Annotated in this window: 56 protein-coding genes (2 of these 56 cut by a window edge); 21 read left to right on the forward strand and 35 right to left on the reverse strand. The window is 35.5% G+C overall.

Going from position 1 to position 57,671, the window contains the following annotated elements; genetic code table 11:
• A protein-coding gene (locus G530_RS0109805) for an aconitate hydratase (protein ID WP_026934368.1) crosses the window boundary here: on the forward strand, nucleotides 1–1,699 show its 3' portion. The gene continues 290 nt to the left of window position 1, outside the view; 1,699 of the gene's 1,989 nt are visible here — the last part of the coding sequence; the start codon falls outside the window, past its left edge; the stop codon is at nucleotides 1,697–1,699.
• 340 nt (nucleotides 1,700–2,039) lie between these two features.
• Here the strand turns inward: G530_RS0109805 and hpf are convergent, their stop codons facing one another.
• The gene (gene hpf, locus G530_RS0109810) at nucleotides 2,040–2,339 is read right to left on the reverse strand and encodes a ribosome hibernation-promoting factor, HPF/YfiA family (RefSeq protein WP_026934369.1); all 300 of its coding nucleotides are present in this window, start codon (nucleotides 2,337–2,339) and stop codon (nucleotides 2,040–2,042) included.
• A 190-nt stretch (nucleotides 2,340–2,529) separates the two neighbouring features.
• Here hpf and G530_RS0109815 point away from each other — a divergent pair, with 190 nt between their 5' ends.
• From G530_RS0109815 to G530_RS17355, 5 genes are all read left to right on the forward strand, one after another.
• On the forward strand, nucleotides 2,530–3,006 hold the full coding sequence (locus G530_RS0109815; RefSeq protein WP_026934370.1) for a nucleoside deaminase: 477 nt from the start codon (nucleotides 2,530–2,532) through the stop codon (nucleotides 3,004–3,006).
• Between the two features lie 88 nt (nucleotides 3,007–3,094).
• Entirely contained in the window at nucleotides 3,095–3,961 is an 867-nt protein-coding gene (locus G530_RS0109820) for a formate/nitrite transporter family protein (protein ID WP_026934371.1), read from the forward strand.
• A 73-nt stretch (nucleotides 3,962–4,034) separates the two neighbouring features.
• Nucleotides 4,035–4,247: a hypothetical protein gene (locus G530_RS0109825; protein ID WP_026934372.1), complete on the forward strand. Its 213-nt coding sequence runs from the start codon at nucleotides 4,035–4,037 to the stop codon at nucleotides 4,245–4,247.
• Between the two features lie 194 nt (nucleotides 4,248–4,441).
• Complete coding sequence (locus tag G530_RS16770) at nucleotides 4,442–6,817, forward strand: outer membrane beta-barrel family protein (RefSeq protein WP_051199755.1); 2,376 nt, start codon at nucleotides 4,442–4,444, stop codon at nucleotides 6,815–6,817.
• Between the two features lie 80 nt (nucleotides 6,818–6,897).
• The gene (locus G530_RS17355; protein WP_051199756.1) at nucleotides 6,898–7,431 is read left to right on the forward strand and encodes a DUF4251 domain-containing protein; all 534 of its coding nucleotides are present in this window, start codon (nucleotides 6,898–6,900) and stop codon (nucleotides 7,429–7,431) included.
• On the opposite strand, the gene G530_RS0109840 is transcribed toward G530_RS17355, so the two are convergent.
• The 5 genes from G530_RS0109840 to G530_RS0109860 all read right to left on the reverse strand — a co-directional run bounded on the left by G530_RS0109840 (nucleotide 7,428) and on the right by G530_RS0109860 (nucleotide 10,961).
• Entirely contained in the window at nucleotides 7,428–7,850 is a 423-nt protein-coding gene (locus G530_RS0109840; protein WP_026934373.1) for a hypothetical protein, read from the reverse strand. The two genes, G530_RS17355 and G530_RS0109840, sit on opposite strands and share 4 nt — an antisense overlap.
• A gap of 211 nt (nucleotides 7,851–8,061) precedes the next feature.
• Nucleotides 8,062–8,274, reverse strand: a complete 213-nt coding sequence (locus G530_RS0109845) for a hypothetical protein (protein ID WP_026934374.1) — start codon at nucleotides 8,272–8,274, stop codon at nucleotides 8,062–8,064.
• A 216-nt stretch (nucleotides 8,275–8,490) separates the two neighbouring features.
• Entirely contained in the window at nucleotides 8,491–9,687 is a 1,197-nt protein-coding gene (locus G530_RS0109850; RefSeq protein WP_026934375.1) for an acyl-CoA dehydrogenase family protein, read from the reverse strand.
• A 257-nt stretch (nucleotides 9,688–9,944) separates the two neighbouring features.
• Nucleotides 9,945–10,430 carry a peptide-methionine (S)-S-oxide reductase gene (locus G530_RS0109855; RefSeq protein WP_026934376.1) on the reverse strand — a complete coding sequence of 162 codons (486 nt, stop codon included), beginning with the start codon at nucleotides 10,428–10,430 and terminating at the stop codon, nucleotides 9,945–9,947.
• A 93-nt stretch (nucleotides 10,431–10,523) separates the two neighbouring features.
• Nucleotides 10,524–10,961 (reverse strand): PepSY-like domain-containing protein, encoded by a 438-nt coding sequence (locus G530_RS0109860; RefSeq protein ID WP_026934377.1) that lies wholly within the window; start codon nucleotides 10,959–10,961, stop codon nucleotides 10,524–10,526.
• A gap of 133 nt (nucleotides 10,962–11,094) precedes the next feature.
• Between G530_RS0109860 and G530_RS0109865 the strand changes: the two genes are divergently transcribed.
• Entirely contained in the window at nucleotides 11,095–11,544 is a 450-nt protein-coding gene (locus G530_RS0109865) for a GNAT family N-acetyltransferase (protein ID WP_026934378.1), read from the forward strand.
• A 49-nt stretch (nucleotides 11,545–11,593) separates the two neighbouring features.
• Here the strand turns inward: G530_RS0109865 and G530_RS0109870 are convergent, their stop codons facing one another.
• The 7 genes from G530_RS0109870 to G530_RS0109905 all read right to left on the reverse strand — a co-directional run bounded on the left by G530_RS0109870 (nucleotide 11,594) and on the right by G530_RS0109905 (nucleotide 18,656).
• Nucleotides 11,594–14,434: a M16 family metallopeptidase gene (locus tag G530_RS0109870; RefSeq protein ID WP_026934379.1), complete on the reverse strand. Its 2,841-nt coding sequence runs from the start codon at nucleotides 14,432–14,434 to the stop codon at nucleotides 11,594–11,596.
• Nucleotides 14,435–14,603: 169 nt separating this feature from the next.
• A complete protein-coding gene (locus tag G530_RS0109875) occupies nucleotides 14,604–15,653 on the reverse strand; it encodes an AI-2E family transporter (RefSeq protein WP_026934380.1) in 1,050 nt (349 codons plus the stop codon).
• A 373-nt stretch (nucleotides 15,654–16,026) separates the two neighbouring features.
• The gene (locus tag G530_RS0109880) at nucleotides 16,027–16,221 is read right to left on the reverse strand and encodes a cold-shock protein (protein WP_026934381.1); all 195 of its coding nucleotides are present in this window, start codon (nucleotides 16,219–16,221) and stop codon (nucleotides 16,027–16,029) included.
• A gap of 99 nt (nucleotides 16,222–16,320) precedes the next feature.
• A complete protein-coding gene (locus G530_RS0109885; protein ID WP_011709462.1) occupies nucleotides 16,321–16,515 on the reverse strand; it encodes a cold-shock protein in 195 nt (64 codons plus the stop codon).
• Between the two features lie 100 nt (nucleotides 16,516–16,615).
• Entirely contained in the window at nucleotides 16,616–16,810 is a 195-nt protein-coding gene (locus tag G530_RS0109890; RefSeq protein WP_011709462.1) for a cold-shock protein, read from the reverse strand.
• 69 nt (nucleotides 16,811–16,879) lie between these two features.
• On the reverse strand, nucleotides 16,880–17,842 hold the full coding sequence (locus tag G530_RS0109895; protein WP_035716269.1) for a fatty acid desaturase family protein: 963 nt from the start codon (nucleotides 17,840–17,842) through the stop codon (nucleotides 16,880–16,882).
• A 355-nt stretch (nucleotides 17,843–18,197) separates the two neighbouring features.
• The gene (locus tag G530_RS0109905; protein WP_026934384.1) at nucleotides 18,198–18,656 is read right to left on the reverse strand and encodes a cold-shock protein; all 459 of its coding nucleotides are present in this window, start codon (nucleotides 18,654–18,656) and stop codon (nucleotides 18,198–18,200) included.
• Between the two features lie 372 nt (nucleotides 18,657–19,028).
• On the opposite strand from G530_RS0109905, the gene G530_RS0109910 reads away from it, so the two are divergent.
• Nucleotides 19,029–20,036 (forward strand): zinc-binding alcohol dehydrogenase family protein, encoded by a 1,008-nt coding sequence (locus G530_RS0109910; protein WP_026934385.1) that lies wholly within the window; start codon nucleotides 19,029–19,031, stop codon nucleotides 20,034–20,036.
• A gap of 189 nt (nucleotides 20,037–20,225) precedes the next feature.
• Nucleotides 20,226–21,380, forward strand: a complete 1,155-nt coding sequence (locus G530_RS0109915; RefSeq protein ID WP_026934386.1) for a porin — start codon at nucleotides 20,226–20,228, stop codon at nucleotides 21,378–21,380.
• Nucleotides 21,381–21,417: 37 nt separating this feature from the next.
• Here G530_RS0109915 and G530_RS0109920 read toward each other — a convergent pair whose 3' ends face one another.
• From G530_RS0109920 to G530_RS0109935, 4 genes are all read right to left on the reverse strand, one after another.
• Nucleotides 21,418–22,398 carry a chemotaxis protein CheB gene (locus G530_RS0109920; protein ID WP_051199757.1) on the reverse strand — a complete coding sequence of 327 codons (981 nt, stop codon included), beginning with the start codon at nucleotides 22,396–22,398 and terminating at the stop codon, nucleotides 21,418–21,420.
• Between the two features lie 134 nt (nucleotides 22,399–22,532).
• A complete protein-coding gene (locus tag G530_RS0109925; RefSeq protein WP_026934388.1) occupies nucleotides 22,533–22,736 on the reverse strand; it encodes a dodecin family protein in 204 nt (67 codons plus the stop codon).
• A gap of 120 nt (nucleotides 22,737–22,856) precedes the next feature.
• A complete protein-coding gene (locus tag G530_RS0109930) occupies nucleotides 22,857–23,315 on the reverse strand; it encodes a universal stress protein (protein WP_026934389.1) in 459 nt (152 codons plus the stop codon).
• A 53-nt stretch (nucleotides 23,316–23,368) separates the two neighbouring features.
• On the reverse strand, nucleotides 23,369–23,827 hold the full coding sequence (locus G530_RS0109935) for a cupin domain-containing protein (protein WP_026934390.1): 459 nt from the start codon (nucleotides 23,825–23,827) through the stop codon (nucleotides 23,369–23,371).
• A gap of 235 nt (nucleotides 23,828–24,062) precedes the next feature.
• On the opposite strand from G530_RS0109935, the gene G530_RS0109940 reads away from it, so the two are divergent.
• Nucleotides 24,063–24,554 (forward strand): ferritin-like domain-containing protein, encoded by a 492-nt coding sequence (locus G530_RS0109940; RefSeq protein WP_026934391.1) that lies wholly within the window; start codon nucleotides 24,063–24,065, stop codon nucleotides 24,552–24,554.
• Nucleotides 24,555–24,611: 57 nt separating this feature from the next.
• Here the strand turns inward: G530_RS0109940 and G530_RS0109945 are convergent, their stop codons facing one another.
• From G530_RS0109945 to G530_RS0109965, 5 genes are all read right to left on the reverse strand, one after another.
• Complete coding sequence (locus tag G530_RS0109945; RefSeq protein WP_026934392.1) at nucleotides 24,612–25,232, reverse strand: hypothetical protein; 621 nt, start codon at nucleotides 25,230–25,232, stop codon at nucleotides 24,612–24,614.
• A gap of 75 nt (nucleotides 25,233–25,307) precedes the next feature.
• Nucleotides 25,308–26,711 carry an MATE family efflux transporter gene (locus tag G530_RS0109950; RefSeq protein WP_205619197.1) on the reverse strand — a complete coding sequence of 468 codons (1,404 nt, stop codon included), beginning with the start codon at nucleotides 26,709–26,711 and terminating at the stop codon, nucleotides 25,308–25,310.
• Nucleotides 26,712–26,837: 126 nt separating this feature from the next.
• The gene (locus G530_RS16780) at nucleotides 26,838–27,476 is read right to left on the reverse strand and encodes a DinB family protein (protein WP_051199758.1); all 639 of its coding nucleotides are present in this window, start codon (nucleotides 27,474–27,476) and stop codon (nucleotides 26,838–26,840) included.
• A 66-nt stretch (nucleotides 27,477–27,542) separates the two neighbouring features.
• On the reverse strand, nucleotides 27,543–27,914 hold the full coding sequence (locus G530_RS0109960; RefSeq protein ID WP_026934394.1) for a nuclear transport factor 2 family protein: 372 nt from the start codon (nucleotides 27,912–27,914) through the stop codon (nucleotides 27,543–27,545).
• A gap of 4 nt (nucleotides 27,915–27,918) precedes the next feature.
• The gene (locus G530_RS0109965) at nucleotides 27,919–28,299 is read right to left on the reverse strand and encodes a VOC family protein (RefSeq protein ID WP_026934395.1); all 381 of its coding nucleotides are present in this window, start codon (nucleotides 28,297–28,299) and stop codon (nucleotides 27,919–27,921) included.
• 196 nt (nucleotides 28,300–28,495) lie between these two features.
• Here G530_RS0109965 and upp point away from each other — a divergent pair, with 196 nt between their 5' ends.
• Nucleotides 28,496–29,155 carry a uracil phosphoribosyltransferase gene (upp, locus tag G530_RS0109970; RefSeq protein ID WP_026934396.1) on the forward strand — a complete coding sequence of 220 codons (660 nt, stop codon included), beginning with the start codon at nucleotides 28,496–28,498 and terminating at the stop codon, nucleotides 29,153–29,155.
• Here upp and tamL read toward each other — a convergent pair.
• Both tamL and G530_RS0109980 read right to left on the reverse strand, forming a co-directional pair.
• Nucleotides 29,152–31,494 carry a translocation and assembly module lipoprotein TamL gene (tamL, locus tag G530_RS0109975; RefSeq protein WP_240472146.1) on the reverse strand — a complete coding sequence of 781 codons (2,343 nt, stop codon included), beginning with the start codon at nucleotides 31,492–31,494 and terminating at the stop codon, nucleotides 29,152–29,154. The genes upp and tamL overlap by 4 nt on opposite strands.
• Nucleotides 31,466–36,469, reverse strand: coding sequence for a translocation/assembly module TamB domain-containing protein (locus G530_RS0109980; RefSeq protein ID WP_035716210.1), 5,004 nt, complete (start codon nucleotides 36,467–36,469; stop codon nucleotides 31,466–31,468). Before G530_RS0109980 ends, tamL begins: the two co-directional genes overlap by 29 nt.
• A 427-nt stretch (nucleotides 36,470–36,896) precedes the next feature.
• Between G530_RS0109980 and G530_RS0109985 the strand changes: the two genes are divergently transcribed.
• A complete protein-coding gene (locus G530_RS0109985; protein WP_026934399.1) occupies nucleotides 36,897–37,742 on the forward strand; it encodes an OmpA/MotB family protein in 846 nt (281 codons plus the stop codon).
• 50 nt (nucleotides 37,743–37,792) lie between these two features.
• Here the strand turns inward: G530_RS0109985 and G530_RS0109990 are convergent, their stop codons facing one another.
• Entirely contained in the window at nucleotides 37,793–38,218 is a 426-nt protein-coding gene (locus G530_RS0109990) for a DoxX family protein (protein ID WP_035716212.1), read from the reverse strand.
• Between the two features lie 121 nt (nucleotides 38,219–38,339).
• Nucleotides 38,340–38,840 (reverse strand): GreA/GreB family elongation factor, encoded by a 501-nt coding sequence (locus tag G530_RS0109995; RefSeq protein ID WP_026934401.1) that lies wholly within the window; start codon nucleotides 38,838–38,840, stop codon nucleotides 38,340–38,342.
• Nucleotides 38,841–38,977: 137 nt separating this feature from the next.
• Here G530_RS0109995 and G530_RS0110000 point away from each other — a divergent pair, with 137 nt between their 5' ends.
• Nucleotides 38,978–40,789 carry an SLC13 family permease gene (locus G530_RS0110000; protein ID WP_026934402.1) on the forward strand — a complete coding sequence of 604 codons (1,812 nt, stop codon included), beginning with the start codon at nucleotides 38,978–38,980 and terminating at the stop codon, nucleotides 40,787–40,789.
• Nucleotides 40,790–40,813: 24 nt separating this feature from the next.
• On the forward strand, nucleotides 40,814–42,052 hold the full coding sequence (locus tag G530_RS0110005) for a glycosyltransferase (protein ID WP_026934403.1): 1,239 nt from the start codon (nucleotides 40,814–40,816) through the stop codon (nucleotides 42,050–42,052).
• A 74-nt stretch (nucleotides 42,053–42,126) separates the two neighbouring features.
• Here the strand turns inward: G530_RS0110005 and G530_RS0110010 are convergent, their stop codons facing one another.
• Nucleotides 42,127–43,461 carry an aspartate kinase gene (locus G530_RS0110010; RefSeq protein WP_026934404.1) on the reverse strand — a complete coding sequence of 445 codons (1,335 nt, stop codon included), beginning with the start codon at nucleotides 43,459–43,461 and terminating at the stop codon, nucleotides 42,127–42,129.
• Nucleotides 43,462–43,561: 100 nt separating this feature from the next.
• Between G530_RS0110010 and G530_RS0110015 the strand changes: the two genes are divergently transcribed.
• Nucleotides 43,562–44,206 (forward strand): hypothetical protein, encoded by a 645-nt coding sequence (locus G530_RS0110015; RefSeq protein ID WP_026934405.1) that lies wholly within the window; start codon nucleotides 43,562–43,564, stop codon nucleotides 44,204–44,206.
• 1 nt (nucleotide 44,207) lies between these two features.
• Here G530_RS0110015 and G530_RS17750 read toward each other — a convergent pair whose 3' ends face one another.
• The gene (locus G530_RS17750) at nucleotides 44,208–44,363 is read right to left on the reverse strand and encodes a hypothetical protein (RefSeq protein WP_156888621.1); all 156 of its coding nucleotides are present in this window, start codon (nucleotides 44,361–44,363) and stop codon (nucleotides 44,208–44,210) included.
• A gap of 134 nt (nucleotides 44,364–44,497) precedes the next feature.
• On the opposite strand from G530_RS17750, the gene G530_RS17885 reads away from it, so the two are divergent.
• Entirely contained in the window at nucleotides 44,498–44,629 is a 132-nt protein-coding gene (locus G530_RS17885) for a hypothetical protein (protein WP_026934406.1), read from the forward strand.
• Here G530_RS17885 and G530_RS0110025 read toward each other — a convergent pair.
• The 3 genes from G530_RS0110025 to G530_RS0110035 are packed head-to-tail and all read right to left on the reverse strand — an operon-like array spanning nucleotide 44,626 to nucleotide 47,667.
• Nucleotides 44,626–45,699 (reverse strand): transporter substrate-binding domain-containing protein, encoded by a 1,074-nt coding sequence (locus G530_RS0110025; RefSeq protein WP_026934407.1) that lies wholly within the window; start codon nucleotides 45,697–45,699, stop codon nucleotides 44,626–44,628. The genes G530_RS17885 and G530_RS0110025 overlap by 4 nt on opposite strands.
• 46 nt (nucleotides 45,700–45,745) lie before the next feature.
• Entirely contained in the window at nucleotides 45,746–46,204 is a 459-nt protein-coding gene (locus G530_RS0110030; RefSeq protein WP_051199759.1) for a 3D domain-containing protein, read from the reverse strand.
• 5 nt (nucleotides 46,205–46,209) lie between these two features.
• Nucleotides 46,210–47,667, reverse strand: a complete 1,458-nt coding sequence (locus G530_RS0110035) for a Gfo/Idh/MocA family protein (RefSeq protein WP_026934409.1) — start codon at nucleotides 47,665–47,667, stop codon at nucleotides 46,210–46,212.
• Nucleotides 47,668–47,864: 197 nt separating this feature from the next.
• Here G530_RS0110035 and G530_RS0110040 point away from each other — a divergent pair, with 197 nt between their 5' ends.
• Nucleotides 47,865–48,296, forward strand: coding sequence for an FKBP-type peptidyl-prolyl cis-trans isomerase (locus G530_RS0110040; protein WP_026934410.1), 432 nt, complete (start codon nucleotides 47,865–47,867; stop codon nucleotides 48,294–48,296).
• A 131-nt stretch (nucleotides 48,297–48,427) separates the two neighbouring features.
• Nucleotides 48,428–48,838, forward strand: a complete 411-nt coding sequence (locus tag G530_RS0110045) for an OsmC family protein (RefSeq protein ID WP_026934411.1) — start codon at nucleotides 48,428–48,430, stop codon at nucleotides 48,836–48,838.
• A 34-nt stretch (nucleotides 48,839–48,872) separates the two neighbouring features.
• Here G530_RS0110045 and G530_RS0110050 read toward each other — a convergent pair whose 3' ends face one another.
• Genes G530_RS0110050 through G530_RS0110060 form a run of 3 tightly spaced genes read right to left on the reverse strand, consistent with a single transcriptional unit; the run spans nucleotide 48,873 to nucleotide 52,233 of the window.
• On the reverse strand, nucleotides 48,873–49,562 hold the full coding sequence (locus G530_RS0110050; RefSeq protein ID WP_026934412.1) for an N-formylglutamate amidohydrolase: 690 nt from the start codon (nucleotides 49,560–49,562) through the stop codon (nucleotides 48,873–48,875).
• Nucleotides 49,559–50,779, reverse strand: coding sequence for a glutamate-cysteine ligase family protein (locus G530_RS0110055; protein ID WP_026934413.1), 1,221 nt, complete (start codon nucleotides 50,777–50,779; stop codon nucleotides 49,559–49,561). The genes G530_RS0110050 and G530_RS0110055 overlap by 4 nt, the downstream gene beginning before the upstream one ends.
• On the reverse strand, nucleotides 50,779–52,233 hold the full coding sequence (locus G530_RS0110060; protein WP_026934414.1) for a RimK family protein: 1,455 nt from the start codon (nucleotides 52,231–52,233) through the stop codon (nucleotides 50,779–50,781). Before G530_RS0110060 ends, G530_RS0110055 begins: the two co-directional genes overlap by 1 nt.
• 114 nt (nucleotides 52,234–52,347) lie before the next feature.
• Between G530_RS0110060 and G530_RS0110065 the strand changes: the two genes are divergently transcribed.
• The gene (locus tag G530_RS0110065) at nucleotides 52,348–53,634 is read left to right on the forward strand and encodes a dipeptidase (protein WP_026934415.1); all 1,287 of its coding nucleotides are present in this window, start codon (nucleotides 52,348–52,350) and stop codon (nucleotides 53,632–53,634) included.
• Here G530_RS0110065 and G530_RS16785 read toward each other — a convergent pair whose 3' ends face one another.
• On the reverse strand, nucleotides 53,635–54,489 hold the full coding sequence (locus G530_RS16785; protein WP_051199760.1) for an SdiA-regulated domain-containing protein: 855 nt from the start codon (nucleotides 54,487–54,489) through the stop codon (nucleotides 53,635–53,637).
• A 638-nt stretch (nucleotides 54,490–55,127) separates the two neighbouring features.
• Between G530_RS16785 and G530_RS17890 the strand changes: the two genes are divergently transcribed.
• Together G530_RS17890 and G530_RS0110080 are read left to right on the forward strand one after the other, a co-directional pair.
• Nucleotides 55,128–55,262, forward strand: coding sequence for a hypothetical protein (locus G530_RS17890; RefSeq protein WP_276202551.1), 135 nt, complete (start codon nucleotides 55,128–55,130; stop codon nucleotides 55,260–55,262).
• Between the two features lie 273 nt (nucleotides 55,263–55,535).
• Nucleotides 55,536–57,671: the 5' portion of a penicillin-binding protein 1A gene (locus G530_RS0110080; protein WP_026934416.1), read on the forward strand. Its footprint extends 162 nt past the window's final position; only the first 2,136 of its 2,298 coding nucleotides appear in the window; its start codon is at nucleotides 55,536–55,538; the stop codon falls past the right edge of the window.

Genomic DNA, 57,671 nt, shown 5'->3' on the forward strand with positions numbered 1-57,671 from the left:
AAACGGTGTAAGTCACCCGGTACATATGCAGCGTTTTGGTAAACCGGGTAAAACCATGGTAGGTTCAGATAGTCACACCCCAGCAGCAGGATCTCTTGGAATGCTTGCAATAGGAACCGGAGGCCTGGATGTCGCTGCCGCAATCGCCGGTCAACCGTATTTTGTAAAAATGCCTGAGGTAATGGGGGTTAAGTTAACCGGGAATTTACCTGACTGGGTAAGTGCAAAAGATGTGATTCTCGAGATGCTAAGAAGGTATGATGTAAAAGGTGGAGTAGGCAAGGTAATAGAATATTATGGTGACGGGCTCAAAAATCTTAGTGCCATGGATCGCCATGTAATTGCAAATATGGGCGCAGAATTAGGAGCTACTACAACTGTTTTTCCAAGTGATGAAGAGACTAAAAGATTTTTAAAATCTCAAAAAAGAGAAGAAGACTGGACAGAATTAAAAGCTGACGAAGGTTGTAAATATGATTATGAAGATGAAATCATTCTTGATGAGCTGGTACCATTAATTGCTTTACCAACAAGTCCCGGAAATGTAGTTCCAGTAAGAGAAGTTGAAGGCAAGGATATTAGCCAGGTAGTAATTGGATCTTCTGCAAATCCCGGATTAAGAGATTTCTGGATTGCAGGTGCCATTGTTGATGGAAAATCTGTGAATAACGATGTCTCCTTTGATATCAATCCCACCTCCAGGCAAATGATCCAGAATATGATCGAAAACAGGGCTTTTGCGAACCTTATTAAAGCGGGAGCAAGATTTCATCAATCAGGATGTATGGGATGTATAGGAATGGGCCAGGCCCCAGCCTCTGGCACTATTAGTTTAAGAACTATGCCAAGGAATTTTCCAGATAGGTCTGGAACAAAGGATGATCAGGTGCATTTATGTAGTCCTGAAACTGCCGCGGCATCAGCATTAACAGGTAAAATCACAGACCCAAGGGACCTGGAGAAACTTTACGATATGAAGTATCCAAAGTTTAAGCATCCGGAGATCGAAATTATAAATACTGAAATGTTGGTAGCACCACCAGAGGATGGAACCAAAATAGAATTAAAGAAAGGACCAAATATTAAGTCCCTACCTTATATAGAGCCTATGCAGGAGAAATATAGCATACCTGTTTTACTAAAAATGGGAGATAATATTTCTACAGATGAGATCCTAAAAGCCGGAGCAGAGGTTTTACCTTTTAGAAGTAACCTACCCGAAATTAGTAAATACTCTTATACTGTAATAGATGAAAGTTTTTATGATAGGGCCATGGATGCTAAAACAACTCACGGGGGACATATTGTGGTAGCTAAGGATAATTATGCCCAGGGATCCAGTAGAGAGCATGCAGCGATCGCTCCCAAGTATTTAGGTCAGGTTGCCGTAATTGCCAATTCTTATGCTCGTATAGCATGGCAGAATCTGGTGAATTTTGGAATTCTACCTTTAGAATTTATCAATATCGAGGATTTTGATAAAATTGAACAGGGAGACATCGTTTACTTCAGAAACCTAAGAGAAGATGTCCAGAACAGAAAAAATATCAAAGTAATAGTAAAGTCTGAAGATGGTAATAAGAAAGAAGAATTTGAAACTAAACATTCAATGAGTGACCGTCAGATAGAGATACTTATGAAAGGCGGTATAATCAATGAATTTAAAGATCGTTTGGAGCAGGAAGATCTACAGGCATAAAATCCTTTAACTGCGAGGAATAATACTAAGAAAAGCCTTTCAAGCCAATGTTTGAAAGGCTTTTTTTTTATCAATTATCATTTAAAAAATTGTCAGCATAAGTCAGACCAAAGCTAAAAAATTCCCAAACGCGGCAAACCTAGAATTAACTTAATGTTTTGATCGTAAGTGTTTTATATAGAGGCCAATTAATATATTCATGAGAAATTTTTATCATTAACCTATTTGAGATTATAACAATCTTTAGTAGTTGTAAACCTTCTTTAAAAGTTAAAATAATTGAACATAAAAAACCCCGTAAAGTTATATTACGGGGTTTTATTATATCAGGATTGATATCCTAATGAGTACTCATCTTCGCTTTGCGTTTACTAAGCTGTCTTTCCAGATCATTCGCTGTCTGCGCAATTGATGCTTCAAATGAATTTTCATTTGATTGAGCAAAAATTTCTGGTCCCGGGGCGCTTAATCTTACTTCAGTAATATAGCCATTCGGCTTTTGATTTTCATCTCGTTTAAAATATACATTTGCTCTTACTACCCAGTCATATTTATTTTCAATCTTGTCTAACTTCTTCTGAGTAAAGGCCTCAAGATTATTACTCTTGTCTATGTTTACGAATTCAAAAATAGCTTCCATATATTCTTCTTTTAATTTATTTAAATAAACTTATTTCTAGTAGGCTGACCAAGCTCCTTAGGCTATAATTGGCAAAGTTTTATCAGTATTTTTAGACTTTAAGTGCTATACCTTAAATTCTGCTTAAACTGGCGGTAAATAGTGTGAAATTAGGGATAAGCCGTATATAAATGCGTAATTTTAATATGTTATGAAAATAAAGGATTTACAAAAGAAGATGATGAGTAGGGCCTTGAATTTGGCTCGCGAAGGAAGGGATATGGATAATGGAGGTCCTTTTGGTGCAGTGATTACCAGAGGTGACGAAATTATTGCAGAATCCCGAAATGAAGTTTTATGTAAAGGAGACTGCACGCAACATGCTGAAATGCGTGTAATTCAAAGAGCGTGTAAGAAACTTAAAACACTTAATTTACAAGGCTGTGTGCTTTTTACAAGCTGTGAACCCTGTATGATGTGTCTGGGAGCGGCGTATTGGGCCGATATAGATTACATTTATTATGGAGCATCTGCACAGGATGCTAAGGAGTATGGATTTAGATACAGTGATATGTATTATAATTCTAATATTGATGATAGGCACAGAGAATTTAAGATGATCCAGTTATGTCGTGATGAAGCGGTGGAAATTTGGGATCAGGTAAGTAAAGATGAGTTACACGTTTAATAATTAAAATTTTAATACTATTACAATCCGGAGAAATATGATTCTCCGGATTCTTTAATTTTATAAAGTTCCAACTAATTAACCGAAAATGGATTCAGAAAACGATCAGAAAAATCAGGAAGAACAGGAGAAAGTTGATAAAGAGCTAGAAAATTCTGAATCTCAGGATAAAACAAAAACCAAAACTCATGGTGAAATCCTAAGGGAACAAATCATTGAAGGGTGCGAGACCTACGATCGTAGTAAATCCAGTATTCTTTTAAGTTCCTTTACAGCAGGACTGGAAATAGGCTTTAGTTTTTTAATGATCTGTTCAGTATTCGGTTTTTTTCAGGGCAAGGTAGCAGAAGAAACAATATTTAAATTGATCGCACTGGTTTATCCTATTGGATTTATTCTGGTTGTACTAGGACAATCTATATTATTTACAGAACAAACCTCCCTTTTAACTTTACCCGTGCTTAGCAATAAGAGGAGCGTGTTTAGTCTATTTAAGATATGGGGTGTAGTGATACTGGGTAATCTTGTTGGAGGTATCTTAATAGCCCTTACCTTATCCTGGATAGGACCCAATTTAGGATTATTTGATGCGCAGGTTATAGCGAAGATAGGAGAGCATTTTGCAGATTATGATTTGCCTACCATTCTCGTTAGTGCCATGCTTGCTGGATGGTTAATGGGATTACTTAGCTGGCTCGTTACGTCATCTAAAGAAACTACTTCTGAAATTCTAATTATATATATAATCACTGCTGTAATGGGCTTTACCGGCCTGCATCATAGTATAATTGGTAATATTGAAATTTTTGCAGGAATGCTCGTATCCCCGCACATAGATTTTCTTGTTTATTTAAAGACACTTATTACTGCCTTGATTGGGAATGCATTAGGAGCTACAATCTTTGTAGCTTTATTAAAATACAGAGCTTTCTTGTTTAATGTAAAAATGCCCTAATTCACTGTTAAATGATCTTTAAATAGTCTGGCATCAGTTTTTTGAATTCTTAACTTAGATAAAAATAGATGTTATGGCAAATGAGAAAAATAATGAGCAAACAGATTGGCAGAAGAATTCAGGAAGACCTTCAAATTTTCATGAGAAAGACGATAAATTGAAGAAGGACGAGGATGGGAATCTGAAAATTAAAAAAGATAAAAATGGAGTTACTAAAGAAGAGGACGAAATGATAAAGGATACTCTGGATTCTTTAAGTAACAAGGATAATGATGATAGAAATTAGTATGTAAATTTTATTTCTAATTTAAACCAGTAACAATTCGTTGCTGGTTTTTTTTTGAGTATAAAACTGTAATATTCTGAAAACTATATTATTCAATTAAAATTGAAGTGTTTACACTAATCAGTATATTTGTTTATAACTAACTGATAATGTGTAGATTAAAATTCGTAATTATTTTATTCATATTTAATTGCATGAACATTTCTGGACAGGAAGGGTATGCCATTTCCGGAGATGTGAAAGTTAGAAATGGGGAACCCTTACCCTTTGCGAATATCCTTATTTTAAAGCCGGCAGATTCCAGTTTGGTAGAAGGCAGTATAGCCGATGATAACGGAGCTTATCAATTTTCAAGCATACCAAAAGGTAATTATCTGATCATGGCTAGCCTGGTTGGTTTTGGATCATCATATTCCCTAGAATTCACCTTAATTGCAGACAGAGTTATTGAGTCTTTGATCTTAATAGAGGGACAATTAGATGAAGTACAGATACAGGGGACTAAACCATTATATCAGCAAAAGATAGATAGAATGGTTATAAATGTGGAAAATAGCATTGTCTCTGCCGGAAGTTCTGCTCTGGAAATACTGGAAAGATCGCCTGGTGTTTTGGTGAACAGACAAAGTAATAGTATTTCCATAGTAGGGAAGGAGGGAGTTGTAGTGATGATTAATGGTAAGAATAGTTATGTTCCCATATCCTCCTTGATCCAAATGCTTGAAGGAATGAGCTCAGATAATATTGTGAGTATAGAATTAATAACCACGCCACCAGCAAACCTGGATGCCGAAGGTAATGCCGGTTACATAAACATAGTTCTTAAAGAAAGGACAGATGTTGGATTAAATGGTTCTATTTCAATTGCAGCTGGTTACAGCAATGCCTTCGTTACCACTAACTCTGCTAATTTCAATTACAGAAGAGGGAAGTTCAATTTATTCGGGAATTATTCATTCTCCCTCAATGAGACAGATCAAATTTTTAAAGTTTCCCGGCAATATACTGAAGATGGTGATATGATAGGCAGTTCCACTTATTCAGACAGGGATGCAAGACAAAGAAACCATAATGTAAGAACAGGTATGGATTACCAGTTTTCAGAAAAGACAATCATGGGAGTTTTACTTACTGGGTATAGCAATCGATGGACTATGAATGCGGAAAATGAAAATATTAATACCAGGAACGGTAACCCGGAATCATATATAAACCTTGAAAATTACGAATTGAATTACTGGAAACATTTTGGGGCCAATTTTAATATTTCTCATGATTTTACCGATGAAAAATCCCTGGATTTTAACCTGGATTATCTATACTATAAAGATGATAATCCCAACGATTATCTAAATTCATACTTCGATGGAAATCAAATTTTTGAATCTGATAGTATTGCCAGAAGTACCAAATTAACTCCAATTAAAACTTTCGTAGGTGCTTTAGATTATAGTACTAAACCAAATGAAAAATTTAAAATAGAAACCGGCTTAAAATTAGCTACTTCCAATTTCGAAAATGATGTAGCTGTGGAAAATCTCATAACGGATAATTGGGTAGAAGACCCTTCACTTACCAATAAAAGTGATCTTGATGAAAATATCTATGCTGGCTATATTAGTACAGAATATTCTATAAATGATAAAACCGGGGCCAAAGTAGGTTTAAGATATGAGTACACTAATTCAAAATTAGATACTGATACGCAGGGCAGAGTAGTAGATAGGCAGTACGGAGAATGGTTTCCAACTATATACTTAAGCCATAGTTTTAATGATACGTTGAGCATGAATTTAAGTTATTCAAGGCGTATTACCAGGCCAACTTTTAATAATCTGGCTCCATTTGTAATCCTTTTTGACCCGAATACATTTATTTCCGGAAATGCTTCTTTGCAACCAGCAATTTCAAACGCTGTGAGATATAGTGTTAATTATAAATCTGCTGTATTTTCATTGGAATACACAAATGAAGATTCCTCTATTGCTAATTTCCAGGAACGCTTAGATGAAGAAACGGGAAGATTGATTTTTGAAGCAAGTAATCTGGATTACACCAGAACATTCGGGGCAAGCCTTAGTTTTCCATGGAAAGTGGCGAGTTGGTGGCGTATACAAAATAATTTTATTTATATACGGCAGAAGGTGAGAGGCTTTTATTATGAAGATCCTATAGAATTGAGTCTGGGAAATTTTTCTTTCAATATCTCTAATTCCTATAATATTTCTGAAAACTGGTCTGCAGAATTAAGCGGATTCTATACTAGCGAAGGATTTTCTGGCACTGCCAAGTATGACGCATTTTACCGGGTGGACTCTGGAGTTTCTAAAAAGTTTGGAGAGAATGGTGGCACTCTTAAATTTTCTGTACGAGATATTTTTGATTCATTTGAATTTTCTGGTGGTACAGATAATCCAGAACAAAACTTACGGACACGAAATTTCTTCGATTTTTCTGCACGCACTTTTCTACTCACTTATACCCGTAATTTTGGTAACAGGAAACTAAAATCTTCGCGAAACAGGGAGACAGGTGCTGAGGAGGAAAGGCGAAGAGTCAGTGAACAATAAAAAATAAGTTGCTATAAATATTTATTATTTTCATTCAAATTGGCTAAATTATTATCTCAATGATTAGAAAATAATAGCATATGAATATTGTTCAATACAACCTCTTAGACTACAAAGTATTAAAATATCTGGCTGCTTTATTTGTTATCATGGTCTTAACTGGATGTGGTGGAGCAAATACACAAGTGAACAGTAAGAACTACAATGAGCTTCAAGAATTGATCTCATCTAAAGAATTTGAAGTTGAGCATCACTGGGCTTTTCCTAATGGTGGTGGTAATATCAATCTTATTGGGAATCCTAATTCTATTAAATTTATGAGTGATAGTATAGATATTTATCTCCCTTATTTTGGAGTTAGGCATACCGGTGGGACCTATGGCGGCACTGATGGAGGTATTAAATATAAAGGCCTCGTAAAAAACCTGGAAATTGAAGAAAACACGAGAAAAGGAAATATAGAGGTCAAGTTCGAGGCAAAGCAAAATAATGAAAACTTAGATTTTAGAATGACCTTCTTTCCTAATAATAAGGTGAGGACAAATGTAATTTCAAGCCAAAGGACAACGATATCTTACGAAGGCAGGATAAATGGTAATGCAGGGGAGGACTAAGAAGGTAAGTTCCCGGTATATTGTAAAGCCAGTTCCAGGTTCGTGAAGTGCATGATCTTACCTTCTTTATAGAAAAGGCGTTCTATTGCGAGGTTAGTTTTCCCAATTTGTCCATAAGTGACAATGCAAAAGCTCCTTAATTTTCTGTTTTGTTCAAAGAATTTTTTCCAGTCCTGCGCGATTATCGAATAGTCATATATACGATTGGCCATATAATTCACGTAAAAATCCTTTCCGAAGCACTTTTCAGCCAATTTGATCACCTCGCTACCTTTTTCCCAGCCGTAGGTAATACCCTCATTTAATTCAGTAACTATCGTTTTATTAAGAAAAATCACGTCGCCAAAATCCAAACGATGTATTTCTTTGATCGTCTCTTCAGGCACACAATTAATTACAGAGTTTGGATGAATATCCATGATGAACAACTTGAAAATAAAAACAAAAATACCACCTAAAACGCTATTAATCAGGTTTTAGTGTCTAATTTTGTGATATATAACAAATGTTCAGGTAATTCTTAAATAGGCTAATCGTAAACTAGTTAATAAGAGATAACGCTTTATGAAATTCTTCTATAAATAAATTCCTAAGGACTAGTTATCCGTAAAAATCATCTATTTACAAATACTATTTCTCAAGATCAGGAATTGGAATTAATTTTCCATTTTTAGCTTCTCCCAGGACTACAACATCTTTGCTTTCCTTATATTCCTCTATAGCAGCCAGAAGTTGTTCTTTAGTGTCGCGTCGAATTTTAACTCCGGTACTTTTATTTTTATTTCGGACTTCTATATAAAATCCATCTCTTAAATCTTTCGGTTTGCTGGCCGGTCGTCCCATAATTGATTTTTTGGGATCAATATAATGAAGATTTTGTTAGTAGAATATATATTTATATAGATATACTACATCTTTGATAAAATTTACTGTAATAAATTTCGATGGAATGCCGGAGCAGGAGAGATCTTTCATTGTATCTAGCTATCTGATGTACTCTTATCTTCTAAATATTCTATTTTACATAATATAAATTATAGTTCAAATATATTGTATTGGTTATTTACTGATTTTTGTTTTCATTTCCTTAAACAGTTCTTTATACAAACCTCGAGCAATTAATATTTTCATGATTTCATTGGTTCCAGCGTAAATTCGGGCGACCCGGTTGTCTGCATACATACGTGCGATTGGATAATCCCACATATAACCATAACCTCCAAATAACTGAAGGCATTCATCAACAACTTTATTATGCATTTCTGTGGCAGAAAACTTTGCCATTGAAGCGCTTTCAGCAGTAAGTTTATGATTTGATAATAATATAGTGCAACGATCTAAAAATGCCTGATGTACTTGTAATTGTGTTGCACACTCCGCTAATTTAAATTGAGTGTTTTGAAATGCACCAATTGGTTGTTTAAAAGCTGTTCTCGTCGAGGTATATTCAATCGTATTTTCTATAGCACCTTCAGCTCCGCCAATAGCATTTAGAGCGACAATTAATCGTTCTCTGGCCAATTCTTTCATCATTATTTTGAAACCTGAACCTTCGACACCTAATAAATTCTCTTTTGGAACTTTTACATTATCAAAAAATAATTCGCAGGTATCCTGTGCTTTCATACCAATTTTCTTGAAAGGAATTCCTTTTTCAAATCCTTCAGAATCACTTTCAATTATCAGTAAGGATATGCCCTCTTTATCTGTACCACTATTGGTCTTAACTGCAACTATAGACATATTACTCATATAACCATTTGTGATAAAAGTTTTCTGTCCATTTACCAGGTAATGGTCACCCTTATCTATTGCCCTGGTTGTAATTGCCTGGAGGTCACTACCACAATCTGGCTCAGTCATTCCCAGAGAAGTAATCATTTTTCCTGAAGCCATTTTAGGAAGATATTTTAGTTTTTGAGCCTCGGTTCCATATTTTAAAAGGTATGGGGCAATAACATCTGAATGAAGAGAAAAACCTGGTCCGGAAACACCTTTTTTTGCCAATTCTTCTATGAACAATGCACTAAAACTGAAATCTAATCCGCCACCACCATACTCTTCAGGTATATCTATACATAACAATCCCAATTCACCCGCACGTTCCCATATTTCACGACTAACCATTCCATTTTTCTCCCATTCTTCTATCTGATCCAACATTTCATTATTGATGAAATCCTGAATCATTTTCTGGGTCATTATATGTTCTTCTGATGAATATATTTCACGCTCTAATAATACATTGTCTAACATAGCTCACCATTATTTAAATTATTATAGAATAAAAATCTTCAAGCTTATTTTACATAATCCTGAATGAGAAAGGGATTTCCTGAACACTTAATAATTTAGATATAAATGGGTTATAAATCAAACTTAATTTTCACCTAATAAAATACAAATATGAATTTTAGGTGGTTGATGAGAGTTACTTAGGGTTTTAGGGATAAAAATAATAACCTTCTGGTGCATTATTTTCTTGGAACCCCAGATTATCCTAAAGGAATTCGTTACAGATAATCAGTAAAATTCTGCCTTAAGGATTGCAATTTCGGTTCAATATATACTTTACAAAAAGGCCTTTCAGGATCTGTTTTATAATAATTGGTTATCTCCTTTCTAGATGCTTTATAAGTACCAAATTCATAAACCTTAGTGATAATTTCGTTTTGCTGAATTTCTTTAAGATCGTTCAGGATAAGATTTGCTTCTAATGATTGAGGTTTTGAAAATGTATAAATTGCTGAAAGGTATTTAAATCTCATGCTGTGATCTGAAGAACTATTATGGGTGTGAAGATGGATTTGAATCAAGTTATGAAGAGAGATCATTTCAGGATTAAAATGAACAATAACACCTTCGTAAAAGTTTTCCGGCTCATTCTTCACAGCAATATATCCTTGCTCCACCTGGTTTACTCCTTTAATCGACTGAAATACAGCCTCGGTACACCAATGGCAACCACCTCCGAATCCTATTTTTTCTAGTTCTTTCAAATTAAATTAAATAAAAAACCGGTATTAAGATAACTAATACCGGTTAATTCAAAGTCCCGGTATAATACTTCGGGATCTCCATATTTGAAATATTTATTCAATTATAGATCCGTCTTCACGAAACATAACATCTTTATTTTTTCCTTTTTGCTTGAATTCCACATCATAAAATTCCCCTTTTTTAGCACTTTGAACATGCTCTACTTCAGTGATCTCATAATCTGAATATTGCTCTTCGATTACTTTTTTTATTGCATCTGGCAGATTCTTCTTTTTTATGTCATTCTCCGTCTCAACCCAGGTTCCATCAGCGTTAAAGTCGGCTCGGTATTTCTCCCCGTCCTGCTTGAAATGCGATTCCCAGTAGCCATGTTCATCCTGTTCACAGTCTGGATCATTTTCTCCGGGATATTTTGTTTGAAAGGCCATTTTAACTGCCTCTGGAGCATCCTCTTTCTTATCATTTTTTTCCTGGCAACTTAGTAGACCTACAGTAAGACATCCTGCTATAAAAATTGAAATTTTTCTCATGATTCTTATTTTTTATAAAACTATAAAGGACTGTAAAATTAGGCGCCTAATGAAATCATAAAGTTTGAACTACTTGTAATAAGGATATTTTCTGAAAATATGATTAACTTAATTATTTCAATGCTAAAGAAAAATGATAAGAATTAATAGAACGAATTCTGACGATCCAGATTTTGTAAAACTGGTTAAGGAACTGGATAAATATCTGGCTATTTGCGATGGAGAGGAGCATGATTTCTACGATCAATTTAATAAACTAGATAAAATTAAACATGTAGTAGTTTTATATGCAGAAGAAGATGCCGTTGCTTGTGGAGCTATAAAGGAGTACGCTCCTGGGGTTGTGGAGATTAAAAGAATGTTCGTTAAACCAAATGCCCGAAATAAAGGTTATGCCAGTAAAATACTCCGAATACTGGAACTCTGGGCTCAGGAATTAGGTTATAGTAAATGTATCCTGGAAACAGGATTACGGCAGATTGAGGCAATAGGATTGTACAATCGGAATAATTATAAGGTAATTAAGAATTATGGACCTTACGAAGGCATGCCGAATAGTAAATGTTATGAGAAAGAATTATAAATAATAAGCGCGACCTAAGCCGCGCTTATTATTTAATATTTTAATCTAATTACTGACCCACTTCAACAGGTTCCGCATTTAGATCTAGCTCAATTACAGGCTTTCCTAGTTTTTTAACCTCCTCTAATTGAGTTGCCTTATCTCCAACAACTACATAGATCATCTCATTTTCATTAAGATATTTCTTAATAACGTCTCTAAAATCGTCAACCTCCATATCCATTAGATCTTCTTGTTGATCTTCGATAAAATCTTCTTGCTTTTTATATTTACTTATCTCCCTAAGAATTCCAAGCTTGGCTCCCAGACTTTCGTAAGATCGAGTATTTTCTTTTAATAACTTATTCTGTGTTAATTTCACTTCTTCTTCCCCAAAATCTGATGCATAATTCTGCACCATCTCCTGAATGATCTCTAAGGATGATAAAGTTGCATTAGCCCTTACGCTGGTTGTAATGTAGAATGGAGAAACTTCAAGGTTTTCAGAAATACCCGAATATGCTCCATAAGTATATCCTTTTTCTATTCTTAATGTTTGAAAAAGCTTACCGCTGGAACCACCTCCAAGTATCTCATTTGCATAATTTAATTCATCTGAATCTTCATTGTTTTCAGATAAAGCTAATTTTCCAATAAGAATCACAGATTGTTTTGCATCTGGAACATCTACAAAATATAGCGTCCCAGCTTTCCCCTGAGGATCTATTTCATCCTTAGTTAATGCAGGAGCCTCAGTATTCCATTTATCTGCCATTTTCTGTAATACCCCTTCTACCCTATCCTTCTCAATTTCTCCGGCTATATGAAAACTGGCATTTTCTGGAGATAGCTTTTTATAATATGCCTTTAGGTCTTCCATAGTAATCGCCTCTGCTGTTTCCAGTGTGCCACTACCCGGGATACCATAACTATTTTCTGGCCCGTATAATAATTCATAAAAAACCATTGATGCTATCGCTCTAGGATTTGCTTCTCTACCTTTAAGACTGGTTTCCAGTGCCTTTTTTAAACGTTCATATTCATTTCTATCCCATCTTGGTTCCAGCAAGATCTCCTGAACCAATTTCATGGTTTCGTCAAAATTCCTGGCAAGGCAGGTACCACCAATATGAAATTCTTCATTAGAACTCGACATGTAAATGTTAGCTCCTAATAATCCTATGGCTTCTTCAAGTTCTGCCGGAGTTCTATTTGCAGTTCCCTGCATCAATAAATCACTAAGCATAGAAGCAACCCCGGTTTTCCCTTTGGGATCTAATAATTGCCCCCCTGGGATCGTAATATCAAATTGAATCAATGGAACTTCATTATTCTCAATCCCGAAAACATTCATACCATTATTTAGCTCTGCAGTCCAGACATCTGGAGCTTTAAACAAAGGAAGCTCTCCAAAACCAGGTTCGCTTCTGTCATATTTTGATGGAGTTTTTTCATATTCTGCTTCTTCACCCTGACTTACCTCTTCGCTAGCCACGTCATTCTTAACCTCTTCTATCCATACTTCTGCTTGCTCAGATCCTTTTACGGCGAGTTCTATATTGTCTTTAGGAACAACGCTTGTCATTACGTAATTCTTCCCTTTAATGTATTGTTTATAGACACGCATTACATCGTCTTGAGTAACGGCATTCGTTAGTTTTGCAGTGGTTCCTAAATATCCAGGATCGCCATTAAATTCGTTATCCCTAACCAATTGAAAAGCTTTATTTAGAACTGTGCTTACTCCCTGGTAAAGTTGAGTTTCAAGTTCAGCTTTTATCCTTTTTAATTCTTCTTTACTAACGCCGTTTTCTTCAAACCTGGATAAACCATTTTCTATGGCGAGTTTTACACTATCAAGGTCTGTATTGGCATTCGCCCTGACTCTGAACACAAATTCGCCCGCCAGCTCACTGCTGCTCTGGTAAGTAGAAATATTCGGAGCCAACTTACCTTCCTCTACTACGGTCTGGTATAAAGGAGACTTCTTGCTTCCACTTAAAATTTGACCTAATATCTGAAGAGCATACATGTCTTTGTTATAATCCTCAACTGTTGGAAATACCATTCTTAATTCTGGTAATCTTGCAAAGTTATCTTCAAAATAAAGAGACTTGGTTTGCTCTAAATCAACAGGCATTGCTGAAAGAGGCTCCACTTCGGGTCCTGAAGGAATCTCACCAAACCATCTTTTAACCAGCTCTTTGGTTTCTTCAATATTAATATCACCTGCTATTACGAGAGAAGCATTAGAAGCGCCGTAATATTGGTTATAAAAGTCCTTAACATCTTCTAAAGTGGCCGACTGAAGATCTGGCAATTGACCTATTACAGTCCAGTTATAAGGATGTTCTTCCGGATACAGATTTTTTCTAATGATTTCGTCTGTATATCCATAAGGTGCATTATCCACACGTTCTCTTTTTTCATTCTTTACTACCTGCTTTTCACGCTCCAGTGCAGATTCTGTAACAGTATTGATCATATACCCGAATCTATCAGAATCTATCCAAAGGATCTTTTCGAAAGCATCTTTAGGTACTACTTCATAATAAACAGTTCCATCGCTCCAGGTTCCACCATTACGGCTTCCACCCCACTCCGGGATCATTTTTCTGTTTGCTCCTACAGGCACATTTTCCGAATCATTAAAACTCATATGCTCAAAGAAATGGGCAAATCCTGTCTTACCTGGTTTTTCTCTATTAGATCCAACGTGCATCATGGTTGCGACAGCTACTATAGGATCACTATGATCTTCGTGAAGAATAACCTCCAGGCCATTTTCTAAAGTGAATTTTTCGTAATCTATTTTAAAATCGATCCCAGATGAAACATCCTTATCGTTCTGTGAGGAAATACTGCCAGATATTATAAATGATAATACCAGCATTAAATAAAGTTTCTGCATTCTTAAGTTTTTAAGGTTATCTCCTTAAAAATAAGAATTTATAATAAATAGTATCTGGTTATCAGAATTACGTTAATCTAAACAACAATTAGATCAGGTAACACCTCCGATCTGGATAGTGAAAACTATTTTTGAATCTATATATTTTAATGAACCAGTAAAAGAATATTTATTCTGAAAACTTTCTTTTGCTTAAGAGGATTCCAAAAGGTTTCAATTCACTGATATTAAGAAGAACTACCGTAATAATACCTATTACTGGAATTGCCAGAATCATCCCAATAATTCCCCAAACCATATTTCCTAAAATAACTGAAATTATAATGAAGAATGGGTGTACATCTACTTTCTCCCCTACTATATAAGGCTGTAGAACATAACTTTCCACAAACTGGGTTATTGTAAAGGTTAGTGCTATGCCAATAAGAACAGTAGTGTCTCCAGAACTTAAAAATCCGAAAGCTACGGCCATGACAAATCCAATGATATTTCCAATGTAAGGGATAAGGGTAAGAACCGAAGCTATTACACTTACCAATATAAAATTATTTACTCCAGATATTCCTAGTCCAATAGAATAAAGAATAGCCAGTAAGCCCATTAATATTAGTTTACCAAGAAGATATTGTGGGGCTACTTTTGCCGATTTATTTATAATGTTTTTTACCGTGTTCCTTTTTTCATCAGGAAAAATTCGGAGTAAAAAATCCTTAAAGACATCCCTGTAGTTAAGCAAAAAGAATACATATACGAACGTGAGCAGATAATTGGCCAGAAAGCTTGATAAACCACTCATAAATGCTTTAATCCTTTCACTAGTACTGGAACTAGTGCCAGATGAATCATTCTTAGCTTCCTTGATGTCTTCCTTATCTAATGGTGAATGCTCTAAAGCAAACTCTTTTGCCTGTTCTATCTTTGGGGTCATTGTTTCCTGAATCGCTGGCCAGTCTTCAGCAAAAGAACGTATCTGGTAAGAAACAAGAGCCAATAGGCCTATTGAAATTAAAAAGAGCAGCAGGCTGTTTAATATCGCAGCTAAAGATCTTTTCATTTTCTTCTCCATTAACTGGGATAAAGGTAAAACTACAAGACTTAAGATTACAGCTGTAAGTAAGGGGGCGAAAAAACCTTTGGCCTTCGTTAATCCAAGGAATAAAAAATAGGTAGCAACTATTAATGCTGTAATATAAAATAACAGCTTTTTTTTAGTGATCATTTGGTTAGTTTTCTGGAATGGTAGTCCCAATATCGGAAATGTTTTATCTACTTTCTATTAAAGAAATCAAAAAGCTCTCTTTACTTCATAGATAATTGAAATTGAAGTAGAAAAAAAATGTAGCAGTTGGATCTAAATTGCAATTTATAGGATAAATGAACTGGTTTTTCTAATTATAGAACTGGACCTTATATAAGAGCTTGTTCTATTAGAAACCGAAAAGGTTATAGAAGATCTTAGTACAGAGGTTAAGCAGATTAGATCCAAGGCATAGGAAGTGTATTACCCAAGTGTGATCTCTAAAACTTACAATCGTATAAATTAAAAAAGCCATCATTTCTGATGGCTTTAAGTTTTCAAAAGGAAAAACTAATTAGTCGATTAGCTCAACATTAATAGCGTTTAATCCTTTTTTACCTTGCTCAGTTTCGAACTGAACTTTATCGTCTTCACGAATATCATCGATAAGTCCACTTGAGTGTACAAAGATATCTTCGTTAGATCCTTCAGCCTGAATAAAACCGAATCCTTTTGTATTATTGAAAAACTTTACTTTACCTTCTTGCATTACTATACTTATTTATTGTTTATAAATGCCGTTTTATATTAAAGATCGTACGGCGAACGATCTGATTTATTTTTCAACTACCCATAGGCAGTTAAAAATTTAGTCGATCACTTCAACGTTTACAGCGTTAAGGCCTTTTTTGCCTTGCTCAACTTCGAACTGTACTCTATCGTCTTCACGAATTTCATCGATAAGACCACTTGAGTGAACGAAGATATCTTCGTTTGAATCATCAGCTTTAATAAAACCAAATCCTTTGGTGTTATTGAAAAACTTTACTTTACCTTCTTGCATTACTATACTATTAATTGTTACAAATTTGCCGTCCCTGTTTTAAGATCGTACGACATCCAATCTACATTACGTTCAGATCTCTAAAGATTTCTGAAAATAATTAGTCAATTACTTCAACGTTAACAGCGTTAAGGCCTTTTTTGCCTTGCTCAACTTCGAACTGTACTCTGTCGTCTTCACGAATTTCGTCAATAAGACCACTTGAGTGTACAAAGATGTCTTCGTTTGAATCGTCAGCTTTAATAAAACCAAATCCTTTGGTGTTATTGAAAAACTTTACTTTACCTTCTTGCATTACTATACTTGTTATTATTTATAAAATTGCCGTCTTTGTTTAAAGATCGTACGACATCCAATCTTTTCCTTATCCTGCTCTAAGATTATCCATCCTTCCTAATTGACGAAGCATTTTAAAATGCTCACCAACTGCCGAGACAAAATTGTGTTTATTATGATATGGTAAACCATATTCTTTCGCAGTTTCTGCTACGATATGCGATATCTTTCTATAATGAACATGACAGATATTTGGTAATAAATGATGTTCTATTTGATAATTTAGTCCACCTATAAACCAGGAAAACAACCTGCTTTTTGGGGAAAAATTACTCGTTGTAAATAATTGATGGCTTGCCCAATCTCCTTCTACGATTCCTTCTTCATTTGGCAATGGATACTCTGTAGTTGGAACTATATGAGCTAACTGAAACACAGTTGTGATCATAAGTCCGGTTACAAAATGCATGCTAATAAAAGCAAGTACTATAATCCACCAGGCAACTGGAGCCATGATAATTGGTAGTACAAGAACAAAGCCAAAAGAAACAATTTTCCAGGCAATAACTTTAGCAAGTTCTTTATTAAAGGCTTTGCCTTCATTAAAGAATCCCATTTTCTTAAATTTTGCCATCCTTACAAAATCCTTGGCAGTAACCCAGGAAACTGTTGATAAACCGTAAAAGAACCAGGAATATATATGCTGAAATTTATGAATGAAATATCGTTTGGTATGCGGTGTGAACCTTAAAAAGAAAGGAGGATTAATATCATCATCTGCTTCCTCTATATTGGTAAAGGTATGATGTAATACATTATGCTGTATTTTCCAGATACTGGCGTTTGCACCTATCAGGTTTAAAGTATAACCTAAAATTCTATTTACCTTTTGATTTTTGGAGTATGAATTATGGATCGCATCATGCATGATCCCCATTCCTATACCAGCCATTCCAAATCCACTAAGAATATAAAGCGCAAAGGTCATCCAAATACTGGAAACTATTCCTGTGTTTATGATAACCAGAGGAGTAATAAATACTAAAAGCATCAAAACCGTTTTTACGATCATGCTACCATTGGCATGCTTACTAATATTATTAGTTTTGAAATATGAATTTACACGACTCCTTAAAGTCTTGGAAAATTCGGAGGCCCGTTTTTGGGCAAATTTTGGATTGTTGATACTGGTACTATTTAATGTTTACTGTCTAAATACTGAAGTGACTAAAACTTGGAATATCCTGAATGGTTTTACTAAAGTGAAGAAAACTAAATTATTTTACATGGCAAATGTACATTTATTTATTCAACGTACATCACAATAATTTATTAATTTTCAAATAATTACAATTCAGGATACTAAAGGTAGTAGTATAAAGCTAATTTTCAGCTTTGAGAAAGCCTTAGATTAATTTCACTCTTACGGCGTTAAGCCCTTTCATTCCTTGCTCTAATTCAAAACTTACTTTGTCATTCTCATCGATCTCATCTATAAGACCACTAACATGTACAAAATATTTTTCTCCGGTAGTTTTACCAATAATGAATCCGAAACCTTTAGAATGATCGAAAAATGAAACTTTTCCTTCCGTATCTGTAACCGGCTCTTCGTAATCCCTGTCTTCTTTCTTTGGGATAGCGATTTCTATATCTTCTGCCTCTACTTCAACTTTTTGTGTTGGATCTGGTGGAGTATCTGTAAGGTTTCCATCTGCATCAACATAAGCGATCATATCTTCAAATGATCCACCTTTGTTAGAATTTTCCTTTCTCTCTAACTTTTTCGCTTCTTTCTCCTTACGCTTCTTAAGCTTCTTTTTTTCTTTTTCTCTTTTGTTTTGGGTTTGTCCGGATCTTGCCATTCACTAAAATTTAATTACTATTCGTTTCCAATTTCAATGCATTGAACCAACTAAACGAATACCAGAAAAATTTAATGTGTAAGATTATCTTTTGAAGGTTTAATTCAGAGAGAGCAATGGTCGATATTCGACCTGCATCAAAATTTTGGTAAAGATAGTCATAGGAATCCGATTATAAAAGATTTAAAGCTGAGACTTGATAAAATTCTTAGATCTCATAGATATATTGAAGTTTAGCCGTAAAGCCAGATCATGCCATATTTTAGTTTTCTACTTACATGCAAACCTGGATGCCACATTGATTTTAGCAAAAGTTTATGAATGCTTACATATCTAAAGTGGATTAGGTCTAGTAATTTGAAAATAAAAATAATGAAGGCAGTTGGTTTTAAAAGATCCTTACCTATTGATGAAGATCAAAGTCTTATCAATTTTGAGTGTGAAACTCCAAAACCGGGAAAAAGAGATATTCTCGTAAAAATCCAGGCAATTTCAGTAAACCCGGTAGATTATAAGGTAAGACAGAATTCAGCTAAGGATAATGAATTGGATGAGCCTAAAATTATTGGCTGGGACGCTTCAGGTGTGGTTGAAGAAATTGGAGAAGATGTTAACCAGTTTAAACCAGGAGATGAAGTATTCTATGCCGGAGATATTACCAGATCCGGATGTTATGCTGAATATCAATTGGTTGATGAAAGGATAGTGGCTAAAAAACCTGATAATTTTAATTGGGAGGAAGCCGCTGCTCTACCCCTCACCTCTCTAACTGCCTGGGAATCTATTTTTGACCGACTAGGAATTAAGGATAATGGCGGCTCTGGCAAATCTATACTTATCATTGGTGGCGCTGGCGGTGTTGGATCTATAGCAATACAATTACTTAAGAAACTTACCAGGTTAAAAGTAATCGCGACGGCTTCTCGTGATGTGACCCGGAACTGGTGCGAAAAAATGGGTGCAGATGAAATTGTAAATCACCATGATCTACTGGATCAAATGCAGAACTATAAAAATCCAGACTATATTATCAATTTCGCAGATACAAGTACACATTGGAATGCTATGGCTGAACTAATTGCACCACAAGGTGGCATATGCTGCGTTGTTAATACTTCTGAAAGTGTTGATCTAAATTTATTAAAAGAGAAGAGTGTAAGTTTTCACTGGGAACTTATGTTTACCAGGAGTATGTTTAAAACTGAAGATATGATAGCGCAACATAAAATACTTAATAGGATTAAAGCCCTGGCCGAAGAAAATAAAATCATCTCTACAATGAACAGGAAATTTGAAGGTTTAAATGCCGAAACATTCAAAAAAGTTCATAAACTTCAGGAATCTGGAAAATCTGTGGGTAAAAATGTGATCTCATTCTAGGGGATTATTGTCTGGAACTAACTAAGGATTCATAACCTTTTAGGCCGCATCCACATATAGTATCAATAAGGTTTCAGTAAATTCATTAATAGGCTTCTGAGATAGTTTTCTGTATTGAAGCAGCTCCTATTAAATAAAGACATTTAACCTAATAACTAACTAAATTCTAAATATAAAATCCCGTACTCTATGAAAAAATCTATTTCTCTCTGTCTGTTTCTAACCTTCTCTTTAATTGGTTTTTCGCAAGAAAATGATAGTCTGAAAAAACCAATTATTCCAGCTGAAAAGGTAGAACTTCTAAAAAATATAAATATAACATTCGATTTGCGAATGGAATTTCAGGCATATACCTTCAGGGGTGGTGATAACTATTATAACGGACTACAGTTTGAAAATGGGTTTACAGCATTAGGGATTTCAGCGAAATTACATGACCGGTTATATTTCAATTTCAGAAATCGTTTTAATAACACCAGTGATGTTCAAAGTCTGGACAGACTTGGTAGCAATATCGAACTTGCTTATGTTGACCTTAAATTAAGTCCTTCTTTTAATCTTCTCCTTGGTAAGATGACCGCTTTTTTCGGAGGTTATGAGTATGAATTCAGTGCTCGGGATGTTCTGGAGTATAATGATATCTACGGAAATGCTCTGGCATTTGTTACCGGTGCGGGGTTAACTTATCAGGCTTTTGATAATCATAAATTTGGATTGCAAATTTTAAATTCCAGGACTATGCATTATGATGACCTCTACGGGGATATCGTTGCAGAGAATATTCAGGAACCAGATTGGCCGGTTGCTTTTGTTGGTAACTGGAGAGGTAGCTTTTTCGACGGGAAACTTGAAACCATATATAGTTTTAGCCATTCTTATGAAGTCAGGGACCGGGGAACTACATTCTTTACGATAGGTAACAAATATGAAAACGATAGATTAAGCCTAATGTATGATTTTCATTATAGTTATGAGGAGGTTGATACAAAAGGGATAATGTCTCGAATTCTAGGTGAGGATCAAATTGCAGAAGATGTGAGATATGTTGAAAACTGGTTAAGAGCAGAGTACCGTATAAGTCCGAAATTCAAAGGCTTATTAACTCTTATGACGAGCAGTACTTATGATAATGTGAAAACAACTACAGAGCATATACGTACTAGCTACGGCATGATCCCAACGATCTATTATAGTCCTTTTAAGGATTTTGATTTTAGGTTTTATCTGGCTTATATAGGTAGGTATTATGATTATTCAGATTATGCCCTGGATAATTTTGATGAATCGAGTTATAATAAAAATGAAGTAAGAATAGGATTTATCGCGCCTTTGTGGTTATTATAACTAGTAGAAACAAATGATATTTCTTTTATATAAAAACTTAGTCTCTGATGTCCATGAGTTCCCTAAGTCTATCTATATGCTCATCAACCTCCTGAATCTTGTCTGAATATGATCTGGATATATGCCCAGATCCTTTATTTTTAAAATTTTCAGCCATTTTAAGCATTAATACTTTTTTCTCCTCTAAGGTTCTCAAGCAAACCCATAGAGTTTCTTCAAGATTTTCATTTTGAGCCATTAATAATGATTCTTGAGAAAAAGAATGACCAACATGACAACGATATCTTTCGATCTCAGTATCCTTAATTTTCCATAACGGCCCGCCACAACTAGCACAACTCATTGGAACTTTTTCTCCCAGAAAGTCTTCAGTCTTTACCTGGCTCCTAATTCTAGTAGCAATTTCGGCCTCCCTCCTAATCGTATAAGGAATTTCAATTTCTTCAGGCAAAGGCTCATCAGTAAGTTTTCGAATTATATCTCCAACCTCCTCAAGCTCGAGGCAATAATCTATATCTACAAATTTTTGTGCGGTTAGTGGCATTCCAGAGAATTCAGCTGTTTCAGGATTCTGAATTATCGTTTCCCCTCCACATCTTTTGATAGCCTCTAACCCAACAGTACCATCATTAAGCCTTCCTGATAACAGGATACCAACACAACGGTTCCCGAAATCAACCGCTACAGATCTGAATAAAACATCTATAGATGGTCTAAACAGATTTTCTCTGGGACCGTTAGAATTCATTATTTTACCTTTAATCACCACCATGTGTTGATTAGGAAGGGCTACATAAACTTTTCCTTTCTTCACCTCCATATTCTCCTGAGCATCGAGAACTTCCATCTGGATCTTTTTATTGAGATAAGATGTGAAACTAGAGATCATATCATAAGAAGAATGCACTACGATTAAAAAAGAAGCATTAACCTCTGGTGATATATCTTTCAAAATAGCCTGTATAGCTGTTCTACCGCCAGCAGAAGCCCCAATTGCAAAAATTCTATTATTACCCAATCTTATAATATTTTAAAGTAGATTTTCATGAGTTAATAGTAAAAGTTGTACAGTCTATAACTAATTCGATATTAATATAAAAGGCCGATATAATATATATGATTATCGACCTGTTTTCTGATAAAGAAAAAATCTTAAGCGTTTTTTTCAAAAGATATTTTAGCATTAACAGCATAAGATGTAATTGAATCACCGGTAACCTGTGCCTTCATTTCTTTTATATATACAGATTTAATATTATTAATTGATTTGGCTGCTTCTTTTACAGCATTTCTTGTTGCTTCATCAAAACTTTTATCTGAAGTTGCAATAACCTCAATAACCTTTACTATTCCCATAATTGTAAAATTTAAATGTTTATTATTTGTTTCACTTCTGAAATTACCGATTAACTGATTCTATTTCAAATGATTAACACAAGATTATAAAATCAACAGCCTACATCATTTCATATATTTCTAATCCTTGACGGGGATCAGGTATACCGGGATTTTAGTTCTCTCCAGGATTCGGCTGGCTGTTGTTCCCATTAGAACCTTTTCCAGAACAGAATGGCTATGAGTTCCAAGAACGATAAGATCTGCATTCCATTCATCTGCATAATCCAGAATCGTAGATGATGTTGGACCATCTGCCAAATGTGTTTCTACTAATGGATCTTCCAGATGCTCTGCAGCTGTATTCAGGAAATTCTTAGCAACTTCCTTAAGTTCTGATATCACATTGATATCTACCTGCATTTCATTATAACCTTCGTAACCCATAAAACTAGGATAATTCACTCCGTAGTAACTTACATCTGCCAGCACATGTATCAGGCAAACTCTCGCACCTAATTTTCTGGCAAGTTCATAACCATCTCTGGTCACTTTCTCTGATCGTGGATTATAATCTACTCCAATAAGAACCTTTTTCATAAAAATAAATTGATGATTGGTCCTTCTAAGTTAATGAAAATATGAATTGTATTTTATTCAGGTTTCCCGGCAAATGCATCCACAGGTTTTATAAATCCTACATATAAAAGGCAAGGTTCTGGTCCATTACATTTAGCAGTGTGAGGCTTTTTTGAAGGTCCATATGCATAATAACCAGCTTTTAAAATTCTTGAATCTTCTCCTTCGTACGTAACCGTCATTTCTCCCTGAATCAGGATCATTCTCTCGGCAGATGTATGCCAGTGCTCAGGAATATCTGTATTTGGCTGAAATTTAAAAACAGCATCGGTATTTGCTTTGGTTGGATCTCCCTGAAGAATGGCCACATTGCAACCATTAGGAATTATGTCTGGACAAGCTCCCCACTCCATGCTACTATCATGAATATTAATTGCAACAGAGTGTTCCTGTGCTACAGAATCATAACTGGTAAAAAGTGAGAACAGTATAATAAAAAATGTAGTCCTGGTGTACTTATAAAAAGTTTCCATAATGTTTGGTTTTGGTTGGTATTTATTAAGTAATACTTCCTATAAGTAGTATTAAATCGAAAATGAAAATTTAACTCTTTAGATCTTAAATATACATAGGGAATACTATGTATATTTACATATCATAAAATACTCAAAAACATGACTTTAGTCAGTTTTTTTTCAAGGCTAAAATTCTAAATTATCTCAGTTATGAATTATCTTTAATTGGTTAATCATTTAAAATTTCAGTCTTATGAAAACGACAAGAGAAGCAGCCCGAGAGGCAAGTCATAAAAACCTGGTAAACCTTCTATCTGAACTTTTGGAAAAGAATTATGATGCAGAAAAAGGCTATAAAAAGGCTTTAGAACACACTCATAATCCAGATCTAAAGAACTTTTTGAAAAGCCAGGCAGTTCAAAGAAATCACTTTGCGACTGAAATCGACAAGCATATCCATATGCTGAACGAGCACCCTAAGGACTCATCAACAGGAAGTACATTAGGCAGCATTCACCGGTTATGGATCGACGTTAAAAGTTCCTGGTCTAAGAAAAATGATGAGTCTATGCTGGAAGAGTGTTTAAGAGGCGAGAAATCCAGCTTGAAAGATTATGAAGAAAAGCTTGAAAAGAATATTCTAAATCCCGATGTAAAGGCAATGCTTGAGGAGCATAGAGATAAGATCAAAAATACCTTGAGGCAGATCAAGATCCTTGAAGATTTAGAAGATCTGGAAGATTAAATAATAGAGCCCGGAAATTACCTCCGGGCTCTATTTAATATTTCTGGAATATAATATTTAATTCTTAACTACAATAAGTTCAGCTTTAGCTCCGGTTAAAAGGTTCCACTCTTTAATGGCTAGTTGTTCCCCTTTTTCACTTAAAACCCTTAATTCTGCAGTGTTAGGTCCAGAACTACCCTGATTTAGAGCTACAAACTCAATACTATTAAATCCATTTTGAAGTGTAACCAGAATTGGTTGAAATCCAGCATGAAGAGTAACACTTGCAGCTACAAGTTCACCGTTTACAAATATCTGAACTTTATCACCATCAATATACTGGTGATCTCTGCAATATACTTCTACAAACCTTCCCTGGGTAACTACATTTCCTAGGCTTTGATCTCTTCTATATTCTTCTTTAATTTCTTTATCCTTTTCCCATTTCTTCTTCATCACATCAGCCTCGGTCATTAATCCATTTGGATTTTCCCTTAGATCTATAGGTTTAGGTTTTTCCTTTAGAAACCTGCTCTCCGTTTCGGTTTCTTCCCTTTTAAGAATTGGAAAACCCGTAGAATTAGACTCTTCAGCTTTAATAATAGGACCAGTATTAGTTGTACGTGGAATTTCTATTTGTGCAGAAGCAGCTATCCAGAAACATAAAAAGCAAATGAATAATAATTTGGTTCTCATAATCTATAAATTCGGATTGTAACTCTTATAACATCAAAAATACAGCCAAATTTTTAAAACATATAGTTTATAATATTAAACTTCAGTTTCTGCCCATTTACCTCTTCTAAAGAACCATAAACTTACCAGGGCATGAAGGGAATGGCAAAAAGCGATAGATATAAAAATACCCAGCATTTCAAGATTGAAATATTCTGCCAGGAAATAGGCCATAGGAATTTCAAGTAACCAGAAAACCCCAATATTTATATAAGAAGGGGTTTTAGTATCACCAGCACCGTTAAATGCCTGTACCATTACCATACCTACTCCAAAAAACACATAGCCAATGGCAATTATTTTTAATCCCAACGCGGCAATTTGCTGAACCTCTTCATTTGGTGTGAACCAGGAGGCAAACACATCCCCCCATAATAAATAGAGCAAGGTTACAATTCCTAGAAACCAGGCATTATATTTTGCGGTTAGCCATACCGATATTTTTGCTCTTTTAATTTTATGAGCACCCATATTCTGACCTACCAGAGTCGCTGCAGCCGCAGATAAACCCCAGGCCGGCATTAAGCTGAACATTAAAATACGAAATGAAATGGTAAACCCGGCCACAGCACTACTCCCGAATTCTGCCACAATTCTGGTAAGAAATATCCATGCAACCGAATCTATAAGAAATTGGCCCATCCCTCCCGCTGATATCGAAACTATCTTTTTAATGGTCTTCCATTGCAGAATCAGGTTTTCCTTTAAGATCACCAGACTATGCTTTCCATTTAAGAGGTGATATACCTGGTAGATAACTCCAATACTTCTGCCTGTTGTTGTAGCGATGGCTGCTCCTTCTAATCCATAACCCTCAAAACTTCCCAATCCAAAAATTAATAATGGATCAAGAATAATATTCAAACCATTAGATAACCACAAGGTACGCATGGCTAAATGTGGTAATCCCGCTCCTCTAAAAGCTCCATTAATTAAAAACAGGAGCATGATAGCTGTATTACCGGCAAAAATAATTCTGGTGTAATTTACTCCTCCTACAATAACATTTTCTGAAGCCCCCATTAACCGCAGAATTTCTTCAGCAAAAAACCAACCTGTAATCCCTAGAATTATAGATATTAGGCCACCAAATATTAGAAGCTGAAATGCAGTACTGCCCGCTCTTTTAAAGTCTTTCTCGCCAAATCTTCTGGAAATCAATGCCGTGGCAGCCATGCTTATTCCAACTCCAATGGAATAAATAATTATTATTACCGCTTCTGTAAGTCCAACTGTTGCCACTGCATCTTCACCGAGTCTACCTACAAAGAATATATCTACAACTGCAAAAAGAGATTCCATGATCATTTCCAGGATCATAGGAACAGAAAGTAATAATATACCTCGGCGAATATTAATTCTTGTATAATCCTGTTCCTTACCAGATATAGCAAGTTTTAAAAGCTTCCAGAATTCAACAAATTTTTTAATTATATTCAAGAGAAGAAGTTATAACTAATGAAATATAAATTTATCTAATTTTAAAACTGACAGGTTTCAAACTGTAAAAAAAACAGGAACCAGTAAGTAACCAGTTCCTGATTTCATTTAAACTTCAAAGTATTTTTAAGATTGTGGAAAATCAGGGTTAGATTTCACATCCTCAATTTGTGCCGTATGCCTGGCAGAATGACCAGCCAGAAAAAGAACTGTCTGGTAGGCATCGATCTTTCCAAAAGGAAATTCATTAACGTAATTCCGCATATCTACATCTGAATCTTTCAGCCAGTCTATTAACGTTTCCCTTTGTTGGTTAAATGCTTCCACAGCTTCATTTGCTTTTGAAAACTTTCCCGAAGGTTGAAATTGATCCTGAGTCTGGATCTTACCACTTCTATCGGTGATCAAGGCAACCACCTGATCATCAGTCATCTTCACTTCTTCTTTTAATTCTGGTGTTTCTCCGTCTTGAAATCTAGCTTCAAGCATAGACTTAAGTGCTCCTTCTACAATAACAACATGCTCAACAACTTCAGCAACAGACCAGCTTTCCGCATCAGGCTTAAAGGTCATTTGTTCTTCAGATAAGCCTTCAACACTTTCTTCTAGACTTTCCTGGGTTTCTTTCAGATATTCAAAAACATCGACCTTGTCAATAATTATTTCTACTCCCATGTCTTTTCGCTGGCTAGTCTGGCAATTTTTATGACTTACATAATCTGAAGAGAAAAATGCAAGACTTAAAAAAGTGATTAAAATTTTCATAATTAATGTATTAAATTAATATTCAGTACTAAAATATACCTCTCAATCAGGTATGATTATCTGGAGTTATAGTCCTTTCTTATTGAGCAGCGCTACATAAGTGCGTAACTCTTTAAATTTTGTGTCATCTATTTCTGAAAATACATAGACATCACAAAAAGCATATTTCTTCTTTTTACCAGGTTCTACATAGAATTCCACGATACCTTCAACAACAGATCTATCGTCTGAAATTATCATTTCGTTTACAAAAATTTCGGTTGGACCACCATGGCGCATCCTGTCTAAAGATTTTTCAAAATCTTTCCTACCTGAAATTAATTTCTCCCCGACGATATTCCATACTATATCGTCTGTCACGCTATTAGCCAGGAATTCAGTATCACAATTTGCGAAGGCCTCATTGAACTTTTTTAAAAGTTTTTCTCTTCCCTTCATGGCCCTAATTGTTTTGTTCTATCAAAGAAAGTATATTTCCAGCGGGATCTCTGAACCATGCAATAGCGGGTGAATCTGGCCCGCGATGAATACCCTTTTCATTAGTTTTAATTTTCCCTTCATAAGTTTCAAACTTCACCCCTTTTTCTATTAGATCATCTACCTGTTTCTCCAAATCTGGCACATAAAAATTTAAAACAGTAAAATCTGCCGGCTGATGATCCTCCTTTGGATAAATTAGGACCGAACAATGTTCCGGATCTAGTTCCAGTAGCCCCATTTTATTTTGTCTCAGGGTAATTCCTAAGACCTGACCGTAAAAATCCCTGGTTTTTTCCATATCATTGGTAGAAAATGTAGAAAAAGCTTCACAATTCTTAAGCATAGATCTGGTTTTTAGGTTTTTAACCTTATAAATTTACATTAATATTTTAAAATATTTAGAATTATGATTCAGACTTCCAGATAATGATGTGAGCCTAACTTTTTGATTATAAGAAAGTAAAACAAGATCAATTCAACATATTTATGTTCTGTTTGGAAAAGCTTAAATTTGAACACAAACTACAGATCATATTACTATGGAAGTTCAGGAAATACTCGGTGAAAATTCTATTGCAAACAGGTTTATTTCTCAATTGAGAGATACCAGCATTCAGAATGACCGGATGCGTTTCAGAAGGAATATTGAAAGGCTTGGTGAAATTATGGCTTATGAACTAAGTAAAGAACTGGAATATGAAACTGCTGAGGTAAATACTCCTCTTGGAAAATCTAAAGTTCCCATGCCTAAAAATGAACTTGTGATCTGTTCCATTCTTAGGGCTGGTCTTCCCTTACACCAGGGAATTTTAAATTACTTTGATGATGCTGAAAATTCATTCATTTCAGCTTATAGACATCATCCCGATAATGATGAGAATTTTGAGATCCTCGTAGAATACCTTGCCTCACCTTCCCTCGAAGGTAAAACTCTTATTCTGGCCGATCCTATGCTCGCTACGGGTAGATCTTTCAGCAATGTCTTAAAAGCTCTTGAGCCTATGGGAAAACCAGCCAGGATACATCTGGTTTCGGTTATTGGATCTTATGAAGGTGTAGAATATTTAAAAACTGAATTTCCTGAAAATTCGAAATTATGGATCACTACCATAGATCATGAATTAGACAAGAACGGCTATATAGTTCCTGGATTAGGAGACGCAGGCGATCTTTGCTACGGAAATAAACTTCAGCATTAGAACGGGTAACCTATTCCGAAATTAAAAACAGGACTACCAAAATCGTTCACCCATCTTCCACCAGCAGGTTTCCTAGGATCATGTAATGGGAAAGCCAGGTCGAATCTTATTACAAAGCTCTGAATATCTATTCTTAATCCTGCTCCTGTTCCAATACCAAGCTCATTAATAAAATCTGATTCAAATTTACCTGAACCGCCTTCGACATTTGTAGTTTCAGGATTGGCATCTGAAGTCCAGACATTTCCGGCATCTACGAAAAAAGCTCCATTTAGATAGGTAATAATAGGAAACCTGTATTCTGCGTTTGCTTCAAAACGAATATTACCAGTTTGATCACGGTAACCTAAATTGTTAATCTCATCGTCATCGACACCATCCATTTCCTGCTGTATACTGACTTTATTCGGATTAAAAGTTCCAGGACCTAAAGTACGAGTATTAAACGCCCTAACACTATAGGGACCACCAGAGAAATACTGCTTGCTAAAAGGCATCACATCAGAATTCCCGTATGGTATCCCATATCCTGCAAATAAACGGGTAGCGATAACATTCCCGCCACCAAGACGTAAATGATATCTTAGATCCATATCGAGTTTAGCATATTGCGCATATTCCAGGCCGAGAATTTCCTTTTTACCATTCTCAGTTTCCTTACCAAACAGGCTGATAGTATTTCCGGCGATGTCAAAATTGGTATTAACAAAAAAGACATTACGTTTTGCAGTGTCTATCATCCCATTATAGATAAAGGAATAAGTAAGTCCCGCAATGAACTCCTGATCAAAACTGCTTTGTAAAAAGGGATTATCATCCAAGACCTCCTGAAATTCTGAACTCACATTATTAAGCCTAACATAATTGAGACTTATTGGATTGATCTCATGAGTGACATACCTGTTGGCATTCCAGAAGTAACCGAAGGAAGAATTAAGAGATGCCAGACTAAACAACTGGCTTCTTCTTAAAATATCCCCTCCCAGACTTATTTTGGTCTTTGGGATATCATATTGAAAAAAGTTATTATTAATCTTTACAGGGAACAGTAATCTTGGAACTATAAGGTCATTGGTTACCCCTAATTGAAGAGAATTTCTTCCAGGTACATTACTGTCTCCTATTTGAACTTCGTACCCAAGGTTGACAGAAATATTCAAAGTTTCTCCACCTTTAAATAAATTCCTGTTCACAAAGGTTAGCGCAAGGTGTGGCCCGGCAAAACTGTTAGATTTAGTTACAGCCTGCAGTTCGGCCCTGATGGCTCTTTTTTTAAGTGGTGAAAGGAAAATATTTGCCTCCAATAAACCCAGGCTGTCTGTAGCTAAAGTATCTACTTCATCATACCTTATATTTACAAACTTATAAACCCCTATAGTTCCTAGCCTCCTACTGGTATTCCTGGACTTTACAGGATCATAATAATCACCTGTTTCAATTAAAATATAGGGATCCAGGTACTCTGGCTTAAAAAATAATTCTTCCTGAAGGTAATTTTTATCCTTATATCTCTTATAGTTTTTGCTCAATGTATCCTGGTCTACATTGTAATTTGGATACACATTTACATTAGATATCTGGTATGGTATTACAGATTTTGGAGGAACATCCTTTTTTAATCGTAAAAACAGGTCAAATTTCTTTTTATCATATTGATTAGTATCTGCTTCGAAAATTAAAAATCCGGGGTTAAAATTATAGTATCCTTCTTTTTTAAGTTGAAGATCTATACGTTCACGTTCTTCCTTTAACTCCGGCAGGTCAAAACGCATCCCCTCCTCGAGTACAGTATCATCAAGATTATTTTTAATGTCTTTATAGACCAATAGAGAATCTGTGTCTAACTGATAGGTCTCCATTGTGTAAGGCGTTGCCACATTTAAAGTAAATGAGGTTGAAGCTGTCTTTGATTCTTCATTAGTTTCTGAATTTGAGTCTACTCTGCTATAGAAAAAACCTCGATTTTCTAATCTGTTCAATAATAGGTCTTCAGTATTTTGTAGGTCAACATCTGAAAGATAAACAGGTTCTTCTCCAATTTTCTTATTCAGGAACTTATTGATGAAACCTGGTTTTTCTCGTTGAGATTTATAATGAAAATATAAACCGGGACGCATACCAAGAATTTTAGAATTTGGCTGGGGTCTAAGAACATTTTCTAATTCTGTTCTTAGCTTCGGTTGATCTGCGATCGTTGAATCCTGCTCAAATTTAACTTCAGCTCCGGTATAAAGAAGTTCATCCTCAGGAATAAATTTCTCCACGCTGCAGGCTTGTATAATAGCCAGGATAATTATTAATGCTGAATATCTAATTTTCATCTTCTGTATTCTCTTCATCTTTAGATTGATTGGCATCCTCATTTTTTACTTTTTCCATCACAGCCTTCTCAAACATATTTTTAAACTTGTTGAACTCTTTGGTGAAAATTAACGCAATTCCGCTTACAACCAGCTGGCCATCAATTACATTTTCATACTGATTCTTGCTGAATCCTTTTATGCGCCAAACTCCAGATGCATCAAGTAAATAGGAAATACTAACATTACCAATTACAGGGCTTGTCTCCTGCCCTTCCATATTCCCTCCCTGGATATCAACTTCACTACCTACTTCTACAATTAATCTATCTTCCAGAAAAGCTTTCTGTGCAGTGATCCCTAATTGAGTTCTATCCTGCGCACTTTCTCCCTGGTAATCTGTAAAACTATCTACATCAAAATTAAGCTGAACGCCACTTTCACCCATGATCTTACTGGAAAGCATGTTCAATTGATCTGATAATGCTGAATTTAAATTATCCCGCGCCACGGCCAATGTTCCACCGGCGCTACCATCACTTCCAGATTCTGGAAAGAACCTGTTTAAGACCAATAATGAAAATACCTGCTTATTTAATTCCTGCTCCTGATTGTTTAATTGTTGTACTCTTCCAAAGATCTCCCCACCGGCAACGCCTTGCTCAGACTCTGGCATATCCAGGCCAAAAGTGATTTTTGGTTCCATTAGGTCTCCGTCGACATTCAGATAGACCAGAAAAGGCAATTTTCGCTGATATCTGTCTAATTCATTGTTATCTGAACTGGAAATGCTTGAAGCCATTAATGAGGAAGCAGAAGTTTCCACTGTATAAATAGCCCTTACATCCAGCTGGGCATCAAACGGATCGCCAGCCCAGGATACTCTACTACCATCGGCTATATCGAACCTTCGTTTCACCAGGTTATATAAGCTCATTTCGTAAAACCCATCATTGATCTCATAGATACCGGTCAAGGCAGTACGCCCGTTAGGATACATGTTAAAGATAAGATCCCCTTCGCCCTGGACCTGGAATTTATCGCCTGTTTCCTGGTTTATAATGACATTAAACTTTGCGCCTTCATTCACAGATATCCTTGTGAAAATATCATATCCAGAAACGACGTAAGATTCCTCTTCGGTTTGGGAAAGAATCGCATCTGGATCTTCCTTATTTACGAAAATCACCACTCCATCTCTTTCCTTGATCTGGAGTTCGGTTTCTGGGACTACATAGGTGAAATTGGTGCTTTCTTTCACATCCAGGTTCATATTCACCTTCGGTAAATTTAGGTCTCCATTTATTTGAGCATCTACATCTACAACAGCCGTTCCGTAGAATAGACTATTATCTTCTTCTGTAGAATTTAAAAGCTTAAAATTAGTAGCCTGGACATCCAGATTAAAATTAGGATTTAGCAATTTTTCAGTAAGTACTTCTCCGTTAACTACAATCGAATTATTATTAGAATCATCAATATTGAAATCACTAAAATAAACCCCCGCATTATCCAGTTTCAAGTGTTCATTTGGAAGTATAAAAACAGCGTTTAAGAATGCAACATTAAATTTAGCTTCATTAAAATCGAGACTTCCATTATATTCAGGTTCTAAAAGTGTACCATCTAAACTGAAGTTTCCAGAAAAACTTCCGCTACCATTTTTAATTTCACCCTGAGAAAATCCTTCCAGCGCAGACATTTGCACTTTATTTAAGTCCAGGGTCATATTGAGTTTTGCAGACGGTTCTGCAGCCGTATATGATCCCGTAAGGTCCAGGTCTACTTCTCCACCCTTTACAGCCAAATCGAAATCATAAGTACTAAAGCCAGAAGAATTACCTTCCAGGCTCAAAGTATTAAGATTGACTCCAAGTATTTTAAATTGATTGATCTCCATATCTGCAAGTAAACCAGTTTCACCAAATGGATCCTCATAAACTATATTTCCATTAAGCTGGCCCTCGGCAAGCACATTTTCAGGATTAAAATAATTTAGTAAAGCTTCCAGTTTAAAGTTTCGAAAATCTAGGCTTAAATGTTCCTTTTCGATACCTGCCTTATCATTACTTAGTTGCATCTCCTGATTATTCCTGGAGATCTTAAAATTCTGAAAGTCCAGATATCCTGTATCAAAACTTACCTGGTTGGATTTATCTATAGTCCATGGATTGGCGTTCAATATTAGATCCTGAGGGTTAATATGATATTTCAAAGTATCACCTTGAAAATTCAATTCAGAATTTACGTGCAATAATTCTTTTTCGTCATATATAGATGAAAAGTCAAGGTTTAGTTTTCTGTTAACAACATCTCCTTTCAAAATTGTCTTTTTAATAGCTAAGGGGCCTGCATCCAGTTCATTAAATGCCAGATCGAAATTAAGATCGTTAGGGTCTGACTTCATGTTGATCTGTAAACTATCAATTTTACTACTATAGTAATCTATATATGGAATTGAAATAGATGCGTCCATGATTCGATCCTGTTCCCTGAAATCTACATTTATATCTACCGTATCAAGTTCTTCAAGATTCACCAGGAATACCTCATTAAGCAATGGAGCCTGACTAATTTTTGCATCAAGTTTCATGTTCACAGGATTAATAATAGAGTCCTCCTGGTAATTTTCTGTGATATATCTTTTAAAATGCCTGTTAATGGCCTGTGAAAAAGCAACAGGACTGGCATTAGACTGAAGGTTTAGATCCAGGATCCTGTTATTGATATTTAAAGAGGTGGTATCTTCTCTTACAAACGCTGAGGCATCAAAGCTTCCTAAAAGATAAGTTTCATTATTATATACCGCCACACCATCGATAATCTCTGCCTCCATTTCATATTGAGAAGAATTTCCCTGGAACCATCCATTAAGAGTAAATCCGGTTTTTATTTCTTTCTGAGTTATTCCAAGCGATTCAAGATTTGCTCCTTCCAGGACCAAATTAATATCGAATCTTGGGGAAACCGAATCTAATTTGATCTGTGTTTCAGACCTAAAATTAAGATTTGGATCTTTGTAATTTAAACTTAACGGGCCTTCTCCGTCTTTAAGTTCAGCTTTAAGATCAATATTTCTGAATTCATAACTATTATAGGTAAAAGAAGATATTTGAGTTTCCAGGTTAGCATCAAGATCATTGACGGAGCTTCCTTTCCCCGAAGCTTTTAAATTTAACTGAATATCACCCAGGGCATCATTTTGCAAGAGGCTGCCGAGAGCAATACTATCACCCTGCACCTCTGCATCAAAAGCAATTTGATCGCCCATTTCTATATCCCCATCCACATCTAGCTGGCCCAGACTGGTTTTAATAATAGAATTGGTCTTTATTTGAGTTGAATTCCCAGAAAAACTACCGTTTACAGTAATATTTTCAGGTAATTTTAAGCCCAGATCTTCTTCCTTTACAAATTTTAGAAGATCACTTCTTTTGGTAGTCATATTTACCTTAGGTAAATTAAAACTCAATCTTTCAGGATCCTGAAGATTTACAAGGCTGCCATTTCCGGAAATACGGGTGTTGTTCCAGTTTAAATTTAAGGCTTGTAGATCTAAATTATCCAGCTTTCCGGAAGCTGCAAGGTTTCCTCGAATAGGAGAAATAGACAATGAATCTAAATAATCGTTATTCCTCAGGCCGGGCTGAAATCTATATAGGTCTTTAATATTTAAATAGATATTTCTAAGATCTAAACTCAAACGTGCACTACCTGGATTTTCTATAAAATCATTTAGACTTTCATAATTGATATTCAGACTACCCGAAAGTGAATTGTTATTCGCAGCCATTTCAATTTCTGAGAATTCCATTTTCCTATTATTTACTATAGCCTCGATATTGATCTTTTTCACATTGATTCCAGATCCTTCCTTAAATTCCAATTTTTCCACATTAACCATCGCCTCCTCCCTTTCATATTTAATATCTTCTGCTAGAAAGTTTAAACTATCCAACCTGATTGCGTTTGGATCAAAGACACCCTTCTTTACTTCTGCTCCATTTACAGAATAATCTAATGCGTTATTCGCCAGATCTACCCTGGCAATATCAAGTTTATAGTCGGGCCATTGAAAAGCAGATTCAGAAGTACCTGTGTTTTTAGAATTAGAACTCGCCTGGGTCATTTCTAGCGTTACGGTAGAATTTGCCAAGGCAATTTCATCACTTCCAATGATCAGGTCTTTAATATTGAACGATGTATTCTTTAAATTGAAACTGGCTATATCGAAATTTGTGAATAGGGAATCCGGTTCAGAATTATATCTACCCTGAACATTATTAAATTTCAGGTCTTTAATTCTGATAATGGGCATTGGAGGTGGCTCACTGTCACTTTCGGGAAAAGGTTTGGTTTGATCGTATTTCACCACTGCATTCTGAAGAACAGCATTATTAGCCTTAAAGATCATATTCTGAAGATCGGTTTCAGTCAAACCCAACTCCAGCAAATCAAATTTAATATTCGAATTGATCCCCGAAACACCATCAATATATACAATATCAAAATCCTGAAGATGTAAATCTCCAATATTAATATTCATAGGTGCCGAGGTAGTATCTTTATTTGTACTTACTTGCGTAGTGTCTGTAGCATAGGCATTGGTCAAAAACTCGTAGTTGAATCCGGTTAAAGAATCCTTCCGAATTATTTTGGCCTTCATTTGTTTAGCATTCAGCCCTTCCAGACTAAAATTATTCCCTTTAATAAGAGGCATAATAGGAATATTGGCAGAAATACTACCTGCATATATTATGGTATCCCCTTTTGGATCTTCAACAAGAAGCTTCTCTATTTTTATATCTCCATTGAATTCAATAAATAGTTTTTCCAGGTCAATATTAGCCCCTGTTTTCTTTTCTATGGAACTAATCACTTTATCCTTAATAATATTCTGTCCCCATGGACTTCTAACGAATAATATCACCAATAACAGGAAAAACAGGATACCCAGGAGGGTTTTTCCCAGTATGCGAAGTATCTTATAAACCTTTTTCTTATTATTGGACAATCAGTAGAATTTAGGATTTCTCAAAGTTATCGTTTAGAGACTATTTCACGAAGTTTAAATCTATTGTATTCTAATAAACTTGTGTTAAAAAACCTTTGATAAAGGCTGCTTAGATAGTCTACACTGAAATTCTCATGATTAGAACTGTGGAGAAAATTTACACAGTTTAGTCCTTTTTCTACAGTTTTTAATCGATTTGATCACTTCAGCTTCATGTAAGGCTAAGGCTCGCTACTAATTTATCTATTTTGCAATACAGGCACCTTAATGTGCTTATTTTAAAGCTTTAAGCCGGAATTTCAGTTTTCCTTTTTCACTGCTTTATTAACCGTAAAAGCGAATGTGAATTAGGAGTGGCACTATTATAGCCTTTAATAAAACGATTAGTCAAACTAAATAATCAATATAAAAATTAAAAATCCGATTTATGAAAAGAGTAATAACTGTAACTGTTTTGGCAGCCACCATGCTAACTTCATGTGTTTCTAAAAAGAAGTATGTTGCCCTGGAAGATGAATTAAATGACACCAGAAGTACTTTACAAAAGACCAGAGTAGAAAAAGAAGAAATTGAAGATAAGTATGCTGCTATTGAGCAAAGAGTTGCTGAATATAATGCGAAAATAAATTCCCTGAGAACAGAAAATGAGGGGATGATGGAAATGAATGACCTAACGGTGATGTCTAAGAACACCAAGGAAAAGATGAGAAATACCATCGCTAAAATGGATCCTGAGAAGGTGAAAGGCGCAGAATCGCTGGAAGATTCGATAAACCTGGTAGTCTCTTATAACCTTAAGCAAAATATTTCTGAAGGTGCAGATGAGGATGATATAGACATTAGTGTAGATGAAACAGTAGTAATGATTAATGTTTCTGATAAACTTTTATTTGGAAGCGGTAGTTATAGAGTAACTAATGAAGCTCAGCCTTTACTAAAGAAACTTGCTGAAGTAATTAATAGTGAACCAGCGATGGAGGTTATGATCGAAGGTCATACAGATGATCGTACCATGGTAAAAGATTCTTATTTGAAGGATAACTGGGATCTTAGTGTTAGAAGAGCTACGTCTATAGTTAGACTTCTACAGGAAAAGTATAATGTAGAGCCTTCTAAATTAATTGCTGCCGGTAGAAGTAGTTACCAGCCACTTGTTGAAAATACCAACAAAGACAATATGGCTAAAAACCGTAGAACAAGAATTGTAATTATTCCAAATCTTGATAAATTCTTTGCAATGCTAGAGGGAGAAGCTTCAGTAGCTAAGAATTAAAAGAGTAAGATTTATAAAATTTTAAGGGGAAGCATTTGCTTCCCCTTTTTTTATGCTCTGGACTTTTTCTTCTTATTCATCCAGAAATCTATAGAATATTTACCGGGTCCAGTAAAAGCAAGAAGTATAAACCCAGACATAAAAAGAAGTGGCAATTCCTGATCTGCAAATCCATCTGCCTTATGTACTATAAAAGCAGCAACAAACGTTGAAGTTATTAGTGGCAATGCCGCAAACCTGGTTATAAAACCAAATAAAATAAATGCCGCACAGAAAAATTCTGAGAATACGGCCAAAGTAAAGGTAATTGTTTCCCCTAGCCCAATAGGGTCTGCAAAACCCAATTCTTCAGGCCCAAAAAACTTTAGAAGTTTGGGTAATCCGTGTGTAAGCATCAAGAGTGCGATTGAAACACGAAAAATTAGTAGTCCCACATCTGCATTTAATAAATTAATATTTGTTCTGTACGAATCCATGACAACTTGTTTGAAGTTGAATTAAATATATAAAAAAGTTAAATCATTGAAATTCAATATTCAAATCGGAAGGTAAATTTGGATATTTAGTGGAGGATACTGAATTCATTCAAGAGGAAATTCAATAAAATATTTTAATTATTTTTAATTTCCTTAATTCATCTCCCAATCTGAAATCAGCCGTTTCCCCCACTTTTTTACCAGTTATAGCTCTGGCAATTGGTGCAACAAATGCGATCTTCTTATTTTTGATATTAGCCTCATCTACGCCTACAATCTGAAATTTCTGAATTTGACCATTACTGATATTTTCGATTTCTACATGCGCTCCAAATCTTACTTCGTCTTTAGGTAATTCTTGAGGTGTAAGCAACCTGGCCGTATTAAGTCTCTCCATTAAAAGATTGATCTTACCATCAATTAAACTCTGTTCTCTTCTCTTTTCAGTATCATTTTCTGCAGTTACATTAGCTCTGGCGTTTTCCAGATCTTTTAGTTCCTTTTTCAATTCTTCCATACCATTCATAGTGACATAATTAGTGACACCCTCAGGAATAGCTGCTCTCGGCGGTATAATTACCGGTTCCTCCTGATCTTCCTCCTTTACAAATCCTCTGCTCATAATTAAATTTCAATCCTAATTCCCTGAATAATATCTAAATGGGCTCATCCTGCCAAATATGGAATCATAAATATTTCAGAAAGAAAATGAGCGAATAGAAGTTAGTTCTACTTTTATATAAGGATTAACCGTGAAATATGAGCCTGGAAATAATCATCCTTTTTGTCTTGATCATCATTGTGATATTTCTTTTTGCCCTGGAAATTTTCCCGGTAGATAAGATTGCTTTTTTCATAATGGTTAGTCTTCTCCTTTTTAATTTAGTTAGTCCTGAGGAAGCTATATCAGGCTTTTCCAGTCCCGCCACTATAACTGTTCTTGCCCTTATGATCATTGCAATAGGTCTGGAAGATAATGGAGTCATAGACTGGCTGGCAAACGGACTAAAAAAACTTCGAGGTTTACCTTTATTCTTTATGGTGCCAGTATTTATGTTCATAGCTGGAGGTATTTCAGCTTTTATAAATACTACCGCCGTTGTACTGGTCTTTGTCAAGATCATCAATGAACTTACCGAGAAATATGATATTCCCAATTCTAAGCTATTACTTCCTATTTCCTTCGCAGGTATCATTGGAGGTAGTTGCACTTTAATGGGTACATCTACGAACCTTATTGTTAATGCTGTGGCAGTTAAACGTGGAGTGGAAAGATTTCAATTTTTTGAATTCAGCTGGTACGGCGTCATCTTTCTTTTAATCACCATCGTGACTATTAGTATTCTTATGCGATTCTTACCAGGCAAATCGAAGAACAATATTTCCAGCGATTATGATTTAGATGAATTCATAACCCGTGGAATAATTTCAAATGAATCTAAACTTATTGGTAAGAATATTCAGGAAATATTTGGTACAGAGGCTGAAGATATAGACGTAATAAGACTTAAAAGAAAAGGTGCTATCAATGAGCATCCTGGAAAATACACCACCCTTAAAGAGGGAGATCAATTATTGCTTAGGTGTAGTATTAAGCAATTACTGAAATTAAAAGATTCCGGAGATATCATTATCATTAAGAATAATGAAAAAGCTAAAACAGAAGAAAACTCTGAATCTCTCGCAAACAACGAGGATAACTTTCAGTTATTAGAAATCCTGATGCTTCCAAATTCACCATTGATTGGTAAAAGTATAAAGACCGTTGGATGGTATGATCTTCATGGAGCTTCTCCTCTGGCGATCAGAAAAAGAAGAAGTCTTAGAAATCCAGGAAGAAGGATCTTTAATAAGGAATCTGATGATATAGAATTAAGGGTTGGCGACCGGCTGCTGGTAGAGGTTTCGCCAAATGATCTGCATGAGCTTCGTAAGATGGACGATATAGCAATTTTAGAGAAACATGAGGATATTAAGATCACTACAAAATCTAAACGTAATATATCTTTAGGAATCCTATTATTAGTGATCGCTTTATCAGCATTTTCGATATTTCCAATTTTAAAAAGCGCTCTAATAGGATGCTTTCTAATGATTTTTCTTAAATGCATAGATCTGGGAAAAATATATTCACAGGTTAACTGGCAGATCATTTTTCTTCTTGCAGGAATGATCCCTCTTGGTGTAGCAATGACTAATACGGGAGCAGATCAATGGATCTCCGGGAATCTATTAAAATTGTTCGCTGATAAAAGCCATTTTGTTGTTATAGGCCTGTTATTCCTGGTAACCATGTTTTTGAGTGGATTTATTTCTAACAATGCCACCGCAATTATCATTGCTCCTATAGCCATAACCATAGCAGCTAATCTAAATCTTGATCCAAAACCATTTATTCTGGCCGTTCTTTTCGCGTCTAATTTTAGCTTTTTTACTCCTGTTGGTTATCAAACCAATACTATTATTTACGGAATGGGAATTTATAAATTCAAACATTTCTTATTAATAGGTGGAGTTCTATCTATTGTCCTTTGGATTACCGCAACGATACTTCTATCAGGACAACTTTAAAATGTTATTTTTGAAAAAAAGTTAATGTCAAACCTTCTTATTATTGGCTACATCTGGCCCGAGCCGTCTTCTTCAGCGGCAGGAGCCAGAATGATGCAATTAATAGAATTCTTTCAGAATGAAAATTATAGAATAACCTTTGCGACCACCGCTCGAGATACAGATAATAAGGTGGATCTTGATTCATTGGGAATTCATACGGAAAGGATCAAATTGAACGATCCTGAGTTTGATATTTTACTTAAAGAATTGAATCCTGAGATTGTTCTTTTTGACCGTTTCATGATAGAGGAACAATTTGGCTGGAGAGTAGATAATGTTTGTCCTGCAGCCATTAAAATTTTAGATACAGAAGATCTTCATTTTCTTCGGAATGCCCGTGAGGAAGCTTATAAAAAGAATATTTCTGAAAAAGATATTTACCTGACTTCAGATCTTGCCAAAAGGGAGATCGCTGCGATATACCGATGTGACATAAGTTTAATAATTTCTGAACCTGAATTAGAATTACTTCGTACCGAATTCAGAATACCGGAAGAGATCTTGCTCTATTTACCATTTATGCTTTCAGCAATATCAAAAAATGAGCAATTGGAATTACCAGGTTTTAACGATCGAAAGGATTTTATAAGCATTGGGAACTTTCTGCATGAACCAAACTGGAATGCCGTATTATTCCTTAAGGAAAAAGTATGGCCAGAAATTCATAAAAAACTACCTGAAGCCAGGATGAACATTTATGGTGCATACCCTTCAGAAAAAGTTCTAAATCTTCATAATACAAACGAAAAATTTCTCATTCATGGTTGGGTAGAGAATGCGAACGAGGTAATGAAGAACTCCAAAATTTGCCTTGCTCCTATACAATTTGGTGCCGGGTTAAAAGGCAAACTGGTAGAAGCCATGAAAAACGGAACACCTTCAGTTACTACAGGAATCGGCGCTGAAGGAATAAGTAATTGGAATAAATGGAATGGATTTGTTACTAATGAAGTTGAGAAATTTGTTCAGCATGCAATAGAACTATATTCGAATGAAAATCTTTGGAAGGAGAAGCAACAAACAGGTTTTGAGATATTTAACAACAAATTTAATAAGAAGTATCATCAGGATAATTTTCGTAAAACATTAAATTCGATAATAAAGAATTTATCCATGCATCGTGATCTTAATTTTACAGGAAAGATGTTAAAACATCATTTACATCGAAGCACTTATTTCATGTCCAGATTTATAGAGGAAAAGAATCGAAATAAAAATTAGAAAACCGCCGGAAGACATGCTTACCGACAGTTTTCACTACACAAAAAACAGTTTAATCAAAAATTCTAAACAAACTAGACCGAACTAACCAATCTATCATCAAAAAGCTTTTTATTCAATTTTTGCAAAACCTCTATTTTATTACGGGTATCTACAAGCAAAGAAATGTTATTATTACTTCCACCGTAAGAGATCATCCTTACCGGAACATCCTTTAGTATTTCAAATAATCTTGAGGTTCCTCGATCCTCCATAACCCCTTCTCCAACTATACAAATAATGCTATGATTGGAATCAACACTTATTTCCCCATAGCTTTCTAATTCTTTAAGTATTAGTTCAAGGTTAGAACAGTCATCTATGGTAAGTGAAATAGCGATCTCTGAAGTGGTGATCATGTCTATGGCCGTCTCATATTTATCAAATATTTCGAAGATCTTTCTAAGGAAACCGTGTGCCATTAGCATTCTATTAGACTTGATTTTGATAGCAGTAATTTCGTCTTTCGCTGAAATGGCTTTTAAACCTTTTCTTTCAGCAATAGCGCTTATGCATGTCCCGGTGGCATCAGGCGTAAATGTATTCTTCAAATAAACCGGAATATTCTTACCAATTACCGGAGATATAGTTTGTGGATGCAAGATTTTAGCTCCAAAGTATGCCAGCTCTGCAGCCTCTTCGAAACTTAATTGAGATACAGGATGGGTATTTTCTACAAAACGAGGATCATTATTGTGTAAACCACTAATGTCTGTCCATATCTGGATTTCAGAGGCCCTTATTGCAGCTCCAAGGATAGTTGCCGTATAATCGCTCCCTCCTCTTTTTAAAGTGTTTACTGCGCCTTTAGCATCTATTCTTACAAATCCCTGAGTGATAAGAATATCATTTTCTTCAGATGATTTCAAATAATCATTCAGGAGTTCTCCAATATGCAAGGTATCTGGATTTTCAAGATTATTTACCTGCATGAATTTTTTAGCATCTAACAAGCTATTTCCAATACCTTCAAATTTCAGGTATTCACTAAAAATAAGAGTTAATAAGCTTTCACCAGTGGTAAGAATTTTAGCTTCTATCTGGTTATTCCAATTAGATCGGCAAATTTGTTCCAATTCATCAAACTGAAAATTTAATCTTGATTTAACCGTATTGTTCACCGAATCCTCTGCAATTAATTCATCTACCAGGTCAAAGTGTTTTGTCTTCAAATCCAGAATTATCTTCGAACAAGTAGCAAGATCGCCGATTCTAAGCTTTTCTGAGATTTCTACCAGTTTATTGGTAACTCCAGACATGGCCGAAAGAACTAATAATTTAGTGCCTTCCTGTCCTGAAACAATATTTCTCACATTCCTGATACTAGCAGCAGAACCTACAGACGTACCCCCAAATTTTAATACTTTCATATCCAGTAATTTCAGGCTGCATAGATATTTATTAAATAAAGTGAGACAAAAATTATATTTCATTTTATATACATTTGTACAAAATGTTTAATAATTAACAATGAAGACGATCACTACCTGTGTGCATGACATTATTCGCCATCAACCTTTTCTGGATGACGCGATAGCAAGGGATATTGTGAATTTTAGTGGTCTTGCAGCAGATATTCAGCCGCAGGTTGAAAAGGAAATGAGAAAGCCGGTTAAACAGGGAAGTATCATCATGGCACTCAGGCGGTATGCTCCTACCCGCACAAAAGTAAATATGCAGAGCCTTCGCGAACTTGGAGATATTATCGTAAGGTCTGGCATTACCGAATACACTTTTCTAAATTCAAAAACGATTATTTCCAATAAGATCAAATTAATGGAAGCGGTTAAGGACGAAACCGGAGTTTATCTAAATTATTCAAGCAATTATCAGGAAAGTAATATTCTGGTCTCTTCTTCTCTAACGGACCTGGTGGAAAAATGTTTCAGAAATGAAGTGAGAGTCTCGGTGAAGGAAGAACTTTCATCTATTACCATTGCCTTACCTAAAAACAGTTCTCAAACCGTAGGATTATATTTCTACATATTCAAATTACTGGCCTATGAAGGGATTCCGGTATTCGAAATGATCTCCACCTCTAACTATTTTGCGTTGTTTTTAGAAAAGGAATATATAAATAAGGCCTTTCTCTTAATGAATGAGATAAAGCAATAATCTACCAGTATTCGTAATAAACACCAGTCATCGCAAAGACTGCCAGTATTATGATAATACTAATTGCGATATAAATTATCTTATTATTAACCCTTCTGGCCGTTCTAAGGAATTCTATATCTGATCTGCCGTCAGATTTATTTCGGGATTGTATCATATAAACCGTTAAATTCAATAGGGTTGGCTAATATACTAAAAATCAATAATTTAATTAAATTTCATTATAAATTTTTCCTAATTCAGAAAAATTGAAGTTAATCTGGAGCTATTTTTATTAAAAATTTATTCAAAATGAAAAATATTCTTAGAGCTATATTAGCCGGTTGGGGAGCCAAAAAATTTGGCGGTGGTTGCGGTTGTATAGGTATGGTAGTTGTCTTTGTTATTCTTTGGATTCTATTGGGCTATTTAGGCCTTAATTAGTTATAATCCTTAACGAGGTTTGCCCATTCCATAGTTTTTAAAGTCCTTACTAAAATAGGATCAATTTCTTTTTTAAGTTTTGAATCTTTTGGGAAAGCATAGCTATAATAATCTTTCTTTAAGCTTTGTCCCAGTATCTCCAATTCATCTGATAAGCCTAATCTTTCAATTTCAAATTTTAGAATTGGCTCATCATAGACAAATAGCTTAGTTTTCTTGTTCATTACAGCATTCAATCCTTCTACACCATTAGTCACAAGCGTATTTCGAACATTATATAGATCTAACAATTCCTGAGAGCTCGAACTTTTAACGGTAGTCACCTCAAATCGCTCCAAATCCTGGATATTGGTAATTTCTTCATTGATGCTTTTAACGGTTAGAGACGACGCAATTCCTGCCGTGAAACTTGATATTATGATCACCGCAATAAACATCCAAATGAGTCCTATCACTCTACCTCCGGTAGTCTTAGGAGCTTTATCCCCATAACCTACTGTGGTCATGGTAACTGCACTCCACCAGAAGCCCTGCATAATCCCTCTAATGCTCCCGCCAAATTCTTCGGGATTCCTCCTTCTTTCAAAAGCCCAAACAAGAATTCCAAAAATAAGTATGACAAAAAGTAATAATCCAATCAAAGAGAAAAAGTCCCAGCTAAAAAAATTCTTGACATGGTTAAGTACATTCGACTCTTTTCTTTTTACCACGCTTGTATGTGAGATAAAATAAGGCTGGGAAAACTCCATCCGTTTCATCCTGTTATCGGTAACAGTAATGGGATTCACACTTAGATCTACTTCTCCATTTTCAATTCCAGTTAATAGACTCTCAAGGCTTTCGTATTCCTTAAATTCATAGGAAGCCTGTAGTTGCTCATTCACCATTTTCCACGATGCTATACTTAAGCCCGCATATCCTTGTGGGCGCTTTTCAACAAATGGAGGAGTTTCAGTCACTCCGATAATTAATTTTTTATTTCTCTGAAGTGAATCTGATTCCTGAGAAAAGCTATGGAGAGAGCAAATAAGAAAAAATAAGAAAGTAGAAATCTGTCGAATAATTGGCATCAATAAATTTTTAAACGTCGAAGATAATAAAGATGAGATAATGTACTTACTTTGCTACGGTGTCTTTATGGAAGATATAAGCGATATTTAATTTCTTTCTACCAAACTTCTTCGCCTTATCTACATTTTCGCCCATATAGATATCTATTTTATTACGCCATCGATAATGCATTTTATCCTTAACAAGATAAATACTGTCAAAACCTTCGATCTTAATTTTAGAGTTATGATCAAGTCCTAATTTTAATAGATCGCGCGAAATAGCAATGGCATTCATACCTGGTTTTAAGGTGTCTCCCCATGCCGTAATTCTTGGATTATCCTGAGTTTGATATCCTACAGAATTATAGGCAGTAGCAGTCACGCAAATAGTATCCCAATCTAATTCTTCGTTTGTGAGATTACGCCTCTTACATGAGCAAAGTATAATTAGAAAAAATATAACGGTGCAATTCCTCAGGCATAATTCTCTATTTCGAGAAAGAGCAAGTTTCCATATTCTCATAAATTTTATAAAGTAAACCCTTCAGGGTAATTTCGTTTAACGAACTGGTTAGCCTCATCAAAGTTCGTTACTTTCATATTTTCTGCGTCCCATATCATTTTGATATCTCTTCCAGGATAATAAATTTGTTCTTCACCATTCTCCTTTTTCCTTGTTTTCTGAATATCATATCCCCTGATGGCCAGGTTAGCAACTAAAAGGGATTCGGTAAGCGGACCGGCTATATCGAATGGAGAACTGACTTCTTTTTTACCGTATCCTGCAATTGCGGCCTCAACCCATTGGGCGTAATGACCATCCATTCCACCTTCTACCCGGGCATATTTCTGAGGAACACTCACTTCATCAGTTTTAGAAGTTGGCAGTAAACGTGGGTTTAATCCGTAAGTTCCGCACATCATTTTACCTTTACTCCCAATGAGAAGAGCTCCATTCCCTCCATCACCAAAGGTTTCTTCAGGACCAAGTTCTTCAGGTCGCATTGGCTTAATTCCGCCATCCATCCAATGCAAGGTAATATCCTTATTATTATCTTTCCCTTCAAAACTCATTATTACATGACTTGAAGGTGGACAACTTTCAGGGAAATAACCTCGTTGAAACTCATCTACATACACACTTCCTACGCTACATTCTACTTCTTTCGGGTACTTGAGATCCAGAACGCTAAAAGGAGGTTCAATTAAATGGCAACCCATATCCCCCAATGCCCCGGTACCATAATCCCACCAACCACGCCAGTTGAAAGGAACAAGACCATCTATATATTCTTTATATGGTGCTGTGCCCAGCCATAATTTCCAGTCCAGCTCAGATGGAACCGGTGAAGATCTTTCTGGCCAGGGAATACCTTGTGGCCATACAGGTCGGTTAGTCCATACATAAACTTCATTTACTTCCCCAATAATACCCGCATCATACCATTCTTTCATTTTACGTACCCCATCTCCAGAAGCGCCCTGGTTTCCCATTTGGGTTACTACCTTGTATTTCTTTGCTGCTTCAGTTAAAGCTCTAGCCTCATATATATCATGAGTTAAGGGTTTCTGAACATACACATGCTTACCGCGTTGCATGGCGGCCATTGTTTGTACAGCATGATTATGATCTGGTGTTGAAATGGATACAGCGTCGAAATTTTTCGATTCTTTATCAAACAGTTCCCTATAATCCTTATAATATTTTGCTTTCGGAAACCTTTGCCTGGAAGTGGCTGCTCTACGATCGTCTACATCGCATAAAAAGGCAATTTCAGCCTTGCCACTTTTATAAAAACTTTGAATATCAGATTCTCCTTTCCCACCTACTCCAATTCCAGCGATCAATAGTTTATCACTTGGAGGTATAAAACCAGGCCCACCAAGTACATGTCGAGGAACAATAAAAAAACCGGTGGCAGCGATAGCAGATTTTTTGACAAAATCTCTTCGTGAATCCTTTGCTAAATTTTTATTTGGTTTCATAGAAAATTAAGTTAGTTTGACAGAGTTGAAGTAATATCTATTAGAAACTTCAAACAATTTAATGAAAATATGACAAAATGTATCACCATCGGTTATTCTGTCGGGTTATTTGGCCTTCGGCAGGGTACTTGCACCATTTGGCATAAATGGCTGAAAATTAGTTTATAGCCAAAACAAAAATTGAAAAAATACTTTTTATGAGTCAAGTAAAGCAAAATGACGCCGTTAAGGTACATTACACAGGGAAGTTAGAAGACGGTCAGGTTTTCGATAGTTCAGTAGAACGCGGAGAGCCAATAGAGTTCACTCTAGGTCAAGGTCAACTTATCCCAGGTTTTGAAGAAGGTCTTATCGGTATGGAAGTAAACGAGAAGAAGACTATCAATATACCTAAAGAAGAGGCTTACGGTGAGCCAAAAGCTGAGCTTATTCAGGAAGTTGAAAAAAATCAACTACCAGAAGAGCTTAAACCAGAAGTTGGAATGCCACTTGTATCTAAAGGACCTGATGGTCGTGAGATCAATCTTGTAGTAACTGAAGTTAAAGATGAGAGTATCGTTGTAGATGCCAATCATCCATTAGCTGGAAAAGATCTTGTATTTGATCTTGAAGTTGTTGAGATCAAGTAATTCTCAGAAATCATATATGAAAAAGCCTGGAAGTTATCTTTCAGGCTTTTTTATTGGTTAAGGTTTTTATAATTCTTTTCCGGTTCAGCTTATGCTTCTTAATTTAGAGAGAAATCACAAATAACCAAGTTATGAAAAGAAAAGGATCAGCCGTTTGGAAAGGCTCATTAAAAGAAGGAAATGGAACCGTAAGTCTTGAAAGCGGAGTTTTAAAAGATGAACAGTATTCTTTCAAAACTCGTTTTGAAGATGGTAAGGGAACCAATCCTGAAGAATTAGTTGGAGCCGCTCATGCAGGTTGTTTTAGTATGCAGTTATCTGCATTTTTAACTGAAGATGGATTTGAACCAGATAAACTCGAAACAACATCAGAGATCACCTTCGAAGATGGAGAGATCACCAAATCACATTTGATCCTTACTGCTGAAGTACCCGGAATTAATAAGGAACAGTTTGATAAAATTGCCAATAAAGCTAAAGAGAGCTGCCCATTATCAAAATTACTAAAGGCCGAAATCACTTTAGAATACGACCTTAAATAAGAAATTAAAGAACAGAGCCCTGAAATTCAAAATTTCAGGGCTTTTCTTTTAATTCTTTTATGGTCCTAAAGATGGCATGCTTCAAAGAATCATCCAGTTTATTACCACTCACCCACTTCTGGTTCACTTCCAGTTCTATTCCCACATAATTTTCAGGAAAAAGTTTCCTCAGGCTGGTAGTAAATCCATCTGACCTTCCCAGATAGGGATAATTGAATCTCACTTTTAGATCTTGAAAATTATTCAATAATAATCCTTTCCATTTTCGCGCAAATTGCTTCTCATCTTTTCTCTGCGGATCGTATAGCAGCCCAATATCTGCACTTCTCTCTTTACAATATAAAACCGGGGTAAAACTATGAATAGAAATATGAACCACGCGATCGCCAGCATCGATTAATTCTTTTATAGATCTAATAACCCCATTGCGGTAAGGAATATAATAAGTATCCAGTAACGCTTTCTTTTGCTTAACGGTCAAAGTTTCTGAGAATCTTGATAACAAACTTCTGTGCCATTCAGATCTATTAATTTCTATCAATAATCTTCCAATTTTTTGATAATGGGAAACATCTCCTAAAATTTTCAATTTCTGAAATACATCGAAAGCCCCGGGATCATAAGCTTCATGAGTTTTAAGTACGTTAATATCCTTTAAGAATAGTTGTTTATATTTTTCCGGAATATCAGGAAAGGCATGTTCACATGTCAGTACAAGTTTCATGGCCTGAACATTATATTTTCCTGAAGACAATCAGCAAGCCTGCCATATACTTTTTTAATATTTTCGATCTCAAAATCATTCCGGAGAGCTTTTAGAATTCTGGTGGCCAGACTTCCGTTTTGAAGAATGAATTCAATATGGTCTTGTTGTCCAGCACTTAACTTCCCTCCTACCAATTCATACAGCTTTTTCCAGATAGTCTTAACATCGACCTCTTTATCCAGATCGAAAATTGCCAGGTACTTCTTGTTAGTGATCAGCGTAGTTTCGGCATTCTTGATCACTTCATCAAAAATTAGAAAAAGCTCATCTTCATGCCATGATTTCTGATCTACTAAAGAAACCAGTTCTTCTGAAACGAGCAATTTAAGAACCTCGATAATAAAAGCTGCAATAGCGATATCTGCTGAAGGATTTTCCTGAATATCTATCACCCTGATCTCGATAGCATTTCTATCGAACCTGGAAATAGCTCCCCTGGAATTGAGGAAATGGTGATCCAGGATCTTTTCAGTATCAAAAGGTTTAATAGCCTCTGTTATAGGTTCAAAAATGGACTTGTAATAATCAGATTTATTAAAAACCTGCTCCGGTATGACCTTTCCTGTCATATGCGGAATTTCTTTTTGATTGGTCTTATAATAATGCATCCTGGCATCTTTAAAACCGGTAAATTCAGCATCCATAACCGGGGAGCTTGCAGCCAGACCTGGGATCAAAGGCAGAAGAACTCTTACAGCGGCATGTAGTTTTTCAAATTCGGCATCATCAAAAAATGGCAGATTAATATGCATGCTTTGCACATTGCTCCAACCATGGCCTTTACAATCAAAGATCCTGTTATATAACGCATAGATCTTACTGTAATGATGTGGCCAGAGAAGAGTTTCGGTATTTGGATCCATAAACGGATGAGAAGCTGTTGGCAGAAGACGGGTATCAGATTCTGCTAATAAAGCATTCATCTCCTTCACATTTTCAGCAAAAAGCTCATCTAGATTATCCAGATCGTTCGTAGGGCCATTGGTTTTCATTTCTACTACGTGAGCAACCAATTCGTTGCTCCATTCTATCTTACCATTTTCAACATCAGAGATAAGTGTTCCATTCTTTCTGGTAAGCAATGTATCTACAATAGGATTTACTTTAAGGTCTGAATTTTGAACCAGCATATATTCCAATTCAATTCCGTATACTTCAAAAAGGTGATATGCCATTATATTTTATTTTCTAATCTATTTTTAAATGCGGTTAAAATATCAATATACACCTGGTCACCATAGTAATCATCTTCCACCCCAGCATCGATATTAGGATTATCATTGATCTCTATTACCAAAGCTTTTGAGTCTACTTCTTTAATATCTATACCGTATAAGCCTTTTCCCATCAATTTGGCTGCTTTTATAGCATTTCTCAGGATCTTCTCAGGCACTTTTTCTATTGGTAGACAATCTGCATTCCCATCCTGATCATCTTTCTTTTCTGCATCCCAGTTATAGATCTGCCAGTGTCCTTTGGCCATATAATATCTACAGGCATAAAAAGGTTTCCCGTCAAGAACCCCAATTCGCCAGTCATAATCTGAAGGAGAGAACTCCTGTGCGATCACCAGGTCAGATTTTTTAAGCATGGCATTAACCACTTCCAGATACTCCTCTTCTGTTTCAGCTTTTTTAACACCGAAGGAGAAGGTTGAATCTGGCGATTTTAATACGACAGGTAAACCGATCTTTGCCAATACAACATCTTTATTTTCTTTATGTACAATAATAGTTTTAGGTGTAGGTATTCCTGCATTTTCTAAAGCTTCAGCCATATAAACTTTATTACAGCATTTAAGAATAGCATCCGGATAATCTATAATTGCGATATCTTCCTGCTGTGCTTTTCGTGCAAATGCATACGCCTCATTATTAACCTCGGTACTTTGTCTAATAAATAAAGCATCAAAGGCAGAAAGTCTTGAAAGTTCTTTGGGAGAAATAATTTCTGAATAAAACCCCATTTTTTCCGCGATATCCATAAACTTTTTCAGTGCTTTCTGGTTGCTTGGCGGAGCAACATCATTAGGCTGGACTAAAATAGCCAGATCATATTCTGCGACATTATTTCTAGGAGTGTCATAGCGTTTCTTGGCAAAATACTGTTCAGCAAAAACAAGCATACTTTCCTTATGATCTTCGGGAATTTCAGATTCTGAAATAGCTTTGATACTCTTTATATTCCATTTTGTAGTGAAATTGAACTTCACCCTTAAAAATGGAATTTGAAAATGCCTGAAGAACATGGCACTCAATTCCCTGTATTTTGCAGCTACATTTTGCCCAAAATAAATACTCAGGGTAAACTCCTGAGATTTAATATTCTTTAAGGACTGTTGTAAAAGATCATCAAAATCTTCTGAAACGATCTTAACGAGTTTTGGTTCACCAAGGTCTACAATATTCTTAACTGTTGGAATTGCTAAATGTCCCCGGGCTTCCGCAAGAAGGGAAACATAATAACCTTTAGACTGATAGGAATAATCCTTACACAGGTTGAAGATCCGGGCCTTCTTTAGTTTAGAATACTCAGGCCTGGTGAGATAATCTTTTGAGGAAATTATCTGTACATGTTCCGAAGAGATAGTCCAGGTCTCCGGCTGATTTACCACAATATATTTATTCATTAAACATGAAAAAGTTTTTTCAAATGTATATTAAAAACCAATCCAATTTTAGATTTTAAGTATAGCTTAATAATTATTGTTAAATTCAACCTTCAAATTTAAAACCCGTTGAATATGCGCTATAAAATTACCGCAATCTTATTTTTTATAGGACTTCTTGCTATAACTGCTCAAACTTCAGAAAGTGATTTGAAAGAGAAAGCCAGAATTATCCATAATGAAGCCATCACTATAGATACGCATAATGACATTAATATAAGCAATTTTACCAGTGACAAGAATTACACAATGGACCTTGACACCCAGGTTAACCTTCCTAAAATGGACGAAGGTGGCATGGATGTCACCTGGTTGATCGTCTATACCGGGCAAAAAGAACTGAATGCCGAGGGATATAAAAATGCATATGAAAATGCCATTAGTAAATTTGAAGCAATACATAGACTTACAGATGAAATCGCCCCGGAAAAATTAGGATTAGCTACCAGTTCTACTGAAGTTAGAAAACTGGTAAGTGAGGGTAAAAAGGTAGCCATGATAGGCGTGGAAAATGCTTATCCAATTGGTACAGACCTGGACAGGATCAAAGAATTTTACGATCGCGGAGCAAGATATATGTCTCTTTCCCATAATGGTCACAGCCAATTTTGCGATTCCAACACTGGAGAAGAAAATGACGAATGGCTATATAATGGTCTTAGTGAACTGGGTAAAGAAGCAATAAAGGAAATGAACAGGTACGGGATCATGATAGATGTTTCTCATCCAAGTAAAGAGGCTATCAAACAAATGTTTGAACTTTCAAGAGCTCCTTTGATCGCTTCACATTCATCTGCTCGAGCTTTATGTGATCATAGTCGAAATCTTGATGATGAACTATTAGCGCTTTTTAAAGAACATCGAGGTGTTGTGCAAACTGTTGCCTTCAGCTCTTATTTGAATACTGAAAAGGATGATGCATTTGCTGCAGCCTCTGATAATATTTATAAGGAGAATGCCAAAGAGATGGGATTCGATATTCTGGAAAGAGATAGTATTAAAAAACTTACTGAAAGAGCGCAAGACGATTATTACGAAAGCTACAGAAAATTAGAGCTTATTTCTAAACCAGAGGTTGAAGCTTTAAAGGATAAGATAGAACCGGTAAATGTTTCAGATTTTGTAGATCATGTAGATTACCTGGTAGAAAAGATAGGCATAGATCACGTAGGAATTAGTTCAGATTTTGATGGTGGTGGAGGAATCGATGGCTGGCAGGATGCTTCTGAAACTTTTAATGTTACTCTTGAGCTGGTAAAGAGGGGTTATAATGAAGAAGAAATCAAAAAACTTTGGGGAGAAAACCTGCTTAGGGTTTTAGATGAAGTGCAGGCAGTTGCCGATAACATCCAAAAATCATGATCATTTAATAAACTTCAATTCTATTAAAGTAGGCGGGCCGCCGAGAGATTCATTAGAAATGAACATCCTTCCTGAAGGACTAAAACAAATTCCTTCAGGTTGCGGAAACTCTTCAGGATCTAATAAATGTAATTCCCTGATCTTACCTGATGCTTCCAGAATAAGCACTTTTTGAAATTCAGCGTCCAGGACATAGAGTTCTTTAGATACCGGATGAAAAGCAAGATCTGAAGGTCTTATTAGTTTTCTAGGATTTTCTGTTTGAAGCACATTAAAGGCCGGATCATTATAACTTATCTTAATTACGGGATCCATATTCAGTTTTTTCGTTCTAGGATCAAATGCATATATGCCTTTATAATCCCCCCGATTATCGAGGTTTCGCTCCTTAACAGATAATAATAAGTTTCCATCTGAGTTTGCTGCTAATCCTTCAATATTATTTCGATATTCAAAATTTAACGAGAATTCTTCAGCCTCTTTCTCGGCTCCCATTAGATTGGGGACCTTATACAATTTACCATTGCTTTCTACAACCCAGAATTCTCCATTTAGAAAAGAAAGAGCTTCATAATCGCCCGGCCCGGCAAATTTGTATTGTTTAATTATCTTAGAAGATTTTAGATCGTAAACAAATAATATCCCATCTTCATCCTGCACGCAGGCAATACGATTATCATTAATCCAGTAAATCCCTGATACCTCATTTAATTCTGCAGGTAATTCCCACTTCTTAACTATTTTATATTTTTTAGTTGAGTCATCATAGTCATAATCATTGGCCTCATAGATGGCATAAACTGCACCTGCTATAATTAGAACTATTGTAATAATACCTATGGCCCATTTATTCATAAACTATAATGTTTAAGAACTAAATTACATTAATGCTCTACCCACACAAAAAGATTAACAATACTTTGAACTTGAAAACCTCCCCTAGTCTAAGTTTCTGAAAATCTTTCTAATAGCTGAATTGTTAAAATATTGTTAATTCGGTACCTTTTATTACATAGTACTGTAACGGTTTATTTTTATAGTCGTCTATTAAATAGAAACAATCATCAAAAACATCAATTATGACAACTTCAGTAAGCAACACCAAAAACAGAAAATCATTCATGAACACAGAAGCAAATGCTGGTTCAATGAGTATTACTAGCAGAAGAAGATTCGCTTAATCAATTATCATCATTCATCAATCATCAGAAACATCAATTATGACAACTTTAGTAAGCAACACCAAAAGCAGAAAATCATTCATGAACACAGAAGCAAACGCTGGTTCAATGAGTATCACTAGTAGAAGAAGATTCGCTTAATCAATTATCATCATTCATCAATCATTAGAATCATCAATTATGACAACTTCAGGAAACACTAAAAACAGAAAATCTTTCATGAACACAGAAGCAAACGCTGGTTCAATGAGTATCACTAGCAGAAGAAGATTCGCTTAATCCTATTATCATCAATCATTAAAATCATCAATCATGAAAACTTTAGATAGCGTTATCCAGGATCTTGGAAAGAATAAAGAAGGAGGTGTAAATCATCGCAGACCTTTTCTAAATCTTAAGAATTCTACAGGATATTTTAAATGGCACGAAAATAAATGCCGTGCCTAGGTCGTCATCAATCAGGAATGCATTGGGAAATCAATCAAATATTTAGTTTAAGAATTAGCCAATTTCATCACTAAATTAAAGAATACCGTTTAGTCCCTATCAGCATCTGAACAGTTTAAAGACCTTATTTTTCTATCGTAGGAACGATTCCAATCTAGCCGGTAAATTCACGTTTACCGGCTATAATTTTTGGTTAAAAAAGCATTAAAATAAGCTTAAAATTAGCCTGCAGGAGCAAACATTATGTTTATTTGCAGCATTTACCCTAAACAAATGTTAGCAAGAATAAAAAGACATCCCAGGTTAAAGTGGGCAATAATTGTAATCTTAAGTTTAATTACCCTCTTCTTTTTATTTTTTGGAAGTATTTATTTTGGGCTATGGGGCAAGATCCCAAGCTCCAAAGAACTTACAGAACTTCAACAAAACAAGGCCACACAAGTACTTGCCTCTAATGGAAAACTCATTGGTAAATTCTATGTATTTGACAGGCAGCCTATAGATTTCGAACAATTTCCTGAACATCTTATTGAAGCTTTAATTGCAACTGAAGATGCCAGGTTTTACGAGCATGATGGGATAGACAATAGAAGTCTGCTAAGAGTATTCTTTAAATCTATTCTTCTACAGGATGAGTCGGCAGGTGGAGGTAGTACAATTACTCTACAATTAGCAAAGAACATTTATGGGCGTAGAGATTTTGGGATGTTCGGGATCGTGATCAATAAAATGCAGGAAGCAGTTATTGCTAAAAGACTTGAAAACATCTATTCTAAAGATGAGATCATAGAACTATATTTTAATACAGTTCCTTTTAGTGATAATACTTATGGTATTGAAAGTGCGTCGCTAAAATTCTTCAATAAACATACTTCAGAATTAAGCCTGGAAGAATCGGCAGTCCTGGTAGGAATGCTCAAGGCAAGTCATTATTATAATCCCCGAATATTTCCTGAACGCAGTAGATTAAGACGAGATGTGGTTCTAATGCAAATGGCCAGGAATAATTATCTTTCTATGGAAGAGGCTGAAGATTTAAAACTTACCCCGCTCATCCTGGATTATAAAAGTTATAGTCATGATAAAGGCATTGCACCATATTTTAGAGAACAGGTTAGAAAAGATGTAAGCAAGGTTCTGGATACCTTAAAGAATAAGGATGGTGAGAAATACAATATTTATCGCGACGGACTCATAGTGCATACTACCTTAAATTATGATATGCAGCAATTAGCTGAAGAAGCAATGCTGGAGCATATGTCTGAATTACAATTGGAGCACGAAAAGTCTTATGGGAATTACGCTCCCTGGATTCGAAATAAGAAGATCCTAAATGATGCCATTAAGAAATCTGGCAGATATCAATCACTTCAGAAAGAAGGCTTAAGTGAATCTAAAATACTAAAGAAATTAGAACAAAAGCATCCCACAGAATTATTTAGTTATGAGGGAATGGAAACAAAAAATGTTAGCACAATTGATAGTATTTCCCATTATCTTAAGTTCCTGAATTCTGGATTGCTAGCCGTAAACCCTGAAAATGGTGGTGTACAGGCCTGGGTTGGCGGAGTAGATTTCAGGTTCTTTAAATATGATCATGTGGCCCAAAGTAAAAGACAGGTAGGCTCTACATTTAAGCCAATTGTCTATACCGCCGCTCTGGAGAACGGGATTGACCCCTGCTCCTACTTCTCGGTTCGTGAAGTAACCTATGAAGATGGATGGACACCTTCAAATTCGTCTTCAGAAGGTGATGATCCAAATATGAATTATAACCTTAAAGCTGCTTTAAGTAATTCCATGAATACAATTGCGGTTAAGGTGCTCATGGAAACCGGAATCGGGAATGTAGTAGAACAAGCCCACAATATGGGAATTGAGTCTGATCTTCCTGAGGTTCCGTCTATTGCTTTAGGTACTGCTTCATTGAATCTTAGTGAACTTACTTCAGCATATACGAGTTACGTGAATAAAGGTCATTATTCAAAACCATATTACATTACTAAGATTGAAGATGGTAATGGAAATCTCCTTGCTGAATTTAAACCTGAAGTTTCACCAAATAAAGCATTTTCAGAAGAAACCAGGAAGATTATGATCAATATGATGCAGGCCACCGTAAATGAAGGTACTGCAACCAGATTGCGTTATAAATATGGACTTAAAAATGATATTGCCGGAAAAACCGGAACTACTCAGAATAATAAAGATGGTTGGTTCGTAGGAATAACACCGGAATTAGTCTGTGTTACCTGGGTTGGAGCAGATGACCACAGAATTGGATTTAGAAATACAGGTATTGGCCAGGGAGCGAATTCAGCTTTACCAATCTTCGCAAAGCTGATGCAAAAAATGAATGCAGATCCAGGATTTAATAATATCACTAATGCGAGGTTTGAGCCACTATCG

The sequence above is a fragment of the Christiangramia echinicola DSM 19838 genome (assembly GCF_000423065.1).
In the GTDB taxonomy this organism is placed as follows: domain Bacteria; phylum Bacteroidota; class Bacteroidia; order Flavobacteriales; family Flavobacteriaceae; genus Christiangramia; species Christiangramia echinicola.

What these genes read in the sequence shown, in the direction of transcription:
- hpf (WP_026934369.1), bottom strand. Translation starts at nt 2,339, where the DNA reads ATGGAAGCTATTTTTGAATTCGTAAACATAGACAAGAGTAATAATCTT.
- G530_RS0109815 (WP_026934370.1), top strand. Translation starts at nt 2,530, where the DNA reads ATGAAAATAAAGGATTTACAAAAGAAGATGATGAGTAGGGCCTTGAAT.
- G530_RS0109820 (WP_026934371.1), top strand. Translation starts at nt 3,095, where the DNA reads ATGGATTCAGAAAACGATCAGAAAAATCAGGAAGAACAGGAGAAAGTT.
- G530_RS0109825 (WP_026934372.1), top strand. Translation starts at nt 4,035, where the DNA reads ATGGCAAATGAGAAAAATAATGAGCAAACAGATTGGCAGAAGAATTCA.
- G530_RS16770 (WP_051199755.1), top strand. Translation starts at nt 4,442, where the DNA reads ATGAACATTTCTGGACAGGAAGGGTATGCCATTTCCGGAGATGTGAAA.
- G530_RS17355 (WP_051199756.1), top strand. Translation starts at nt 6,898, where the DNA reads ATGAATATTGTTCAATACAACCTCTTAGACTACAAAGTATTAAAATAT.
- G530_RS0109840 (WP_026934373.1), bottom strand. Translation starts at nt 7,850, where the DNA reads ATGGATATTCATCCAAACTCTGTAATTAATTGTGTGCCTGAAGAGACG.
- G530_RS0109845 (WP_026934374.1), bottom strand. Translation starts at nt 8,274, where the DNA reads ATGGGACGACCGGCCAGCAAACCGAAAGATTTAAGAGATGGATTTTAT.
- G530_RS0109850 (WP_026934375.1), bottom strand. Translation starts at nt 9,687, where the DNA reads ATGTTAGACAATGTATTATTAGAGCGTGAAATATATTCATCAGAAGAA.
- G530_RS0109860 (WP_026934377.1), bottom strand. Translation starts at nt 10,961, where the DNA reads ATGAGAAAAATTTCAATTTTTATAGCAGGATGTCTTACTGTAGGTCTA.
- G530_RS0109865 (WP_026934378.1), top strand. Translation starts at nt 11,095, where the DNA reads ATGATAAGAATTAATAGAACGAATTCTGACGATCCAGATTTTGTAAAA.
- G530_RS0109870 (WP_026934379.1), bottom strand. Translation starts at nt 14,434, where the DNA reads ATGCAGAAACTTTATTTAATGCTGGTATTATCATTTATAATATCTGGC.
- G530_RS0109875 (WP_026934380.1), bottom strand. Translation starts at nt 15,653, where the DNA reads ATGATCACTAAAAAAAAGCTGTTATTTTATATTACAGCATTAATAGTT.
- G530_RS0109880 (WP_026934381.1), bottom strand. Translation starts at nt 16,221, where the DNA reads ATGCAAGAAGGTAAAGTAAAGTTTTTCAATAATACAAAAGGATTCGGT.
- G530_RS0109885 (WP_011709462.1), bottom strand. Translation starts at nt 16,515, where the DNA reads ATGCAAGAAGGTAAAGTAAAGTTTTTCAATAACACCAAAGGATTTGGT.
- G530_RS0109890 (WP_011709462.1), bottom strand. Translation starts at nt 16,810, where the DNA reads ATGCAAGAAGGTAAAGTAAAGTTTTTCAATAACACCAAAGGATTTGGT.
- G530_RS0109895 (WP_035716269.1), bottom strand. Translation starts at nt 17,842, where the DNA reads ATGCTTTTAGTATTTATTACTCCTCTGGTTATCATAAACACAGGAATA.
- G530_RS0109905 (WP_026934384.1), bottom strand. Translation starts at nt 18,656, where the DNA reads ATGGCAAGATCCGGACAAACCCAAAACAAAAGAGAAAAAGAAAAAAAG.
- G530_RS0109910 (WP_026934385.1), top strand. Translation starts at nt 19,029, where the DNA reads ATGAAGGCAGTTGGTTTTAAAAGATCCTTACCTATTGATGAAGATCAA.
- G530_RS0109915 (WP_026934386.1), top strand. Translation starts at nt 20,226, where the DNA reads ATGAAAAAATCTATTTCTCTCTGTCTGTTTCTAACCTTCTCTTTAATT.
- G530_RS0109925 (WP_026934388.1), bottom strand. Translation starts at nt 22,736, where the DNA reads ATGGGAATAGTAAAGGTTATTGAGGTTATTGCAACTTCAGATAAAAGT.
- G530_RS0109930 (WP_026934389.1), bottom strand. Translation starts at nt 23,315, where the DNA reads ATGAAAAAGGTTCTTATTGGAGTAGATTATAATCCACGATCAGAGAAA.
- G530_RS0109935 (WP_026934390.1), bottom strand. Translation starts at nt 23,827, where the DNA reads ATGGAAACTTTTTATAAGTACACCAGGACTACATTTTTTATTATACTG.
- G530_RS0109940 (WP_026934391.1), top strand. Translation starts at nt 24,063, where the DNA reads ATGAAAACGACAAGAGAAGCAGCCCGAGAGGCAAGTCATAAAAACCTG.
- G530_RS0109945 (WP_026934392.1), bottom strand. Translation starts at nt 25,232, where the DNA reads ATGAGAACCAAATTATTATTCATTTGCTTTTTATGTTTCTGGATAGCT.
- G530_RS16780 (WP_051199758.1), bottom strand. Translation starts at nt 27,476, where the DNA reads ATGAAAATTTTAATCACTTTTTTAAGTCTTGCATTTTTCTCTTCAGAT.
- G530_RS0109960 (WP_026934394.1), bottom strand. Translation starts at nt 27,914, where the DNA reads ATGAAGGGAAGAGAAAAACTTTTAAAAAAGTTCAATGAGGCCTTCGCA.
- G530_RS0109965 (WP_026934395.1), bottom strand. Translation starts at nt 28,299, where the DNA reads ATGCTTAAGAATTGTGAAGCTTTTTCTACATTTTCTACCAATGATATG.
- upp (WP_026934396.1), top strand. Translation starts at nt 28,496, where the DNA reads ATGGAAGTTCAGGAAATACTCGGTGAAAATTCTATTGCAAACAGGTTT.
- tamL (WP_240472146.1), bottom strand. Translation starts at nt 31,494, where the DNA reads ATGAAGAGAATACAGAAGATGAAAATTAGATATTCAGCATTAATAATT.
- G530_RS0109985 (WP_026934399.1), top strand. Translation starts at nt 36,897, where the DNA reads ATGAAAAGAGTAATAACTGTAACTGTTTTGGCAGCCACCATGCTAACT.
- G530_RS0109990 (WP_035716212.1), bottom strand. Translation starts at nt 38,218, where the DNA reads ATGGATTCGTACAGAACAAATATTAATTTATTAAATGCAGATGTGGGA.
- G530_RS0109995 (WP_026934401.1), bottom strand. Translation starts at nt 38,840, where the DNA reads ATGAGCAGAGGATTTGTAAAGGAGGAAGATCAGGAGGAACCGGTAATT.
- G530_RS0110000 (WP_026934402.1), top strand. Translation starts at nt 38,978, where the DNA reads ATGAGCCTGGAAATAATCATCCTTTTTGTCTTGATCATCATTGTGATA.
- G530_RS0110005 (WP_026934403.1), top strand. Translation starts at nt 40,814, where the DNA reads ATGTCAAACCTTCTTATTATTGGCTACATCTGGCCCGAGCCGTCTTCT.
- G530_RS0110010 (WP_026934404.1), bottom strand. Translation starts at nt 43,461, where the DNA reads ATGAAAGTATTAAAATTTGGGGGTACGTCTGTAGGTTCTGCTGCTAGT.
- G530_RS0110015 (WP_026934405.1), top strand. Translation starts at nt 43,562, where the DNA reads ATGAAGACGATCACTACCTGTGTGCATGACATTATTCGCCATCAACCT.
- G530_RS17750 (WP_156888621.1), bottom strand. Translation starts at nt 44,363, where the DNA reads ATGATACAATCCCGAAATAAATCTGACGGCAGATCAGATATAGAATTC.
- G530_RS17885 (WP_026934406.1), top strand. Translation starts at nt 44,498, where the DNA reads ATGAAAAATATTCTTAGAGCTATATTAGCCGGTTGGGGAGCCAAAAAA.
- G530_RS0110025 (WP_026934407.1), bottom strand. Translation starts at nt 45,699, where the DNA reads ATGCCAATTATTCGACAGATTTCTACTTTCTTATTTTTTCTTATTTGC.
- G530_RS0110030 (WP_051199759.1), bottom strand. Translation starts at nt 46,204, where the DNA reads ATGAGAATATGGAAACTTGCTCTTTCTCGAAATAGAGAATTATGCCTG.
- G530_RS0110035 (WP_026934409.1), bottom strand. Translation starts at nt 47,667, where the DNA reads ATGAAACCAAATAAAAATTTAGCAAAGGATTCACGAAGAGATTTTGTC.
- G530_RS0110040 (WP_026934410.1), top strand. Translation starts at nt 47,865, where the DNA reads ATGAGTCAAGTAAAGCAAAATGACGCCGTTAAGGTACATTACACAGGG.
- G530_RS0110045 (WP_026934411.1), top strand. Translation starts at nt 48,428, where the DNA reads ATGAAAAGAAAAGGATCAGCCGTTTGGAAAGGCTCATTAAAAGAAGGA.
- G530_RS0110050 (WP_026934412.1), bottom strand. Translation starts at nt 49,562, where the DNA reads ATGAAACTTGTACTGACATGTGAACATGCCTTTCCTGATATTCCGGAA.
- G530_RS0110055 (WP_026934413.1), bottom strand. Translation starts at nt 50,779, where the DNA reads ATGGCATATCACCTTTTTGAAGTATACGGAATTGAATTGGAATATATG.
- G530_RS0110060 (WP_026934414.1), bottom strand. Translation starts at nt 52,233, where the DNA reads ATGAATAAATATATTGTGGTAAATCAGCCGGAGACCTGGACTATCTCT.
- G530_RS0110065 (WP_026934415.1), top strand. Translation starts at nt 52,348, where the DNA reads ATGCGCTATAAAATTACCGCAATCTTATTTTTTATAGGACTTCTTGCT.
- G530_RS16785 (WP_051199760.1), bottom strand. Translation starts at nt 54,489, where the DNA reads ATGAATAAATGGGCCATAGGTATTATTACAATAGTTCTAATTATAGCA.
- G530_RS17890 (WP_276202551.1), top strand. Translation starts at nt 55,128, where the DNA reads ATGAAAACTTTAGATAGCGTTATCCAGGATCTTGGAAAGAATAAAGAA.